This window comes from Kineococcus siccus, assembly GCF_009906795.1.
Classification (GTDB): Bacteria; Actinomycetota; Actinomycetes; order Actinomycetales; family Kineococcaceae; genus Kineococcus; species Kineococcus siccus.
On the sequence record NZ_JAAALN010000010.1, the window covers coordinates 1 to 43,866 of the forward strand.

Genomic DNA, 43,866 nt, shown 5'->3' on the forward strand with positions numbered 1-43,866 from the left:
CGTCCGGTCCCGTCGCCGACGAGGCCGCCGCGAGGCGGGAGGCCAGCGCCACCGCGGCGGCCTCGTCGGCGACGGGACCGGACGTGGTGCGGCGCACGAGGCCGTCGAGGCCGCCGACCGCCACCACGAGGGTGAGCACGCCGCCGGAGCTCGTGGCGTGGGCGCCGACGGGCGCGGAGCAGCCCGCCTCGAGGGCGCCGAGGACGCGGCGCTCGGCGGCGATCGCGAGCCGGTCCGCGGGGGACTCCAGCGCCGCCAGCGCGGTGCGCACCTCGGTGTCGCCCGCCCGGCACTCCAGCGCCAGCGCGCCCTGCCCCGGCGCCGGGACGAACCCCGCCGGGTCGAGCAGCTCGCTGGCCTCGCCGAGGCGGCCGAGGCGGTTCAGGCCCGCGGCGGCGAGGACGACGCCGTCGAGGCGGCCGTCGCCGACCATCCGCAGCCGCGTGTCGACGTTGCCGCGGACCGCGACGACGTCGAGGTCGGGGCGCACGTCCAGCAGGAGCGCGCGGCGGCGCGGCGACCCCGTCCCGACCCTCGCGCCGGCCGGCAGCTCGGCGAGCGTGCGCCCCGCGGCCACGAGGACGTCGCGCGGGTCCTCGCGCTGCGGCACCGCGGCCAGCACGAGGCCGGCGGCGGGCGCGGTCGGCAGGTCCTTGAGGGAGTGCACGGCGAGGTCGACGGTGCCGGCCAGCAGCGCGTCGCGCAGCGCGGACACGAACACGCCCGTCCCGCCGATCACCGCGAGCGGCTCCTTGGAGACGTCGCCGTGCGTCGTGATCTCGACGAGCTCGACCTCGTGGCCGGTGCGTCGCAGCGCGTCCGCCGCCCACCCGCTCTGCGTCGTGGCGAGCAGGCTGCGCCGCGTGCCGAGCCGCAGCGGCCTCACGGCAGCCTGCCCACGGCGTCGGCGACGGTGCCCGACAGCGGCGCCTCGCCCACGCGCGCCCCGCCGCCGACCTCGAGGTCGAACAGCGCGCGCAGCGCGGCCGCGTAGCCGACGCCGCCGGGGGCCTCGGCGAGCTCCTTCACGCGCACGGTCGGCGTGTGCAGCAGCTTCTCCACGATCCGGTGCACCGTGCGGTCGACCTCGGCCCGGACCTGCGGCGACAGGTCCGCCCGCTGGTCCAGGCGGCGCATCTCGGTCTCCACGACGTGCCGGGCCTGCGCGCGCAGCGCCACCACCGTCGGCGCGACGTCGGCCGCGCGCAGCGACGCGGCGTGCGCCGCGAGCTCCTCCGCGACGATCCCGCGCACCGCCCGCAGGTCGGCCGCGACGCCCGTGCCCGCGAGGTCCCGGCCCAGGCCCTCGAGGTCGACGAGGTGCGCGCCCGGCAGCGTCGCGACGTCCGGGTCGACGTCGCGGGGCAGCGCCAGGTCGGCGAGGAACAGCGGCTGCTGCGGGCGGGTCAGCAGCGCGCTCGCGACGACGGCCACGTCCAGGACGTGCCCGACGGCGCCCGTGCAGCTGAGGACCAGGTCCGCGGCGGCCACCTCGGCGCGCAGGGCGTCGAGCCCCACGGCCCGGCCGCCGACGGCCGCGGCGAGGCGCTGCGCGCGCTCGGGCGTGCGGTTGGCGACGACGACCTCGGCGGGCTGCAGGCGCGCGAGCGTCGTGGCGACCAGCGCGCTCATCGCGCCCGCGCCGACGACGAGGACGCGGCGGCCCTGCACCGGGCCGAGCACGGACTCCGCGCGCGCGACGGCCGCGTCGACGAGGGAGGCCCCCGCGGCGTCCAGGCCCGTCTCGGCGTGCGCGCGCTTGCCGACCCGCAGCGCCGCCTGCAGCAGCCGGTCCAGGGTGCCGCCGGCCCCGCCGCCGCGCTGGAGGTCGTGCAGGGAGCCGCGCAGCTGGCCGAGGATCTGGCTCTCGCCCACGGCCATCGAGTCCAGCCCGCAGGCGACCCGGAAGAGGTGCTCGACGCCCGCGTCGTCGTAGTGGACGTAGAGCTGGTCGCCCAGCTCCTCCAGCGGCACGCCGATGCGGCGGGCCAGCGCGTCGCCCACGTCGGCCACGCCGCCGTGGAAGCGGGTCACCTCGCAGTACAGCTCGACGCGGTTGCAGGTGGAGAGGACGAACGCCTCCTCCACGTGGGGCGACGCGGTGATCTCGGCGACCGCCGCAGCCGCCGACGCGGCGTCGAACGCCGCGCGCTCGAGGACCTCCAGGCCCGCGGTGCGGTGGGACAGGCCCACGACCATGAGCGTCACTCAGACCACCTCCCCGACCCGGACGTGCGCCTTGCGCTGCGCGTGGAAGGCGAGGATCTGCAGCTCCGACGCCAGGTCCACCTTGCGCACGTCGACGTGGTCGGGCACGCGGATCACCGTCGGCGCGAAGTTCAGGACGCTCGTGACCCCGGCCGCGACGAGGCGGTCGCACACGCCCTGCGCGACGCCCGCGGGCACCGTGAGCACGGCGATCGTCGCGCCGCCCTCGCGCACGGTCGCCTCGAGGTCGTCCAGGGGCCGCACGCGCAGCCCGCTGACGACCTCGCCGACCACGGTGGGGTCGACGTCGAAGAGGCCGACCACGCTGAAGCCACGCGAGGCGAAGCCGCCGTAGCCCGCGAGCGCGTGCCCGAGGTTGCCGATGCCGACGATCACGACGCGCCAGCTGGACGTCAGCCCCAGGCGGTCGGCGATGTGCTGGTGCAGCTCACCGACCTCGTAGCCGACGCCGCGGGTGCCGTAGCTGCCGAGGTAGGAGAGGTCCTTGCGCAGCTTCGCGGAGCCGACGCCGGCCGCCTCCGCGAGCGCCTCGGAGGACACGGTCCGCAGGCCCGCCTCGGCCAGGGCGGACAGCGCGCGGAGGTACTGCGGCAGGCGCGAGACGGTCGCCTCGGGGACCTCGACGGGCATCGGCACAGCGGACTCGCAGGGACCGAGGTCGGCGAGGTCGTCCCCCGCCCCCGGACGGTTGCGCCCGGGGCGCAGGCGCGCGCTTCTCACCACGTCGTCGTCCACTGCGGTCAGACCTGACACCCTCTTCGGAGCGGTACCTGCTTCGTGCGACGTCCAGCGTAAGCGTTTGTGAAGGCACGCACAAAGTCGTCGGGGCCCGGCGTGACGAGGGTCTCGCACGGTGTCTGAGCTGCCCGTTCACCCGCGACGGCGGCGCCACCAGCGGCGGCCCGCGAGGGCCTCGGCCAGGCGCTGCTCGTCGAGGCGCCCGAAGTCGGTCTCGGCCCCGTCCACGAGCACGACGGGCACGCGGTCGGAGTAGCGCCGCAACAGCTCCGGGTCAGCGTCGACGTCGACCTCGGCGAAGCGCTCCCCCGCCCGCTCGACCACGCGCCGCACGACCTCGCGGGCGTCGTCGCACAGGTGGCACCCCGCCCGGGAGACCAGCTGCACCCGGGTGACCCCGTCGTCGTGCTCCACGCGTCTCCCCCGGTCCGCCGCCTATGGTGGCGAGCATGCCTCAGCCGGCCGAGGCCGCCTTCTTCGACCTGGACAACACCATGGTCCGCGGTGCCTCGCTGTACTACCTCGCCCGCGGGCTGCACGCCCGCCACTTCTTCTCCCGCCGGGAGCTGCAACTGTTCGCGCGGCGCTCGCTGCACTTCGCGCTGCGCGGGGAGAACCTGGGCCACCTCGTCGAGGTGCGCGAGCTCGCGCTGGCGCTCGTCGCGGGGCACCGGACGGCGGACCTGCGGGCCATCGGTGAGGAGGTCTACGACGAGTACGTCGGGGCGAAGGTCCGCCCGGGCACGCAGGCCCTCGCCTCGCGGCACCTGGCCGCGGGCGTCCCCGTGTGGCTCGTGACCGCCGCGCCCGTGGAGCTGGCCGACGTCATCGCCCGCCGGCTCGGCCTGACGGGGGCGCTCGGGACCGTCGCCGAGAACGTCGACGGCACCTACACCGGCCGCCTCATCGGCGAGCCGTTGCACGGCGAGGCGAAGGCGCGCGCCGTGCGCGACCTCGCGGCCCGCCGCGGCCTGGACCTGGCGCGCTGCGCGGCCTACTCCGACTCCGCTAACGACCTGCCCCTGCTGTCGATGGTGGGGCAGCCCGTGGCGGTCAACCCGGACGCGACGCTGCGCCGGCACGCCGCCGCGCACGGCTGGCCCGTGCACGAGTTCCGCCACTGGCGCACCGCGGCGCGCTGGACCGCGCGCCTGGGGACCGCCGGCCTCGCCGGTGCGGCGGCCGTGTCCCTCGTGGGCCTCGTGCAACGACGCAGCGGGCGCCCCTGAGTGCAGGGACGCCCGCTGGGCCGAGCTGGGGTCAGCTCACTTCTTGTTGCGACGCTGGTGGCGCGTGCGGCGAAGCAGCTTCCGGTGCTTCTTCTTCGCCATGCGCTTGCGACGCTTCTTGATGACAGAGCCCACGGGGGTCCTCGCTCACTTCGACGGCTGATCGCGGAGGAGTCTACGCGGTGTCGATGAACGACTGGCGCAGGTAGTCGTGGACCGCCCCCTCGGGGACGCGGAAGGACCGCCCGACGCGCACCGCGGGGAGGTCCCCGTTGTGCACGAGCCGGTACACCGTCATCTTCGACACGCGCATCATCGACGCCACCTCGGCCACGGTCAGGAACCGGACGTTGGACAGCGGGTGGTCCTCAGGCATCCCCACAGCACCCTTCACGTCGCGCGCGCAGGGCGCGTCCGGAGACCACTGTAGGGGTCCGAGTGACGTCTGTGGAAGATCTCAGCTACCACTCAATTACCGAGAGTGACAGCACGAGGAGTGACCGCGCGTCGCGCTCAGTCGAAGTCGGGGTCGAGCCCGTGCAGCGGGAAGGCCGCCCGCCGCGTGGCCAGCACCGCGCGGTCGAGCGCCGACTCCGGGTCGTAGCCGGACTCCCAGCCGGTGAAGGCCGCGTCGCGACCGTCCGTCATGCGCGGCGGGGCCGCGTGACCGGTCAGCTGCCGGGCGTGCTCCAGCCAGGCCGCGGGCACGGGCGTCGCGGGGTCCAGCGGCCGGTGCGAGGCGATCGCGACCAGGTGGGCCCACGTGCGCGGGACGACGTCGACGACCTCGTAGCCGCCTCCGCCCAGGGCCAGCCAGCGGCCGCCGGCCGCGGAGTGCGCCAGCTCGTGCATCGACTCCGACGCCCGGCGCTGCGCGTCCACCGAGACCGTGAGGTGCCCCAGCGGGTCCAGGTCGTGGGTGTCGCAGCCGTGCTGCGTCACCAGGACGTCCGGCGCGAAGGAGGTGACCAGCTGCGGCACGACGGCGTGCAGCGCCCGCAGCCAGCCGGCGTCGCCCAGCCCGGCCGGGAGCGCGAGGTTCACCGCGCCGCCCAGCGCGCCGGGCCCGCCCAGCTCGTCGGCGTACCCCGTGCCCGGGAAGAGGGTCGTGCCCGACTCGTGGACGCTCACCGTCAGCACCCGCGGGTCGTCCCAGAAGGCCGCCTCGGTGCCGTCGCCGTGGTGCACGTCGAGGTCGACGTAGGCGATGCGCTGCGCACCGGCGTCGAGCATGGCGCGCATCGCCACGGCGGCGTCGTTGTAGACGCAGAAGCCGCTCGCGCAGCCCGGCTTGGCGTGGTGCATGCCGCCGCAGAAGTTCACCCCGTGCGGCACCTCGCCCGCCAGCACGGCGCGCGCCAGGTCGACCGTGCCGCCCACGATCCGGGCCGCCGCGTCGTGCATGCCGGGGAAGGCGGGGTCGTCGTCGGTCCCGAGGCCGTAGTCCGCGCGGGCCTGCCGGGGATCGGCCGAGGCCGCCCGCACGGCCTCGACGTAGGCCTCCTCGTGGACCGTCGTGAGCAGCGCGTCGTCGGCGGGCTGCGCCGAGACGACCGAGAGGCCCGGCACGTCGAAGAGACCCAGCTCGGTGCACAGCCGCGCCGTCAGGTCGAGCCGGACGGGCGCCATGGGGTGCCAGCGCCCGAAGTCGTAGCGGTTGAAGACCGGGTCCCACACCACGCGGACCTGCTCCGCCGCCGCGGTCGACGCGCTCACGTCAGCTCCCCGACAGCTGCCGGGACCGGGCCCAGGCGGCCTCGACCGCGGAGACCAGCGCGGCCCGGACCCCGGAGGAGTCCAGCTGCCGTAGCGCCGCCGCCGTCGTGCCGGCCGGGGACGTCACCTGCTCGCGCAGCACCGTGGGGTGCTGGCCCGTCTCGCGCAGCATGGCGCCCGCACCGACGACGGTCTGCACGACGAGCTCGGTGGCCGTGGCGCGCGGCAGCCCGAGCAGGACCCCGGCCTCGACCATGGCCTCGACGACGTAGAAGACGTACGCGGGGCCCGAGCCCGACAGCGCCGTGACGGCGTCGAGGTGCTTCTCGGCCAGCACGGCGGTGCGCCCGCACGAGCGCAGCAGGGACTCGGCGAGCGCGAGGTCCTCGGCGCCGCACGCGCTGCCCGGCGCCAGCGCCGCCATGCCCTCGTCGACCAGCGACGGCGTGTTGGGCATGACCCGCACGACCGCGGTGCCCGGGCGCAGCCGGGCCTCCAGGAAGGCCGTCGTGGTGCCCGCCGCCAGCGACACCACGAGCGCGTCCGGCGCCAGGTGGCCGGCGAGCGCGTCCAGGAGGTCGCCCATGTCCTGCGGCTTCACCGCCAGCACCACGGTGGACGCGGCGGCCGTGGCGGCGACGTCGGCGACCACGCGCACGCCGAAGCGCGCGTGCAGCTCCTCGCCCCGGCCGGTGCGCCGGTCCACGACCACGACGCTGCCGGGGTCGCGGCCCGCGCGCAGCAGCCCGCCGAGCAGCGTCTGGCCCATGACCCCCGCCCCGACCAGCGCGAGGGTGTCGCTCACGCGGCGCCCCCGGGCGCCGCGGCCATCGCGAGGTGCGTGCGCGCGAAGGCCAGGGCCGCCGCGAGCTCGGCCTCGCGCTCGGCGCGACCGCGGGCCCGGCGGGTGTTGACCTCCATGACGACGGCCCCGTCGAAGCCCGTGCCGGCCAGGTGCTGGAGGACCTCGGCGCACGGCTGGGACCCCTCGCCGGGGACCAGGTGCTCGTCCTTGATCGAGCCCGAGCCGTCGCACAGGTGCAGGTGGGCGAGGCGGTCGCCGAACGCGCGGGCCAGGGCCAGCGCGTCCAGGCCCGACGTCGCGGCGTGGGAGATGTCCAGCGTCAGGTGCTCGTAGTCGTGGTCGGTCGGGTCCCAGCCGGGCGCATACGCGACGACCTCGCGACCGCGCGCGCGCCACGGGAACATGTTCTCCACCGCGAGCGTCACCCCGGTGCGCTGCTCGAGCGCCCGGATGCCGTCCACGAAGCCGGAGGCGTAGTCGCGCTGCCAGCGGAACGGCGGGTGCACGACGACCGTGCGCGCGCCCAGGCCGGCGGCCAGCTCGCAGGACTTCTCGACCTTGCCCCACGGGTCACCGCGGCCCCAGATGCGCTGCGTCAGCAGCAGCGTCGGTGCGTGGATCGACAGCACGGGCAGGCCGAAGTGCTCGACGAGGCGCTGGATGGCCACGCCGTCCTGGCTCACCGGGTCGGTCCACACCATGACCTCGAGGCCGTCGTAGCCGAGACGGGAGGCGATCTCGAAGGCGGCGGTCGTGGACTCGGGGTAGGAGCACGAGGTCGAGAGGCCTACCGGGATGGGACCCATGCCCCCCACGCTAGACCGCGTCGAGCACGCCGCTCGTCGCGGCGGGCGCGGCGATGGCGTCGAAGCGGCGCAGGATGATCCCCTCGCGCAGCGCCCAGGGGCAGATCAGCGCCTCGGCGACGCCGAGCAGCTCGAGGGTGGCCTCGGCGACGAGCGCCCCCGCGAGCAGCTGGGGAGCGCGCTCCTCGCTGACGCCCGGCAGCCGCCGGCGGCCGGCCAGGTCCATCTCCGCGAGGCGCGGCACCCAGGGCACCAGCTCGTCGAGGCGCAGCACGCGGCGCTCCTGCGGACCGGCCGCGCTGGGGGCGGCTCCCGTCAGGCGCGCGAGGCTGCGCAGCGTCTTGCTGGTGGCGACCACGAGGTCCGCCGGGCCGCCGCGGGTCACCTCGCGCACGCAGCCGGCGACCTGGCGGCGCACGTGGCGGCGGGTCTCGCGGACCTCGTCGGCCGACGGCGGGTCGCCCCGCAGCCGGTCCCGCGTGAGGCGTCCCGCGCCCAGCGGCAGCGAGACCGCGGTGTCCGGGACCTCGTCCAGGCCCGTCGCGATCTCGAGCGAGCCGCCGCCGATGTCCAGGACGAGCAGCCGGCCGGCGGACCAGCCGAACCAGCGGCGCACGGCCAGGAAGGTCAGGTCGGCCTCGGCCTGGCCCGGCAGGACCTGCAGGCGCACGCCCGTGCTCGCCGCGACGTGGTCGAGGACCGCGTCGCCGTTCGCCGCCTCGCGCACCGCCGACGTGGCGAAGGCGAGCACCTCCTCCGCCCCCGCGTCCTCCGCGGCGCGGACCGCGTCCGCGACCGCCTCGGTCAGCGCCTCGACGCCGCTCGCGTCGATCGCCCCGTCCGCGTCCAGGTGCTCGGCCAGGCGCAGCAGCCGCTTGGTGGAGCTGGCGGGCAGCGGCCGGGCGCCGGGGTGGGCGTCGACCACGAGGAGGTGGACCGTGTTGGAGCCCACGTCGAGAACGCCCAGCCGCATGCCGCGACCGTACTGGACGTCCTACCGTGGGCCGCGTGAGCGTCGAGACCCCCCTGGACGGTCCGCGGCTGTGGATCGAGTTCCCCGACCCGGAGGACTCCGGTGACGCCCCGGACACCGTGTACCGCTGCGACCTGACCTGGCTGACGTCGGACTGGTCCTGCATCTTCGGCAACGGCTGCCCCGGCATCTACGCCGACAGCGTCAACGTCGGCTGCTGCAGCCTCGGGGCGCACTTCACCGAGCCCGCGGACGAGAAGCGGGTCCGGGCCGCGGTCAAGCGGCTGACGCCCGCGACGTGGCAGCACCACGCGACCGGCCGCAAGGCCGCCGGCGGCTGGATCGAGGTCGAGGACGGCGCGCGCAAGACGCGGGTCGTCGACGGCGGCTGCATCTTCGCCAACCGGCAGGGCTTCGCGGGCGGCGCGGGCTGCGCCCTGCACGTGCTCGCGGTCGCCGAGGGCGTCGACCCGCTGACGCTGAAGCCCGACGTGTGCTGGCAGCTGCCCCTCAAGCGCGGCTACCGGACCGTGACGCGCGGCGACGGCACCACCTACCTCGAGGTCAGCATCTCCGAGTACGACCGGCGCGGCTGGGGCGAGGGCGGGCACGACCTGGACTGGTACTGCACGGGCAACCCCGCCGCGCACGTGGGCACGCGGCCGGTGTTCCGCAGCATGGCGGCCGAGCTGCGCGAGCTCATCGGCGACGCCCCCTACGAGGAGCTCGCCCGGCACTGCGAGGCCCTCGTCGCCCGCTCCGCCGGCGCCTCGGCGCACCGCCGGTTGCTGCCGCTGACCGTGCACCCCGCGGACCGCCCGCGCGTGTGAAGGGCGTCGTCCCGAGCCCCAACGTGTGGGGCTCCCCGGCCGTGTACGAGCTGGAGAACCGCGCCGTCGACCGCCCGCAGCGGCTCGAGGCGGCCGTGCGCGCCGTGCACGACTGGGCGGGCCTGGACGTCCTCGACGTGGGCTGCGGCACGGGGTTCCACCTGCCGCGCTTCGCCGTGGACGCGGCCTCGGTGACGGGCGTCGAGCCGCACCCGCCGCTCGTGCAGCTGGCGCGGCGGCGCACGGCGGGCCTGCCGGGCGTGCGGGTGCTGGCCGGCTCGGCCGAGGAGCTGCCGCTGCCCGACGCGAGCGTCGACGTCGTGCACGCGCGGTGGGCGTACTTCTTCGGCCCGGGCTGCGAACCCGGCCTCGCGGAGCTGGACCGCGTGCTGCGCCGCGGCGGGACGGCCTTCGTCATCGACAACGACGCCTCGCGCTCGACGTTCGGGGCGTGGTTCCGCCGGTCGCTGCCGGCGTGGGACCAGCGCGCCGTCGACCGGTTCTTCGCGCGCCGCGGCTGGGCGGCCGAGCGGCTCACCGTGCACTGGGAGTTCGAGGACCGGGCGAACTTCGAGGCCGTCGTCCGGATCGAGTTCGCCCCCCGGCTGGCCGCGCAGCTGCTGGCCGAGCACCCCGGCACGTCGGTCGACTACGCGGTGGTGCTGCGGTGGCGGAAGCGTGGATGATGGGGGCATGAGCCACGCGCACACGAGCAACGCCCCCGCGGAGGGCCAGCGCGCGCTGGCCCCCATGCGCAAGCTGCAGCCGAACAAGGGCGTCGTGGTCGCGCTCCTCATCTGGCTCGTCGGCCTGCTGCTCGCGGGGGTCGTGCCGCTCATCCTGCTGGGCGCCAACCCGTACGAGGCCGCCAGCACGGCCATGATCGTCACGGCGCTGAGCTTCACGCTCGCGGGCTGCCTGGTGATGGTCTTCTCGGCGTACCTGCTCTACCGCAAGACCAACAGCATCGGCGCGGCCATCCTCGCCTTCGTGCCCAGCTTCACCCTGGCCACGCTCGGCATGCTCATGACGACGATGAAGGCGCTCTACGGCACCTGAGCCGGCTGTCGCACGCGGCGTCTAGCGTCGGGGCCATGCCCGCGAAGAGCCCCTCCCGCCCCGTCCGGCCCGCCTACGCGTGCGCGGAGTGCGGCTGGCAGACGGCCAAGTGGGCCGGGCGCTGCGGGGAGTGCCAGGCGTGGGGCACCGTCGCCGAGCTCGGCTCCCCCGTCGTGCGGACGACCGCCCCCGCGCACGTGCGCGAGCCGGCCCGCCCCATCGCCGAGGTGGACGTCGAGGCCGCGCGGGCCGCGCCCACGGGCGTCGAGGAGTTCGACCGCGTCCTCGGCGGCGGCCTCGTCCCCGGGGCCGTCGTCCTCATGGCCGGGGAGCCGGGCGTCGGCAAGTCCACCCTGCTGCTGGACGCCGCGTCGCGCGTGGCCTCCAGCGGGCGCACCGTCCTCTACGTCACGGCCGAGGAGTCGGCCGCCCAGGTCCGCCTGCGCGCCGAGCGCATCGGGGCGCTGCGGCCGCGGCTGCTGCTGACGGCGGAGACGGACCTGGCCACGGTGCTCGGCCACGTGGAGCACTCCGCCCCCGACCTCCTCGTCGTCGACTCGGTGCAGACGGTCGCCTCGGGGGCGGTCGAGGGCGCCGCGGGCGGCGTGACCCAGGTCCGCGAGGTCGCGGGCGCGCTGATCGCCGCGGCCAAGCGCCGCGGCATGTCCACGCTGCTCGTCGGCCACGTCACGAAGGACGGCTCGATCGCCGGCCCCCGCACGCTCGAGCACCTGGTCGACGTGGTGTGCCAGTTCGAGGGCGAGCGGCACTCCCGCCTGCGGCTGCTGCGGGCCGTGAAGAACCGCTACGGCCCGACCGACGAGGTGGGCTGCTTCGACCTGTCCGAGGACGGCATCGCCGGGCTGCCCGACCCGAGCATGCTCTTCGTCTCCGCCACCCCCGAACCGGTGCCGGGGACCTGCATCACGGTCACGCTCGAGGGCCGGCGGCCGCTGCTGGCCGAGCTGCAGGCGCTGGTGGCCGGCGAGCCCGCGCCGGGCAGCGCGCGGCGCGTGACGAGCGGGCTGGAGGCGAGCCGGATCGCCATGGTCCTGGCCGTCCTGCAGCGCCGGCTGGGCCTGAAGATCGCCGACCGGGACACCTACGTCGCGACCGTCGGCGGGGTGAAGCTGACCGAGCCCTCGGTCGACCTCGCGGTCGCCCTGGCCGTCGCGAGCGCCAGCGTCGACGAGCCGCTGCCCGCGGGTCTCGTCGCGGTCGGGGAGGTCGGGCTGGCCGGGGAGGTGCGCAGCGTCTCGGGCGTGCCCCGCCGGCTGGCGGAGGCCGCGCGCCTGGGTTTCACCTCGGCCGTCGTGCCCGCGGGCTCGGTGCCGACGGGCAAGGCCCCGGCGGGGATCCGGGTGCACGAGGCCGCGAGCCTGGCCGACGCCGTGCGCCACGCCCGGCTGGTGCGCTGACCCGCCTGCGCTGCGGCACAGGGCTAGACTTCGCCCGACCACGCACCAGAGAACCGATCGGCCGCGAGCGGCCCTCGTCCGCGAGGAGGGCACGGTGGCGACCGCAGACCGCACGCCCGAGGACCTGCTCCGGGCCACCCTCGCGGTGCTCGCCCCGGGCACCGAGCTGCGGGACGGCCTCGAGCGGATCCTGCGCGGCCGCACCGGCGCCCTCATCGTGCTGGGCTTCGACCGCACGGTGGACGGGCTGTCGACGGGCGGGTTCAGCCTCGACGTGGAGTTCTCCGCCACCCGGCTGCGCGAGCTCGCCAAGATGGACGGCGCCATCGTGTGCGACCGCGACGTCTCCCGCATCCTCCGCGCCGCCGTGCAGCTGGTCCCCGACTCCTCCATCGAGACGTCGGAGTCGGGCACCCGGCACCGCACCGCCGAGCGCGTGGCCAAGCAGACCGGGTACCCGGTCATCTCCGTCTCGCAGTCCATGCGCATCGTCGCGGTCTACATCGGGGCCCGCCGCTACGTGCTGGAGGGTTCCGACGCCATCCTCGGCCGCGCGAACCAGGCCCTGGCCACCCTCGAGCGCTACCGCGCGCGGCTGGACGAGGTCACCGGGACGCTCTCCGCGCTGGAGATCGAGGACCTGGTCACGGTCCGCGACGTCTGCTCGGTCGTGCAGCGCATCGAGATGGTGCGCCGGATCGCCGACGAGATCTCCGGCTACGTCGTCGAGCTCGGCGTCGACGGCCGCCTGCTCTCCCTGCAGCTCGACGAGCTGATCGGGGGCGTCGGCCCCGACCGCGAGCTCGTGGTGCGCGACTACTTCGAGTCCACGCGCCACGAGGGCCCGCTCGACGTGGTCCTCGAGGACCTCGCCAACCTGCACTCCACCGACCTCGTCGACCTCACGCAGGTCGCCCGCGTGCTGGGGTTCACGGTCGGCGGGGACTCCCTCGACTCCGCCGTCAGCCCGCGTGGCTTCCGCCTGCTCAACCGCGTCCCGCGCCTGCCGGGCGCCATCGTCGAGCGGCTCGTCGACCAGTTCGGGGACCTGCAGAAGCTGCTGGCCGCGAGCATCGACGACCTGATGACGGTCGACGGCGTGGGCGAGCAGCGGGCCCGGGCCGTCCGCGAGGGGCTCAGCCGCCTCGCCGAGTCGAGCATCCTCGAGCGCTACGTCTGACCCGGCCACCGCGGCCGGAGGTCAGCGCGTGAGGGAGAAGCTGGCCCTCGGCAGCGGCACGTCGCCCCAGGCCCCGCTCACGGTGTAGGTCCCCGGCTCGACCGCCGGCAGGCCCGTCGGGCAGCCGGGCGCGGAGCGCTGCAGGCTCCACTTCTGCGTCATCACGGTGGTGTCGGAGTCGTCGCCCTGCTCCACGCCCGAGGCCAGCAGCGGCACGGTCGTCGCGGCGGCCGACGGCGAGCAGTCGGCGGAGGACCACACCTGCGCGCCCGCGGCGTCGGTGACCACGAGGGTCCGCGTGCCCGCACCGACCCGCGCGTCGCACGGGAACCCCGCGGTGTTGCGGACGATGACCTTCAGCTGCGGGTTGACGTTCGGCCCGTACACGGGCACGTCGGTCGTCGTCGTCACCTCCAGCTGGCCCGGGGTGCAGGCCACGGGGGTCCCCGCGACCGGAGCGCCGGACGTCGACGGGGTCGGCGGGGTCGGCGTGGCCGCCCCGGTCGGCGAGCCCGTGGGCGAGGCCGCGACGGTGGGCGACACACCCGCGGGGTCGATGACGGCCCGGCCCGCGGGCTGCGCCCCGGCGTCGGAGCCGAGGCTGCGGACGAGGACGGTGACCCCGGCGACGAGGGCGAGCAGGACGAGGACGACCACGAGGCGGCGTCGCCAGTAGGTCGCCCGGCGCTCGGGCCCGACGGGGTGCAGCATGCTGCTCACCCGGCGAACCGTAGGCGGCTGGGCACGCGCTGTGGGGAAGGCGCGCCGCGGGTGTCGGCCTGCGGCGCAAGGCATCACCGACCGTGCATCGTCGAGCACGCTGCGGTCCTCGTGGGACCATCGGGGGGTGCTCGACGCCGTCCTGGACTGGTACGCCGCGAACGCCCGCGACCTGCCGTGGCGCGACGCGGAGTGCTCCCCGTGGGGCGTGCTGGTCAGCGAGGTGATGCTGCAGCAGACGCCCGTGGCGCGCGTGCTGCCGCAGTGGGAGGCCTGGTTGCGGCGGTGGCCCACGGCCCCCGACCTCGCCGCCGACGCCCCCGGCGAGGCCGTCCGCGCGTGGGGGCGGCTCGGGTACCCGCGCCGCGCGCTGCGGCTGCACGCCGCGGCGGTCGCGATCACGGAGCGGCACGACGGCCGGGTGCCGTCCGAGCACGCCGACCTGCTCGCGCTGCCCGGCGTGGGCGCCTACACCGCGGCGGCGGTCGCGGCCTTCGCCTTCCGCGCGCGGCACGCGGTGGTCGACACCAACGTTCGCCGGGTGCACGCCCGCGCGGTCACGGGCGCGGCCAAACCGGCGCCGGCCCTGACCAGCGCCGAGACGCGGCTGGCGGCGGACCTGCTCCCCGCCGACCCCGAGACGTCCGCGCGCTGGGGCGTCGCGGTCATGGAGCTGGGGGCGCTGGTCTGCACCGCCCGGGCGCCGCGCTGCCCGCTCTGCCCGCTGCTGGCGGAGTGCGCGTGGGTGCTCGCGGGCCGCCCGGCCCACGACGGCCCCGCCCGGCGGGCGCAGGCGTGGGCGGGCACCGACCGGCAGGTGCGGGGACGGCTGCTCGCGGTGCTGCGCGAGGCGCCCGGCCCCGTCGGCGCCGACGAGCTCGCCGCGGCCTGGACCACCGATCCCGTCCAGCGCGGCCGGTGCCTGGACGGCCTCGTCGCCGACGGCCTCGTGCAGCCGCGGCCCGGCGGCCGCTTCGCCCTGCCGGGGACCTGACGCGCCGCCTCAGTCGTCGGTGCTGCGGCGCAGCCGCTTGACGTCGCCGCGGGCGCGCTTGCCCGCCAGCCGGCGGCGCTGCGAGCCCCGCGTGGGCCGCGTCGGGCGGCGCGCCGGCGGGTCCGGCGCGACGGCGGCCGCGAGCAGCTCGCTCATCCGCTGGGCGGCCGCCGCGCGGTTGCGCAGCTGGGCGCGGTGCTCGGACGCCACCACGGTGACGACGCCGTCGACGAGGCGGCCGGCCAGCCGCTGCAGCGCCCGCTCCCTCAGGTCCTCGGGCAGGGCGGCCGAGCGCGCGACGTCGAAGGACAGCTCGACGCGGGAGTCGGTCGTGTTGACGCCCTGCCCGCCGGGGCCGCCGGCGCGCGAGAAGCGCTCGCGCAGCTCCACCGCGGGGACGGTGAGGCGGCGGTCGACCACCAGGTCACCCTCCACGGTGCGGCCGCAGGTGGCGCAGCACGGCGGCCAGCACCGCGTCCTCGCCGCCCTCGACCGGGACGACGAAGCCCCGCTCGTCGGGCTGCAGGGGCTCGAGCGTCTCGAGCTGGCTGCGCAGCAGGGACGCGGGCATGTAGTGGCCCTCCCGGTGGGCCATCCGCTCGGCGAGCACGGCCGCGGGGACCTCGAGCATGCAGAAGACGACCGACGGGTGGCCGTCGGCGAGCAGGTCGCGGTAGCTGCGCTTGAGGGCCGAGCACGTGATGACCACGCTCTCGCCCAGCGCCTCGCGGTCGCCGATCCAGGTGGCGATGTCACGCAGCCACGGCCAGCGGTCCTCGTCGACGAGAGGGTGGCCCGAGCGCATCTTCTCGACGTTCGCGGGCGGGTGGAAGTCGTCGCCCTCGGAGTACTTCCAGCCCAGCGCCTCGGCGACCCCCGTGGCGACGGTCGTCTTGCCGCTGCCGGAGACACCCATGACGACGACGGTCGTGGTGGGGGGGTTGCTCATGCGTGCTCCTCCTGCGGGCCGGCCGCGGGGACGACCCGCAGCATCCGGGCGTTGCCCAGGGTGTTGGGCTTGACGCGGGCGAGGTCGAGGAACTCCGCGACCCCCTCGTCGTGCGAGCGCAGCATCTCGGCGTAGACGTCGGGGGCCACGGGGGTGCCCTCGATCTCGACGAAGCCGTGCGCGCCGAAGAACCGCGTCTCGAACGTGAGGCAGAACAGCCGGGTCACCCCGAGGTCGTCGGCGCGCCGCAGCAGGGCCTCGAGCAGCCGGTGCCCGACGCCCGTGCCGCGGACGGCCGGGTCGACGGCGAGGGTGCGCACCTCCGCGAGGTCCTCCCACAGCACGTGCACCGCACCGCAGCCCACCACGGCGCCCGCGACCTCGGCGACCACGAACTCCTGGACGGCCTCGTAGAGGGTGATGGTCTCCTTGGCGAGCAGGATGCGCTCCGCCGCGTAGGACTGCACGAGCCGGCGCATCGCGGGCACGTCGGCGGTCCGGGCGGGGCGCACCGTCACGTCGGTCCCGGCGGCACTCACACGCGTGATCCTCCCAGACGCGCAGAGGCCCGGTACCCCGCAGGGGGTACCGGGCCTCTCGTCTCCCGGCGGTCTCACCGGGAGGTCACGTCACTCGGGGTCGACGGCCCCGCTGGCGTCCACCGGCACGGTCACCGGCAGGTCCTCCTTGAGGGTGCCCTCGAAGGTGAACTTCTGGTCGACGCCCTCGCCCTCGGTGCCGACCATGACGATCTGGCCGGGGCGCAGCTCGCCGAAGAGGATCTTCTCGCTGAGCACGTCCTCGACGTCGCGCTGGATGGTCCGGCGCAGCGGCCGGGCCCCCATCACGGGGTCGTAGCCCTTCGTCGCGAGGAGGACCTTGGCCGAGGGGGTCAGCTCGATCCCCATGTCCTTGTCCTTCAGGCGGTCGTCGAGCTTCGCCAGCATGAGGTCGACGATCTGGATGATCTCGTCCTGCGACAGCTGGGGGAAGACGACGATGTCGTCGACGCGGTTGAGGAACTCGGGGCGGAAGTGCTGCTTGAGCTCCTCGTTGACCTTGGACTTCATCCGGTCGTAGTTCGTCTGCGTCCCGCCCGAGGCGGCGAAGCCCGTCGCGACACCCTTGGAGATGTCCCGGGTGCCCAGGTTCGTGGTCATGATGATCACGGTGTTCTTGAAGTCCACCGAGCGGCCCTGGGAGTCGGTCAGGCGACCGTCCTCCAGGATCTGCAGGAGCGAGTTGAAGATGTCCGGGTGGGCCTTCTCGACCTCGTCGAAGAGGACCACGGAGAACGGCTTGCGGCGCACCTTCTCGGTGAGCTGCCCGCCCTCCTCGTAGCCCACGTAGCCGGGGGGCGAGCCGAAGAGCCGCGACACGGTGTGCTTCTCCGAGAACTCGCTCATGTCGAGCTGGATGAGCGCGTCCTCCTCACCGAAGAGGAACTCGGCGAGGGCCTTGGCCAGCTCGGTCTTCCCGACGCCGGTGGGGCCGGCGAAGATGAACGACCCGCCGGGACGCTTGGGGTCCTTGAGCCCCGCCCGGGTGCGGCGGATGGCCTGGGACAGCGCCCGGACCGCGTCGTTCTGGCCGACGATGCGCTGGTGGAGCTCGTCCTCCATCTTCAGCAGACGGGTGGACTCCTCCTCCGTCAGCTTGAAGACCGGGATGCCCGTGGCGGTGGCGAGGACCTCGGCGATCAGGTTCTCGTCGACCTCGGCGATGACGTCCATGTCGCCGGACTTCCACTGCTTCTCGCGCTCGCCCTTCTGCGCCAGGAGCTTCTTCTCCTTGTCGCGCAGCGACGCGGCCTTCTCGAAGTCCTGCGCGTCGATCGCGCTCTCCTTCTCGCGGCGCACGTCGGCGATGCGCTCGTCGAACTCGCGCAGGTCCGGCGGTGCGGTCATGCGGCGGATGCGCAGGCGCGCGCCCGCCTCGTCGATGAGGTCGATCGCCTTGTCGGGCAGGTAGCGGTCGTTGACGTAGCGGTCGGCCAGCGTGGCGGCCGCGACGAGCGCCGCGTCGGTGATCGAGACGCGGTGGTGCGCCTCGTACCGGTCGCGCAGGCCCTTGAGGATCTCGATCGCGTGGGCGAGGTTGGGCTCGGGGACCTGGATGGGCTGGAAGCGCCGCTCCAGGGCCGGGTCCTTCTCGATGTGCTTGCGGAACTCGTCGAGGGTCGTCGCCCCGATGGTCTGCAGCTCCCCGCGCGCCAGCATCGGCTTGAGGATGGAGGCCGCGTCGATGGCGCCCTCGGCGGCACCCGCCCCGACGAGGGTGTGGATCTCGTCGATGAACAGGATGATGTCGCCGCGCGTGCGGATCTCCTTGAGGACCTTGCGCAGCCGCTCCTCGAAGTCACCGCGGTAGCGGCTGCCGGCGACGAGCGCGCCGAGGTCGAGGGTGTAGATCTGCTTGTCCTTGAGCGTCTCGGGCACCTCGCCGCGCACGACGCTCTGGGCCAGGCCCTCGACGACCGCCGTCTTCCCGACGCCGGGCTCGCCGATGAGGATCGGGTTGTTCTTCGTCCGGCGCGACAGCACCTGCATGACGCGCTCGATCTGCGGGTCCCGGCCGATGACCGGGTCGAGCTTGCCCTCGCGGGCCGCCTGCGTCAGGTTGCGGCCGAACTGGTCGAGCACCAGGGAGCCGGACGGGGTGCCCTCCTGGGGCCCACCGGACGTCGCGGGCTCCTTGCCCTGGTAGCCGGACAGCAGCTGGATGACCTGCTGGCGGACCCGGTTGAGGTCGGCTCCGAGCTTCACGAGGACCTGGGCGGCGACGCCCTCGCCCTCGCGGATGAGGCCGAGCAGGATGTGCTCGGTCCCGATGTAGTTGTGCCCCAGCTGCAGCGCTTCGCGCAGCGAGAGCTCCAGGACCTTCTTGGCCCGGGGGGTGAAGGGGATGTGACCCGACGGGGCCTGCTGGCCCTGCCCGATGATCTCCTGGACCTGCTCACGGACGGCGTCCAGCGAGATGCCGAGGGACTCGAGGGCCTTCGCAGCGACGCCTTCGCCCTCGTGGATCAGGCCGAGCAGGATGTGCTCGGTCCCGATGTAGTTGTGGTTGAGCATCCGGGCCTCTTCTTGGGCCAGGACGACGACCCGTCGGGCGCGGTCGGTGAACCTCTCGAACATGCGGCGCTCCTCGCGGGTGGTCGGGTCCAGGGGGCTGTCCCCCAGCGGACCACTCCGATGCTAGACCCGGGCACTGACAGTCTCACTCCCATCGGCTGTCACCGCGAGGTCGTGAGCCGTTCGTGACCCGGTCGTGGGTACCAACCTGCGCCTGCCCGGGGCGATTCCGCCACCGCCGTTCGCTGGTGGCGTAGTGACCGGCCTCGCGCGGAGCCCCTCGGCGCGGCGGGTCAGACCCCGCCGCCGGCCCCCACGGGCCGCCGGCGGGCGTCCGCGGGCGCGTCCCGCGCAGCGAGCCAGGCGTCCAGCTGCGCCACGGGCATGGGGCGCGCCACGTGGTAGCCCTGCGCCGTCGTGCACCCGAGGTCCGCGAGCGCCGCGAGCGTCGCGCCGTCCTCGATCCCCTCGGCCACGCAGTCCAGGCCGAGGCGCCGCGCGAGCTCGATCCCCGTGCGCACGATCGCGGCGTTGCGGGGCTCGTCGAGCATGGTCGTGACGAAGGAGCGGTCCACCTTCAGCTCGTTGACGGGCAGGTCGCGCAGCGAGGCCAGCGAGGTGTACCCGGTGCCGAAGTCGTCGATCGACAGCGCCACGCCCAGGGCGCGCAGCCGCTCGATGATGACCTGGGCGCGCCGCGGGTCGGCGATGATCGCGCTCTCGGTCACCTCCAGCTTCAGCAGCCGCGACGACAGGGCCGTCCGCGCCAGCTCGGCCGCGACGCGGTCCGGCAGGGTCTCGTCGAGCAGGCAGCGGGCGGAGACGTTGACGGACACGACCAGCGGCCGCCCCGCGCGCTGCCAGCGGCGCGCCTGGTCGCAGGCCACGGCCAGGACGTGGTGGGTCAGCCGGTGCACCAGGCCGCTGCTCTCGGCGAGCGGGATGAACTCGCCCGGCCCGAGCCGGCCCTCGTCGGGGTGGTCCCAGCGCACGAGCGCCTCGACGCCCCGCACGCGCCCGCTCGCGAGGTCCAGCAGCGGTTGGTACTCCAGCACCAGCTCCCCCGCGTCGATGCCCGTGCGCAGCTGCGCGAGCAGCCGCAGCTTGCGGGGGTCGTGGTCGTCCAGGGCGGAGCGGTACACGGCGAGCGACTCGTGCGCCGCCTTCGCGAGGTACATGGCGACGTCGGCGTGCTGGACGAGCCCGGCCTGGGAGTCGCCGTGCTGGGGCGCGACGGCGACGCCGGCGCTCGCCCCCAGGGTCAGGGTCACGCCGTCGACGGGGAAGGGCTCGTCGAAGGCCTGCAGGACGCGCCGCACGACGCTGACGACGTCGGTGACCGCCGCGTCGCCCTCCTCGGGCGTGACCAGGACGAGCCCGAACTCGTCGCCCCCCAGGCGCGCCACGAGGTCGCCCTCGCGCAGGACCTGCTGGATGCGGGGGCCCACGAGGCTCAGCAGCTCGTCGCCGCAGTGGTGCCCGAGGGTGTCGTTGACCTCCTTGAACCGGTCGAGGTCGAGCAGCGCGACGGCGACGCTGCCGCCGGTCGCGCGCGCCGCGTCGAGCGAGGCGGTCAGGCGGGCGGTGAAGTGCGCCCGGTTCGGCAGGCCGGTCAGCGCGTCGTGGGCGGCCTGGTGGGCCTGCTCGGCGGCCTGCGCGGCCAGCGCCGAGGCGAGCTGGCGGGCGTCGGCGAGCGCGCTGGTCTGGGCGCCGAGCATCATGACGAAGTCCGTGACGGGGTCGGCCGCGGCGAAGTGGTCCAGCCGCAGGCCGAGGGGGCCCAGGGCGGCGAGCGTCGTCACCCACGGCGAGCCCAGCAGCAGCACGCCGTCGGGCAGCGTGAGGAGCTGGCCGCGCAGGACGAGGGGGCCCGCGACGGCCTCCACGAGCACCAGGCCCGCGGGGGCGGCGTGGTCCGCGTCGAAGGACCAGCCCGTGCCGCGGGGGCTGCGCACGCGCAGGTGCTGCGCGACGTCCACGCCCGGCACGAGGTCCGGGCACGCGATGCGCAGGGACGCGCCGACCCGGACCGCCGTGCCGGTGCCGTCGAGCACGAGGTGGAAGGGGAACGCCTCGTCGAGGATCCGGTCGGTCAGCGCGTCGGGGAGACCGCCCGGGCGGCTCACGTGGGCCGCGGGGCGTGGTGGACGAGGAACTCGTCGTGGTCGGCGCCGTCGTCGGTCCCGCGGGTCTGCCTGGCCGTCGCCTCCTGGCCGAGGAGCTCGCCGAGCCCCTCGACGAGGCCGACGACCATCGCGGACAGGCCCGGCCGGTCGGAGTAGTAGTGCAGCACGAGGCTGGTGGCGTCGATCGGCTCGCAGCGGAAGGACGGCGGGCGCAGCTCCGGCATCATCAGGCTGATGCGCGCGTGGAGGGCGTCGAGCCCGGCCAGCACCTCGGCGACGGAGCCCCCCGCGGCCTGCAGCAGCGGCCCCCAGCCCTCGGCCGCCGTGAAGGTCACCCAGTGCCGCCCGAAGGCGACGAGGACCTGCTCCGTCGTGAGGCCGAGCTCCTCGCTGGCGGCCTGGACGAGGCGGTAGGTCACCTCGTCGGGGTAGCCGGTCATGCCGACGAAGGCCACCTCGGTGACGCCCGCGCGGGCGCGGATGGCCTGCCAGGTGTCCTCGCCGCCGACGGCGCGCGCGAGGTCGGCCACGGCGGTGTTGACCAGTCCGTACACGGTGGGCTCCTGACGCGGGGGCGCAGCGGGCCGTGGCATCGACCTCCAGGTGTCCATCGGCAGCCCCAGGCTCCTCCTGAAGACCTCCCAGGTCTACGGCCGCGGCGGCACCGGGCGCGGGGGCGGTCCCACGTAGCGGGCGGACGGGCGCACGAGGCGTCCCTCGTCGGTCTGCTCGAGGACGTGGGCGCACCATCCGACGACGCGGCTGACGGCGAAAGTGGGCGTGAACAGCACGCGGTCCAGCCCACAGAGCTCCATGACCACCCCGGCCTGGAACTCGACGTTGGCGTGCAGGGAGCGGCCCGGCTTGAGCTCGGCGAGCACCTCCACGACCCGGCGCTCCACGGCGGCGGCCCGGTCGGCGAGCTCGCCGCCGAGCTCCCGCGCCGTCGCCGACAGCAGCACCGCGCGCGGGTCGGCGGTGCGGTAGACGGCGTGGCCGAAGCCCATGACCCGCTCCCCCGCCGCCAGCCGGTCCCGGACCCACGCGCCGGCGCGCTCGGGCGTGCCGATCTCGTCGAGGGCGGCCAGCGCGCGGTCGGGGGCGCCGCCGTGCAGGGGACCCGAGAAGGCGCCGAGGGCCGCGACGACGGCGGCCGCCACGTCGGCCCCGGTCGACGTCACGACGCGGGCCGTGAAGGTCGAGGCGTTGAAGCCGTGGTCCAGCGTCGCGACGAGGTAGCGCTGCAGCGCCCGCACGTGCCGCGGGTCCGGCTCCTCACCCGTCAGCATCCACAGCCAGCCCGCCGCGGTGCCGAGGTCGGTGCGCGGCGGCACGGGGTCGAGGCCCCGGCGCAGGCGGTGCAGGGCCGCGAGCACGGTCGGCGTGACGGCGCACAGGCGCAGGGCGTCGCGGGCCCGCCGGGCGGGGTCGAGGTCGAGGACGGGCCGCAGCCCCTCCTCGGCGGCCAGCAGCGACAGCGCGGTCCGCAGGCCCGTGAGCGGCGCGGCGCCTTCGCCGGCCGCCGCGATGCCCGGGAGGGCCGCCCGCACCGCGGCCCCCGGCTCCCGCGCGGCCGCGACCTCGGCCCCGAAGGCGGCGCGCTCGGTGGCGGACGGCAGGTGGCCGCGGTGCAGGAGGAACCACACCTCCTCCACGTCGCGGGTCAGCGCGAGCTCGACGCCGGAGTAACCGCGGTAGTGGAACGACCCCTCCTCACCCAGGACGTCACCCAGCGTCGTCTCGGTGACCACCACGCCCCGCAGGCCGGGCGGGGCGAGGGACGCGGTGGGCGGTGTCGTCATGGCGCCAGGGTCGGCTACTTGACAGCAGGCGTCAACGTTGATCGAATCAACCATGGCCGACCTGACGTCCGCCGAGGCCGCGCACCGGCTCGGGGTCAAGCCCCAGACGCTGTACGCCTACGTCAGCCGCGGCCTGCTCACGAGCCGCCGGGCGCCGGGCCGGCGCGGCAGCCTCTTCGACGCCGCCGAGGTCGACCGCCTCGTCGCCCGCGGCCGCGGCGACCGGGCGCCGTCGGGCGTCGTCGAGACCGTGCGCACGGCCATCACCTCCCTGGACGGCGACGACCTGCACTACCGCGGGCACCGCGTGGTCGACCTGGCGCGGACGACGACGTTCGAGGCCGTCGCCCGGCTGCTGTGGACGGGTGAGCTCGACGACCGGCCCTTCGACGCACCCGCCGACCTCGTCGACCTGGTGCGCCGGGCCGTCGCCGTGCTGCCGCCCACCGCCCGGCGCAGCGACCACCTCCGGGTGGGCGTCGCCGTGCTCGGCGGTGCGGACCCGCTGCGCTCCGACCTCTCCCCCGGTGCCTTCCTGCGCCACGGCGAGCGGGTGCTGGGGACCGTCACGGCCGCCCTCTCCCCCACCGCGCACCCGTCGGTGGCCGGGCGCCTGTCGCACGTGCTGCTCGGCCGGGCCGAGCCGCAGCTGCTCGACCCCGTCCTCGTGCTGCTCGCCGACCACGGCCTGGCGCTGTCCACGCTCGCCGCCCGGGTGGCCGCGAGCGCCCGCGCGACCCCGTACTCGGTGCTCGCGGCCGGGCTCGCGGCGGCCGACGGCGACGCGCACGGGTCGGCCAGCACGGTGGCGCACCGCTTCCTCGCCGAGGCGCTGGTGGACCCGCTCGCGGCCGTCGCGGAGCGGCTGCGGGCAGGCCTCGGCGTGCCGGGCTTCGGGCACGTCCTCTACCGCGAGCGCGACCCGCGCGCCGAGGCGCTGCTCGACGCCCTGCCCGACGGCCCGGTGCGCGCGGCCGTCGAGGTCGTCCGCGACCACGTCGAGGACCTCCCCAACGTCGACCTGGCGCTGGCGGCCTTCCAGCACGCGCACGGCCTGCCGCCGGACGCGGGCGAGCTGCTGTTCGAGGTGGCGCGCACGGCCGGGTTCCTCGCCCACGGGCTCGAGGAGCTGGCGGCGCCCGGCCTGCGGTTCCGCGCGTCCGGGCTGTACACCGGGGGCCCGCACAGGCGCGGTCCTGGGACGGGGCACAGGCCTGCCACAGGCCCGGCGCCGAACCTCGCAGGGACGGCCGGACCAGCCGGCCGACGCGAGGAGGGAACGACCCCGTGAAGAAGAGGATCGCCACCGCACTGGCCATCGGCGCGCTCGGCGTCGGCGGGCTCGCCGTGTCGGGATCGGCCTCGGCCGCCGACGAGACGGGCACGGCGCCGACGTCGCGCGTCCAGGCGATCAAGGACGCGCTCGCCGGGCTGGTGGGCGACGGGTCGATCTCCCAGGACCAGGCCGACGAGGTCGCGACGACGCTCGGCTCGGCCGACCTCGGCGGCCGGGGCGGCCCCGGCGGGGGTCACGGCCCCGGGGGCGGCGCCGACCTGGCGACCGCGGCCACGACGCTCGGGCTCAGCGAGGACGACCTGCGGACCGCGCTGCAGGACGGCCGGACACTGGCCGAGGTCGCCGGTGACCAGGGCGTCGCCGTGGACGACCTGGTCACGGCCCTGGTGGACGCGGAGAAGACCCGGATCGCCCAGCGCGTCACCGACGGCGACCTCACGCAGGCGCAGGCCGACGCGCGCCTCGCGGAGCTCACCGAGCGGGTGACGGCCCGCGTGGACGGGACGGCGCCCGCGCGCGGCGGCCGCGGCGGCGGCCCGGGGCCGGACGGTGACGCCGGCACCCCGGCGCCGTCGGCGTCCCCGAGCGCGAGCGCCACGTCCGGCACGTGAGGCGGGGCGGCCTCAGCGCACCTCGACGCGCACGACCTGGTAGTCGGCGGTCGTGGGCGAGGGGTTCGCGAAGCGCCCGTTGACGAGGTAGAGCGCACCCGCGGAGAGGATCCCGGTGGTGGGCCGGTCGAGGTCGGGGTCCCCGACCTCGCCGACCACCGCACCGCTGCGGCCGTCGGCGGCCAGCCGCACGACGGCCGCGGAGTCGGTGGAGAACCCGTACACGACGTACAGCGTGCGCCCGCGCAGCACGAGGCCGTCGCCCGCGGTGAGGTCGCGCCCGCTGATCTCCAGACGGTCGCTCGCCCCCGTGGCGGGGTCGACCCGGAACAGGTCGCCCGTGCTCGACTGCGTCACGACGAGCGCGCCGTCGCCCAGCGCGCGGATCCCGTTGGCGTTGAAGCCGGGGCCGTACTGCAGGTCGCCCGTGATCGGCAGCGTGCGGGCGCCGTCGGCGGCGGGCAGCGCACCGCGGCGCCCGAGCGGCACGACGACGAGGCGCTGGACGGAGGAGTCGGTGACGTAGGCCGCGTCGCGCGTGATCTCGACGTCGTTGAGGAAGCCGCTGCCCGGCACGACCCAGCGCCCGAGCTCCGCGCCCGTGCCGCCGTCGTAGACCGTCACGGCCCCGGTCGCGCCGCCGGCCACCCAGAGCCGGTCGGTGCGCGCGTCGTAGACCATGCCGACGGCGATCCGGCCCGGCACCCCGGGGACCAGGACCGAGCTGCGGCCCGTGCGCAGGTCCCCGCGCACGATGCTGCCGTCGGCGCGGGACCCCGCGTAGAACGTGGTCCCCTTCCCGGCCGCGATGCCCTCGGGCAGGGAGCCGGTGGGCAGCGCGACGGTGCCGGGGACGTTCCCGCGGCACTCGGCCGCGGCGGGGGCGGCGGCGGGACGGTCGGCGGCGGTGGCCACACCGGGGGCGGCGAGGAGGAGGGCGGAGGTGGCGGTGGCGAGCGCGACGGTGCGCAGGGATCGCTTCATGTCGGGACCGTAGGTCGGGTTCGCCGGGAAAGCCAGGTGAACCTTCACCTACATTGGCCGGAGGACGCCCGGCCGGGCGTCGTCGAACCCTGGAGGACCCGCGTGGCCGCAGCGAAGAAGACCGTCCCGTTCGTCGTCGACGCCCGGGGTTCCGGTGTGGCGCAGACGCTCACGGTCAGCGGTGAGAACCAGCACGTGTTCCACGCCGACACCTACCCGTCCTTCGGCGGCGACGACGCGCACCCGAGTCCCCTGAGCTACGTGCTCGGGGCACTCACCTCGTGCAACCAGGTCACCGGCAGCATCGTCGCCAAGGACCTGGGCCTGACGCTCGGCACCTGGACGTTCCACGTCCAGGGCGACCTCGACCCCTCGGTCATCGGGGCCGGCGCCGAGGGCAACGCGAACTTCGACCGCATCGCCCTGCGGCTGGAGCTGCAGACCGACGCCGACGCCGAGCAGTTCGCCCGGCTGAAGGCGGAGACCGAGCGCCGCTGCCCCGTCACCCAGATGGTCAAGCGCAGCGGGCTCGAGTTCACGAGCGACTGGAGCGCGGCGCCGCTCGCCTGACGGCCGCCAGCTGAGCGTCGAGGTCGAAGACGCGTTCCAGCGGGACCATCGAGGCGTCGGGCGAGCCCTGCGGCAGGTCGACGAAGAACTCCGCCATCTCCGCCTGCCAGCGGGCGTTGACGGCGGTGGCGGCCATGGCGGCCTGTGCGGCGGGCAGGTCGTCGGTCTCGAGGACCCCCACCAGCAGGCCGTCCGGCCGCAGGTCCAGGGTGTAGGAACTCCACCCCGCGGCCTGGAGCGCCTCCAGCATCTCCGGCCAGACCGCCGCGTGGCGACGGCGGTACTCCGCCAGGCGGTCCGGCCGGACCTGCAGGGTCACGACGACGCGTCGGGGCACGTCTCCTCCTCGGGGTGGTCTCGCCGCGACCGTACCGCGCGGCGGACACCGTTCCCCGTTCCCCGTTCTCAGACGTCGCGCGTGCGGGCGCTCAGGGCACCGGCCCCGAGCAGCACGGCGACCCAGACCGCGAACACGGCGAGCCCGGCGCCGACGGAGAGGTAGTCGGCGTGCTGCTGCACGGCGATGAGGTTCGTCGTCGTGTTGGCGAAGTAGTACTCGCGCAGCGTCGGGCCGCCCCAGGACTCGGGGATGGCCATCAGCAGCAGCGGCAGCACGAACAGCGCCGCGAGCAGGGTGCAGATGGCGCCCGCGGAGTTCCGCATCAGGGCGCCGAGACCCAGACCCGCGAGGGCGATGCCCACGAGCATCGCGACGTTGCCGAGCACGGCCCGCAGGACACCGTCGTCACCGAGCGACGCACCCGCGCCGTCGCGGTCCAGCACGGCCTGGCCGAGGAGGAACGCGATGAACACCGCGGCCCCCAGGACGAGGGCGACCGTGACCGCCAGCACGACGGCCTTGGCCAGCAGGACGCCCAGCCGGCCCGGGGCGCTGACGAAGGACGTCCGGACCATCCCGGTGGAGAACTCCCCCGCGATGACGATGACGCCGACCGCGGCCACGATGAGGCTGGCCAGCTGCGCGCCCTGCAGGCTCACGGCGGTCGCGTCCAGACCCTGCTGCGCGGCCTCGGGCCCCGAGAGCTGCGACCCCACCGCCAGCGGCAGCAGGACGCCGAACCCGACGATGGCCACGAACGCGGCGGCCATGGTGACCACGACGGAGCGGACGCTCCAGAACTTGATCCACTCCGAGCGCAGCAGCCCGGCGAACGTGACGCGGCGCTCGACCGCGCGGTACCGGGTGGGGGCGGGGGAACTGGTCCAGGTGCTCATCGAGCGACCTCCTTCTCGGTGCGGGACGGCTGCTGCGGGGTGGACGCGGTCGGCGCCGCGACGACGGGGGGCTGGGGGTCGGCGCCGTGCGCCTGGTACTCCAGCGATCCCGCGGTGAGTTCCATGAAGGCCTCCTCGAGCGAGGCCCGGACGGTGGTGAGCTCGTGCAGGGCGACCCCGCCGGCGAGCGCCGCGTCGCCGATCCGCTCGGCGCTGAGGCCGACGACCTCGAACGCCCCGTCGCCGGTCGGCGTCAGGGAACCCCCGGCGTCGCGGACGACGTCGTGCAGCTGCTGCACCTGCGGGGAGCGCACGGTGACGCCGCGCGGGTGCACGCGGTCGATGAACGTCGCGACGCTCTCGTCGGCGATGAGGCGGCCGCGGCCGATGACGACGAGGTGCTCGGCGGTCAGCGCCATCTCGCTCATGAGGTGCGAGGAGACGAACACCGCGCGGCCCTCGCGGGCCAGGTCCTGCATGAGGTGGCGGATCCAGAGGATGCCGTCCGGGTCGAGGCCGTTGACGGGTTCGTCGAACATCACGGTGGACGGGTCGCCCAGCAGCGCGGAGGCGATGCCGAGGCGCTGGCCCATGCCGAGGGAGAACCCGCCGGCGCGCTTGCGGGCGACCTCGCGCAGGCCCACGAGGTCGATGACCTCCTCGACGCGCGAGCTCGGGATCCCCGCGGTGGCGGCCATGGCCTGCAGGTGCCGGAACGCGGACCGGCCCGTGTGCACCGCCTTGGCGTCCAGCAGGGCGCCCATCGTCGACAGCGGGGCCACCGACTGCTGGAACGGCTTGCCGTCGACCAGCACCTCCCCCGCGGTCGGCCGGTCCAGCCCGACGACCATGCGCATCGTCGTGGACTTGCCCGACCCGTTGGGTCCCAGGAACCCCGTCACGATGCCCGGTCGCACCGTGAAGCTGAGGTCCTCCACGGCCACCTTGCGGCCGTACACCTTCCGCAGACCGATCGCCTCGATCATGGTTGTCCTCCCTCTCGACCAGCGGCCGCCGCACGGTGACCCGGCGCGGCTGTTCCGCTGTCGAGACTGGCGGCAGCGCCGTCCCGGGCGCGTCCGCCGACCGGCCGATGCTCCCTCCGGCGTTCGGGGTGCCCGGCGGGTGCGGACGTCAGCCGTCGAGCCCCGACACCCTGGCCTCGGAGTAGAACCCCACGATGTGCGAGCGCACGGCCTCCGTCGCGGCGGCGGCCTCGCCCGCGCGCACGGCGTCGAGGATCGCGGTGTGCTCGGCGCGCAGCCGCCGCGCCGTGCCCTCCCAGTCGGGCAGCGCGGCGACGGCCGTCATGACGTAGGAGTGGATCGCCTCGCGCAGCGCCACCATGACCGCCGTCACGAGGACGTTGCCGGCGGCCTCGGCCAGGGCGACGTGGAACTCGGCGTCGAGGCGGTGGAAGGCGTCGGCGGGGAGCGACTCCTCGGCCATGTCCCCCAGAAGCTGCGCGGCGCGCTCGAGCGCGGCCGCACCCCCGCGGCCGGGGGCGGCGGCGGACGCCGCGGCCCACGTCTCCAGCAGGACGCGCGCGTCGACGACGTCGCCGATGGGCAGCGCGCGGGTGCCGAGGTGCAGGCGGACGGCGGCGGCGAGGGGGACGGCCGGGTCGGCGACCACGACGGTGCCCGCCTCGGGCCCCGAGCCCACCCCGGCGCGCACGACGCCCATGGCCTCCAGCACGCGGACGGCCTCGCGCACCGAGGCCCGGCTCACCCCGAGCTGCTCGGCGAGCGCCCGCTCGGGCGGCAGGCGACCGCCGAGGCGGAGCCGGCCCGCGGCGAGGTCGGCCTCGATGCGCTGCAGGACCGCCTCGTGCGTGCGCACCCGGGGCGGGTCAGTGGGCGTCGTCGTAGGCCTGGACGACCTCGGCGGAGATGCGGCCGCGGTCGGAGACCGTGAACCCGTTCTCCTTGGCCCAGGCGCGGACCGCGCCCGTGTCGCGGGCGGGCTCGCCCGAGGAGGCGGCGGCGCGGGGCGCCTTGGCGGCGGCGCGGCGGCCGCCCGTGCGGGCGCCGACGCGGCGCGCGTGCCCCACCCAGGTGGCGAAGGCCTCGCGCAGGGCCGTGGCGTGCTCGGAGGACAGGTCGATCTCGTAGTTCACGCCGTCGAGGGAGAACGACAGGGTCTCGTCGGCGTCACTGCCGTCGATGTCGTCCATGAGGATGACCTGGACCTTCTGCGCCATCTCGAGCACCACTCCCTGGGAATCCGCCGGTCATCCACGGAATGCGGACGACGTCATTCAGGGTGGTGCGTCGGGACGGCTTTGTCAAAAAGCCTTCAGGAAGTCGGCGAGCCCGGATCGCGGGATTGCCGGAGCTCGCGGCGGACCTGTGCCTCGGCGGCGCGCTCCCGTCGGTCCGCGTGCAGGATCGAGCGGACGAGGAGGAGGAAGAGCACGAGCAGCCCGGCCGAGGGCAGCACAGCGGCGAGGACGTCCACGGCCCCACAGTACGTCAGCCCGGGAGAGGTGCGTCAGCGCGGCTTGACCAGCGGGAACAGGATCGTCTCGCGGATCCCGAGGCCGGTGAGGGCCATCAGGAGGCGGTCGATGCCCATGCCCATGCCGCCCGAGGGAGGCATCGCGTGCTCCTGCGCGCGCAGGAAGTCCTCGTCGATGCGCATGGCCTCGTCGTCACCCAGGGAAGCGAGCCGCGCCTGTTCTTCGAAGCGCTCCCGCTGCACCACGGGATCCACCAGTTCGGAGTAGCCGGTGGCCAGTTCGAAACCGCGCACGTACAGGTCCCACTTCTCCACCACGCCTTCCGCGCTGCGGTGCGCGCGGGTCAGCGGAGAGGTTTCCACGGGGAAGTCGCGCACGAAGGTCGGCGCGTGCAGGGAATCCGCGATGCGGTGTTCCCAGAGTTCTTCCACGAGCTTCCCGTGCGTCCAGCGGGCCTCGTCCACGGCCACGCCGAGGCGGGCCGCGACGGCCTGCAGCTGCGCCACCGGCGTCTGGGGCGTGATCTCCTCGCCGAGGGACTCCGACAGCGACGGGTACATCCCGATCGAGGTCCACTCGCCGCCGACGTCGTACTCGCTGCCGTCGGCCAGCGTGACGACCTGCGTGCCGAAGGCCTGCTGCGCCGCGGTCTGCACGAGGTCCTTGGTCAGCGCGCCGATCGAGTCGTAGTCGCCCCAGGCCTCGTACGCCTCGAGCATCGCGAACTCCGGGGAGTGGGTGGAGTCGGCGCCCTCGTTGCGGAAGTTGCGGTTGATCTCGAAGACCCGCTCGATCCCGCCCACGACGCAGCGCTTGAGGAACAGCTCGGGCGCGATCCGCAGGAAGAGGTCGGTGTCGAAGGCGTTGGAGTGCGTCACGAACGGCCGCGCGGAGGCGCCGCCGTGCTGCACCTGCAGCATCGGCGTCTCGACCTCGAGGAAGTCGCGGTCCTCCAGCGTGCGGCGCAGCGAGCGGACGACGGCCGAGCGCGCGCGCACGGTCACGCGGGCCTCGTCGCGCACGATGAGGTCGACGTAGCGCTGCCGCACGCGCGTCTCCTCGGAGAGCTCGCGGTGCAGGACGGGCAGGGGCCGCAGCGCCTTCGACGCCATCCGCCACGCGTCCGCCAGGACGGACAGCTCACCGCGGCGGGAGGAGATCACCGCGCCGTGCACGAACACCAGGTCGCCGAGGTCGACGTCCGACTTCCAGGCCGCGAGCGCGTCCTCGCCGACGCCGGCCAGGGACACCATGACCTGCAGGCGGGTGCCGTCGCCCTCCTGCAGGGTCGCGAACGCGAGCTTGCCCGTGCCCCGCTGGTAGACCACCCGGCCCGTCACGCCCACCAGGTCGGTCGTCTCCTCACCCGGGGCGAGGTGCGCCCAGCCCGTGCGCACCGCGGCCAGGGACGTGGTGCGGGGCACGGACACCGGGAACGGCTCGACGCCCGCGGCGAGCATCCGGTCCCGCTTGTCGCGGCGCACCCGCACCTGCTCGGGCAGGTCGTCGGAGTCCTCGGGGCCGTCCACCGCGTCGTCGTCCACGGCGCCAGGTTATCGGGACGGGCTCAGCCGCCCGCACGGCCGATCACGAGGGGCACGTTGTCGATCAGCCGGGTGGAACCCACGCGCGCCGCGACGGCCAGCAGCGCCTCGCCCCGGAAGTGCTCGGGGACGTCGGTCAGGGTCAGCGGGTCCACCAGCGCGAGGTAGTCCACGCGCGCGGCGGGCTCGGCGCGCAGGACGTCGCGCGCGGCCCGGCGCACGGCGCTCGGCCCCTCGGGGGCGGCGGCCTCCCCCGCCGACAGGCTGCGGTGCAGCGCGAGCGCGACCTCGCGGTCGAAGGGGGACAGGTAGCGGTTGCGGCTCGACATCGCCAGGCCGTCGTCCTCGCGCACGGTGGGCACGGCCACGACCTCCACCCCGAGGTCGAGGTCGCGGACCATGCGGCGCACGAGGAGCAGCTGCTGGGCGTCCTTCTGCCCGAACAGGCACACGTCGGCGCGCGTCAGGTGCATGAGCTTGGCCACGACGGTCAGCACGCCGTCGAAGTGGCCGGGCCGGCTGGCCCCCTCGAGCACGTCGCCCAGCGCGCCCGCGCTGACCCGGACCCCGGGGTCCCCGTCGGGGTAGACGACGTCCGGGCCGGGGGCGAACACCACGGCCGCCCCCTCGGCGGCGGCCAAAGCCAGGTCGGCGTCCAGGGTGCGCGGGTAGCGCGCGAGGTCCTCCCCCGCGCCGAACTGCAGCGGGTTGAGGAACACGGTCACGAGGACGGACTCGCCGCGCGAGCGCGCCTCGCGGACCAGGCGCGCGTGCCCCGCGTGCAGGGCCCCCATCGTCATGACGACGGCGACGGGCGACGGCAGGGCGTCGCGGGCGGCCGCCAGCTCGGCGCGGGTGCGTGCGACGACGAGGTCGCTCACGGGTGGTTCCTCTCCTCAGGCGGGTGGCAGCGCCTCGGTGACGGCGCGCGCCGCGGCCGCGGTCAGCCGGCCCGACGCCGCGGCGCGGTCGGCGGCCGCACGGGCCAGCTGAGCGTAGGTGGTCGCGGTCTGCTCCCCGGCACGGGCCCGCAGGACGGCCAGGTGGGCCGCGACCGTGCCGGCGTCGCCGCGCGCCACCGGCCCGGTGAGGGCGGCGTCGCCCGCGGCGAGCGCGTTGTCCAGGGCCGCGGTCAGGAGCGGGCGCAGCACCGCGGCCGCGTCGTCGCCTGCGGCGCCGTCCAGGACCGGTTGCAGCGCAGCGAGAGCCTGCGCGACGAGGGTGACGAGGTGGTTCGCCCCGTGGGCGAGCGCCGCGTGGTAGAGCGCGCGGTCCGCCTCCGCGACGACGACGGGCGTCGAGCCCCACTCGCGGACGAGCGCCTCGGCGACGGGCAGGAGGACCGGCGAGACCGTCACTGCGACGGCCGCCCCGGACAGCCGCGCCAGGTCGAGCGAGGTGCCCGTGAAGGTCATCGCGGGGTGCAGCGCCGCCGTCAGCGCCCCCGCCGCGGCCGCGGGGGCCAGCACGGCGGTGCCGTGCAGCCCGCTCGTGTGCACGACGAGGCTGCCCGGCCGGACGTGCGGCGCCGACGCGGCCACGAGGGGCCCGAGGACGTCGTCGGGCACGGCGAGCAGGACGAGGTCCGCCGCGAACGCGTCCTGGGCCGGGACCCACGGCACGCCGGGCAGCAGGGCCTCGACGCGCTCGGTCGCCGCCCGGGTGCGGGCGGCGACCCCGACGACGCGGTGCCCGGCCGCGCGCAGGGCGGCGCCGAGCACCGGCCCGACGCGGCCGGCGCCGACGACCGCGACGTCGAGCCGGCCGGCCGCGCCCGCACCCGACGGGCTCACGCCAGCAGGGCCGCCTGCTCGGCGCGCAGGGCGTCGATGAGCCGGCCCTCGGGCAGCACGACGTCGGCGTAGGTGAGGACCTGGTCCTTGGCGACGGCGTGCTTCAGGACGCAGCCCTCGGCGACCCCCATGGGCAGGAGGTCCTCCGCCTTCGTCGCCGCGTACGTCTCGGCGACGCCGTAGGTGTCGTACCCGCCGAGCCGGTCGATCTCCTTGCCGGCCGCGAGGTCCGTCTTGGCCGTGGTGACGACCTCGACCTTGACCTCGTCGCCGGGGACGATGGCCGCGTCGCCGAACAGCACCGCGCGCGCCACCGTGAGCGGCACCTCGAAGTGGCACAGGTGGTACGGCGTGTAGAACGAGTACAGCGGGCCGGTGCCGAGCTTGTACAGGTTCAGGTAGTGCTGCTGCTTCGGGTCGTCGTGCGTGCCGAGCACGTAGACACCCGGGCCCGGCTTGGACCCGACGACGTAGTCGACGACCCCGCCGAGCTCCTTGAGCGCGTCCACGTCGTACGTCGTCGTGAGCTCGTCGACGTGGCCGCGGTGGTCGGCGCCCCGCATGCCGCGCTTCTCCACGGAGAACCCGGCCGCGTTGGCGACGAGCGCCTGCTCGAACGACACCTTGGTGCCGTCGGCGAAGCTCGTGACCATGTACGGGTCCTGGCCCCACTGCTTCGCGAACCCCTCCTGCGTCGTGGGGTTGCGGTACTCGTCCTGCAGGCCCTTGATGTTGCCGGCCACGAGCGGCGTGACGCCGATGCTGCGGACGAACCGGATGAGGTTCATCTGCACGCCCGGCTGGTCGCCGTCGCAGCCGGTGTAGATCACACCGGCCTTCTCGGCGCGGGTGCGCAGCGCGAGGCCCGCGGTGCCGTCGACCTCGGCGTTCAGCAGCACGACGTGCTTGCCCGCCTCGATCGCGCGGACCACGACGTGCGCGCCGTACTCGGTGTTGCCCGTGGCCTCGATGACGGCCTCGACGCGCTCGGCGTCGACGACGGCCTCGTAGGAGGCGGAGACGACCGGCGTGCCGGCCGCGATCGCGCGGTCGACCGCGGCGGCGTCGTCGGCCTCGACGATCCCGCTGAGACCGGCCTGCTCGTAGGCGTCGCGCGCCTTGGCGACGGTGCGGTTCGCGATCGCCACCAGCTCCATGCCGGGCACGGAGTTCACGACCTGGTTGACCACGCCGCGGCCCATGAACCCGGCGCCCACGAGCGCGACGCGGATCGGGCGGCCCTCGGCCTGGCGGCGCTTCAGCGCGTTGTCGACGATGATCACGTCAGCACCGCACCGTCGGCCAGCAGCGTCCAGGACGCGTCCTTCTCGCTGATGACCGCGACCTCCCGGGCCCACGGCAGCGCCAGGTCCGGGTCGTCGTGGCGCAGGCCCCGCTCGGTGCCCGGGGTGTAGGCCTGGCTCACCTGGTAGGTCACCTCGGCGCCGTCGGTCAGCGTGAGGTAGCCGTGGGCGAAGTACGGGGGCACGTACAGGGCGCGGCGGTTCTCGGCGGTCAGCTCGACCGCGACGTGCTGGAACCGGGTCGGCGACCCGGGCCGCAGGTCCACGATGATGTCCTGGATGGCACCGGCGGTGCAGCGCACCAGCTTCGCCTCGGGTGCCGGGTCGACCTGCGTGTGCATGCCGCGCAGCGTGCCCGCGTGGTGGTTGAAGGACACGTTGCACTGCTCGACGGCCGGGACGAGACCCGCGTCGACGAAGGACTGGCGGTCGAAGGACCGCGCGAAGAACCCGCGGTCGTCGCTGCGCAGTTCCAGGTCGATGATCGCGACGCCCTCGAGGGCGGTGGTGCTGATCTTCACCGGGCGCTCCAGAACAGGTCCTTGTCCAGCTGCTGCGTCTTGATGAGGTGCTCCAGCTGCTTGAGGCGGGTGTGCCCGCGGCCCGTGAACGTCGCCTCGTCGAGGTCGATGGCCTTGAAGACCTCGATGAGCTGGGCGGCGCCCTTGTCGGCGTCCCAGTCGCACGAGAAGCCGGGCAGCGTGGCGTGGATCTTGTCGAAGTTCACGAGGTAGCTGCGGTTGTCGCCGTTGCTCTGGCCGAACGTGACCTCGCAGCCGGGCAGCGCGCGCCCGACGGCCTCGGCGATCTCGCGCACGCGGTAGTTCTGCTTCGAGTCGCCCACGTTGAAGACCTGGTTGTGGACGGTCTCGCGCGGCGCGTCGAGCACGGCCCGGATGGCCTTGGCGATGTCGAGGCCGTGCACGAGCGGCCGCCAGGGCGAGCCGTCGGAGGTCATCGCGATCCTGCCGGTCGTGTAGGCCAGGCCCGCCAGGTTGTTCAGCACGATGTCGAAGCGCTGGCGCGGCGAGGCGCCGTAGGCGGTCGCGTTGCGCATGAACGTCGGGGAGAAGGAGTCGTCGGCCAGCGGGGCGACGTCGCGCTCCACGAGCGCCTTGCACTCGGCGTAGGCGGTCTGCGGGTTCACGGGCGAGTTCTCGTCGACCGTGTCGTCGGCCACGCCGTACACGGAGCAGCTGCTCATGTAGACGAAGCGCGAGACGCCGGCGCGCTTGGCGACCTCGGCCAGGCGCACGGAGCCCTTGTGGTTCACCGTGAACGTCACGTCGGGGATGAGCTCGCCCAGCGGGTCGTTGGACAGCTCCGCCATGTGCACCACGGCGTCCGCCCCCGCGAGGTCGGCCTCGGTGACCTCGCGGATGTCCTTCGCCAGGGTCTGCACGGACGCGCTGACGCCGTTGTAGAGCCAGCCGTTCTTGTAGTACCCCGTGTCGATGCCCGTGACCTCGTGGCCGGCGTCGAGCAGCGTCGGGGCCAGGAGGCAGCCGAGGTAGCCCTCGGTGCCGGTCACGACGATCTTCATGTGTTCTCCCTTGTCGGGTGCTGGTCCGGCGGCGCCGGTCGTCGGGTGCTCGCTGTGCTGCCCTCGCCGGTGGGGGTCAGTCCTCCCACGTCTTCCAGGGCGCCTTGCCGGAGTCCCAGAGCTTGTTGAGCTCGGTCCAGTCGCGGAAGGTGTCCATGCCCAGCCAGTAGCCCTCGTGGGCCGAGAGCGTCAGCTCGCCGTCGCGGGCCACGCTCTGCAGCGGGGCCGACTCGAGCATGACGTCCGGGTCGTCGCCCAGGTACTTGTCGACGAACTCGCGCTGGAAGACGAAGAACCCGCCGTTGACCCAGCCGTCGGCCAGGGTCGGCTTCTCGTTGAACTCCACGACCGCGTCGCCCGAGACGTGCATCTCGCCGTACCGGCTCGAGGGGTGCACGGCCGTGACGGTGGCCATCCGGCCGCCCGCCTCGTGGTCGGCGAGGGTCTTGGTGATGTCGACGTCGCCGATGCCGTCGCCGTAGGTCAGGACGAACCGGTCGGCGTCCAGGTGCTGCGCGACGCGCTTGATGCGGCCGGCGGTCGCCGTGGTCAGCCCGGTCTCGACGAAGGTGATGTCCCAGTCCTCCTGCACCCCGGAGGTGTGGAAGGTCGGCACCTCGTGCGAGGAGAGGTTGAGCGTGAAGTCCCCGGCGTTGATCCGGTAGTCGAGGAAGTAGCGCTTGATCAGGTCGCTCTTGTAGCCCAGGCACAGGACGAACTTCCGGAAGCCGTGCTGGCTGTAGAGCTTCATGATGTGCCAGAGGATGGGCCGGCCGCCGATGTCCACCAGCGGCTTGGGCAGCTTCTCGCTGGCTTCGCGCAGCCGGGTCCCCATGCCTCCGCAGAGGATGACCACGGGGATCTCGGACACGGGCGTCGGCGCGCTGTCGGTGGCGCTCATCTGTCGGTTTCCCTCACTCGGACGTGACATCGCGGAGTGGGGGTGGTGCCGCAGGGACGGGCGGCGATGGCGCACGACCCCCCACGAATCAGCGCCACCGGTCCCTGTTTCGGTGCTGTGCGAGGCTACTACAGGCCATCGAACACGGAGCGTGAACTTCACCCCGCAGGCGCAACCGAGGCTCCCGGCCGGACCCCCCTCGCCACGCACCGGAACGACCGCCTCACGCAGTGCAGTCAACGGACGATCCGCCACCCGGCCGACCCGTGGCCGCGGCCTCTCGCAGGCCTCCGTAGGGTTGGGGCGTGGGACGGTTCGAGAACGTGGCGGCGCTCGCCCAGCCCTTCCCGGGGGCCGTCGGCGTGGACCTCGGCTGCGGCACGGGGCGCACGACGCGCGCCCTGCTGGCCTCGGACCCCCGCCTGGTCCACGCCGTCGACGTCGGTGCGACCCTCGACGACGACCTCCTGCTCGACCCGCGCGTGCGTTCGCACATCGCGGGCCTCGAGGCGCTGCCCCTGCCCGACGCAGAGGCCGACCTGGCCGTCTCGCTCAACGTCGTCGAGCACCTGCGCGACGTCGACGCGCACCTGGCCGAGGTCCACCGCGTGCTGCGCCCGGGCGGGGTGGCGGTGCTGGCCCACTCCGACTGGGACACGGCCCTGTTCACGAGCGACGACGACGCCCTCACGCGCACCCTGCTGGACCGCTTCGTCGCGCACGTGCCCGTGCGCGACGCCGAGGTCGACGGGTTCGCGGGCCGCAAGCTGCTGCGGATCGCCGCGCGCAGCCCCTTCGCGGTGGAGTCCGTGCACTCGTGGGCCGACCCGCACCGCCGCTTCGACGAGGGCTCCGTGGCGTGGAAGGTGGCGACCGGCATCCTCGCGGCCGCCGGCGACGACCCCGTGCTCGCGGCCCGCGCGGCGGGCTGGGTCGAGGGGCTGCGCCGGTCCGCGCGGGCCGGGGAGTTCCTCTTCACCGTGACCGACGTCGCGGTGGTGCTGCGCCGCGCCGGGTGACCTACCGTGGCCGCGGGGCGCCGCGTGCGAGGGCGCCCCGCGAGCACGCACCGAGGAGGCCGCAGTGGCAGGGTTGTTCAGCAAGGTGACCAGGTTCCTCTCCACGCCCGAGGGCAAGCGCCTGACGAGCGAGGCGACCCGGCGCGCCCAGGCCATGGCGAAGGACCCGGCGACGCGCCAGAAGATCGCCGACGCGCGACGGCGGCTCGGCAAGCCGCGCTGACCCCGGACGACCGGGCGGGCGACGACCCGGGCCGACTCTGACGCAGGGTTAGGGTTGCCCAGTGACCCTCCCGACCGCCGCCCTCCGACGGCCGGCGGCGCTGGCGTCGCCCGCCGTCCTGCGCACCGAGGTCCTGGCCGGGCTCGTCGTCGCGCTGGCGCTCGTGCCGGAGGCGATCTCCTTCTCGATCATCGCGGGCGTCGACCCGCGCGTGGGCCTCGTCTCCTCCGTCGTCATGGGCGTCACGACGTCCGTCGTCGGCGGCCGGCCCGCCATGATCTCCGCCGCCACGGGCGCCGTCGCCCTCGTGGTGGCCCCGCTGTCGCTGTCCCACGGGGTGGGGCACCTCGTCGCGGCGGTCCTGCTGGCGGGGCTCCTGCAGATCGCGCTGGGCCTGCTCGGCGCGCCGCGGCTGATGCGCTTCGTCCCGCGCAGCGTCATGGTCGGCTTCGTCAACGCCCTCGCCATCTCGATCTTCCTGGCCCAGCTGCCCAACCTGCGCGGGGTGCCGTGGACGGTCTACGCCCTGCTCGCACTGGGGCTCGTGCTGCTGGTCGTCCTGCCCCGCCTGGTGCGGGCCGTGCCCGCGCCGCTCATCACCGTCACGGCGCTGACCGTCCTCACGGTCGCCGCAGGGATCGCCGTCCCGACCGTGGGGGACGAGGGCGCGCTGCCCCGGACCCTGCCCACCCTCGGGCTGCCCGAGGTCCCGCTGACCCTGGAGACGCTGCGGGTCATCGCCCCGTACTCCGTGGGCGTGGCGCTCGTCGGCCTCATGGAGTCGCTGCTGACCGCCAAGCTCGTCGACGAGATCACCGACACGCGGTCGTCGGCGACGCGCGAGGCCGTCGGGCAGGGCACCGCGCAGATCGCCACCGGCCTCTTCGGCGGCATGGGCGGCTGCGCCGTCATCGGCCAGACCATGATCAACGTGAAGGTGTCCGGCGCCCGCACGCGGCTGTCGACCTTCCTCGCGGGGGCGTTCCTGCTCGTGCTCACGGTGGGCTTCGGCGACGTCGTCGCGCGCATCCCGATGGCGGCCCTCGTCGCCGTCATGTTCATCGTCTGCTACGGCGCCTTCGACTGGCACAGCGTCCGGCCCGCGACGCTGAAGGCCATGCCGCGCAGCGAGACGTCGGTCATGCTGCTGACGGTGGTCGTGGTCCTGCTGACCGGGAACCTGGCCTACGGGGTGATCGCGGGGACCCTGCTCGCGTGCGTCCTGTTCGCGCGGCGCGTGGCCCACCTCGTCACCGTCACGCGCGAGCCGGCCGCGGACGGCCGGTGCACCACCTACCGGGTCGAGGGGCAGCTGTTCTTCGCGTCCTCGGGCGACCTCGTCACGCAGTTCGACTACCCGCAGGACCCCGCGCACGTCGTCATCGACGTCTCGCGCGCCCACGTCTGGGACGCCTCGTCCGTCGCGGCGCTCGACGCGGTCACGACGAAGTACGCGGCCCGGCGCACACGCGTGGAGATCGTCGGGATGAACGCCGCCACGGCCGACCTGCACGGCCGCCTCGCGGGCCGCGTCACCGGCGACTGAGCGCGCTCGAGCTCTCCCGCACCAGCAGCTCCACGCCGGCCCGGTGGGCGCGCGGGGGGCCGGCGTCGGCCCGCCCGATCCGGTCGATGAGGTAGGCGACGGCCGTGGCGGCGATGTCCTCCAGCGCCGGCTTCACCGTCGACAGCGCCGGGACGCTGTAGCGCGTCTCGTCGATGTCGTCGAAGCCGACGACCGCGACGTCGGCGGGGACCTTGCGGCCGGAGTCCTCGAGCACGCGCATGGCGCCGAGCGCCATGGCGTCGTTGAAGGCCAGTAGGCCGTCGAAGTCCCCGGCCCGGACGAGCCGGCGCGTCCCCTCGGCCCCCGCGGACCGGCTCCAGACCCCCACGTCGACGACGAGGGCGGGGTCGTAGCCGATGCCGGCGTCGGCCAGCGCCTGCCGGTACCCCGCGAGCCGCAGCGCCGCGGTGCCGGTCCGCCGCCCGTGCAGGGCGCCGAGCGCGGCGATGCGCGTGCGCCCGTCGTCGAGCAGGTGCCGGACGGCGGCCTGCGCCCCCTCGGCGTTGCGCATCGTCACGTGGTCGGTCGCCCAGCCCGGGACGGGTTCGCCGAGGACGACCACGGGGTTCGGGATGCCCTCCGGCAGCTCGGGCCCGCCGTCGACGAGGCCCAGCACGCTGAACAGGATGCCGTCGACCATCTGGGTCCGGTTGCCGCGCAGCAGCTCCAGCTCCACGTCGCGGTCACCCCGCGACTGCTCGAGGAGCACGAGCAGGTCGTGGGCCGCCGCCGCCGTCATCACGGCGTCGGCGAGCTCCGCGAAGTAGGGGTTGCGGATGTCGGGGACGATGAGGCTGATGACCCCGAGCCGCCCGCTGCGCAGGCCGCGCGCCGCGAGGTTCGGGCGGTAGCCCAGCTCCTCGATCGCCGCGTCGACCCGCGCCCGCGTCGCGTCGCTGAAGCTGCCCTGCCCGCGCACGACGTTCGAGACGGTCTTGATGGAGACGCCCGCGGCCTGGGCGACGTCGTGCAGCGTCACGGGCACGTGCGTTCCTTCCGCCGGGCTCGGGCTCGCCTCGTGCCCCGCAGCGTAACGGCGGCCTCCGCCCGGGACGGCGCCGTCGTCAGCTCACCACCGCCGCACCACCGGGGGCGAGCGCGAGGGCCTCGGCGGCGAGGCGCCGGAACTCCTCCTCGACCGGGTTGCGCACGCGCGCCAGGCCGGACGACGTCTCGACCAGGTCGTAGAGCCCCATCGTCAGCAGGTGGTCGCGGCGCGGGCGGGTGCTGTGCCGGTAGGTCCACTCGTACATGTCGAACAGCGGCCACCACGTGTAGCCCAGGACGCGGCGACCCTCCGCCCGCAGCGCGTGCAGCTCGGCGACCGAGTCCCGCAGCCAGCGGATGCGCTCCTCCGCCGAGGCGGTCACGCAGGTCTCGGTGAGCATGACCGGGACGTCGTAGCGGTCCTCGTAGGCCGTGAGCACCTCGCGCAGGCCGAGCACGCCGTCGTCGCGCGTCGGGCGCGGGTCGGCGAACCCGCCCCGGTGGTGCACGCCGCGCTCGAACACCTCCGTGCTGTGCAGCGGGTAGTAGTTGACGCCCATGACCGTCGGGGGCGCCGGCTCCGCCCGGAGCTGCTCCAGCAGCGCGGGCCCGACGCCCGCGCCCAGCAGGTCGGCGTGCAGCGGGTGCTCGGGGCCGACCCGCCCCGTGAGGAGGTCCTCGACGAGGTAGCGCTGCTCCAGCAGGGCCCGGACGTGCCCGGCGTGCTCGGGGGCGTCGACGTCGCCCGCGTAGCGGAAGCCCGCGTCGACGTGCACGAACACCGCGGCGTCGCCGAGCACGCCCGCGATGCGCCGCTGCGCCTGGGCGGACGCGTCGGCGAGGGCGGCCGCGATCTGCAGGAGACCACCGCGGCCCCGCAGGTACGGGGGCCAGTAGCCGTACTCGCCGCTGAACTGGGCGTGGATCATCGGCTCGTTGACGGGGGTGTAGCTGGTCGCCACGTGGCCGTAGCGGTCGGCCACGCGCTCCGCGTACGCCGCGAACCGGCGCGGGAAGTCCGGGTTGGCGAACTGCTCGTCCAGCCACAGCGGGGTGCCGTAGTGCAGCAGGTCGACCACGGGTTCGAGGCCGAGGTCGGCGAAGCGGGCCATCGCCTGGTCGACCCAGGCCCAGTCCCACTCCTCCGGCCCGGGGTTCACCCGGTGCCACGGGATCCCCCAGCGCAGCAGGTCCGCGCCGGCCTGCTGGGCCAGGCCGAGGTCGCTCGCGACGTGCGCGTAGTGCTCCGTGAGCTCGTACTCGTCGACGGCCCGCTCGCCGGCCGCCTCCTGGGGCACGAACGTGTCCTCGATGCCGAGGGCGAAGTGCAGTCGCCCGTCCTCGTGCCAGCGCATGGGATCGCGCTCCTTCCGGGGTGGGGGGGTCACTTGAGCCCCGAGGTGGCGACGCTCGCGACGAACCGGCGCTGCACGAGCAGGAACAGGACCGCCAGGGGCGCCAGCGCGACGAGCGAGCCGGCCATCATCACGCCGTAGGGGACGATGCCGCTGGGGCCGGTGAGCAGGGTCAGCCCCGACGTGATGGTGCCGGTGTCGCCGCGGGTGGAGAACACCAGCGGCCAGAGCAGGTCGTTCCAGTTGTTGACGAACGTGAACACCCCGAGGGTGAGCAGCGCCGGCACCGCGTTGGGCAGGACGACGCTGCGGTAGATGCGCCACTCCGACGCCCCGTCGATGCGGGCCGCGTTGTCGAGGTCGCGGGGCAGGGCGAGGAAGAACTGGCGGAGGAAGAAGATGCCGAACGCGTCCGCCGCCCGCGGGACGATGAGGGCGGCGAAGGTGTTCACCCAGCCCAGGTCGCTGACCAGCTGGTAGATCGGCACCAGGGTCGCCTGGAACGGGATCATCAGACTCGCGATGATGCAGACGAGCAGCAGCCGGGACCCCGTGAAGTCGATGCGGGCCAGGGCGTAGGCGGCGAGGGAGTCGAACACGAGGGCGCAGACGGTGACGCCGCCCGCGAAGGCGAAGCTGTTGGCGACGAGCCGGGCGAACGGCAGCTCGTCGAAGATGACGCGGAAGTTCTCCAGCGTCCAGCTGGAGGGCAGGAGCGTCGGCGGGAAGGCGTTCACCTCGCTCACGGGCTTGAACGCCGTGAAGACGATGATGAGGAACGGCAGCAGCAGCACCAGGGTGCCGACCGCGACGACGGTGAACAGCAGCCCGCGGGCGGCCAGGGCCCGGGTCATGCGCCGAGGTCCTTCTCGCGCCGGGCCGCGACGAGGAACTGCACCAGGCTCAGCAGCAGCGTCGCGACGAGCAGGACGTAGGACAGCGCCGAGGCGATGCCCAGGTCCAGCTCCTGGAACCCGGTCTCGTAGATCTGGGTCACCACGGTGTCGGTGGCGCCGTAGGGGCCGCCCTGGGTGAGGACGTAGATCTGGTCGAAGGCCTGCAGCGCCGCGATGAGGGCGAAGACCACCACGAACGTCGTCGTGCTGCTCAGCAGCGGCAGCGTGACGTGGCGGAAGCGGCCGAGCGGCCCGGCCCCGTCCATCCGGGCCGCCTCGTACAGGCTCTCGGGGACGTCCTGCAGCCCCGCGACGAACACGACCATGTAGAAGCCGAAGCTCTTCCACACCGCCACGAGCACGACGGCCGGCATCGCCAGCGTCGGGTCCTCCAGGACGTCGCCGAGCTGGATCCCGAGGCCGCTCAGCCAGTGGTTCAGCAGCCCCACCTGCGGGTCGATCAGGTACTGCCAGGCCAGGGCCGCCACGGCGAGGGAGACGATGAACGGCAGGAACAGCGCCGTCCGGAACAACCCCCGCAGCGGCAGCCGCGGGTCGTTGACGAGCAGGGCCAGCGCCAGGGCGAGGCCGATGGACAGCGGCGTGAACAGCACCGCGTACAGCGCGGTGTTCGCCATGGCCCGCAGCAGCGTCGGGTCGGTGAAGACCGTGACGTAGTTCTGCAGCCCCACGAAGGTCTCGGCCCCGAACCCGCTGGACTCGTACAGCGACGTGCGCAGCGCCGACACCATGGGCCAGCCGACGAAGGTCAGCAGGACGACGAGCGCGGGTGCGGTGAAGCACGCCGCGGCCGCCAGCCGGCGCTGCGAGCGGGTCAGCGGCCCGCGGCCGCCGAGCTGCCGCGGTGGGCGGTAGGTGCGGGGGCGCTCCTCGACGGAAGCCGCCATGGTTCGTCCTCTCGGTGGC

Annotated in this window: 49 protein-coding genes; 13 read left to right on the forward strand and 36 right to left on the reverse strand. The window is 74.7% G+C overall.

The features are described 5' to 3' along the window. The 4 genes from hemC to GTR02_RS02745 all read right to left on the reverse strand — a co-directional run. Positions 1–886 (reverse strand): hydroxymethylbilane synthase (hemC, locus tag GTR02_RS02730; RefSeq protein WP_166605946.1); only part of this gene is annotated, 886 nt, incomplete at its 3' end. Next, a complete protein-coding gene (locus GTR02_RS02735; RefSeq protein WP_166605947.1) occupies positions 883–2,208 on the reverse strand; it encodes a glutamyl-tRNA reductase in 1,326 nt (441 codons plus the stop codon). The genes GTR02_RS02735 and hemC, both read right to left, overlap by 4 nt. Then, positions 2,209–2,859, reverse strand: a complete 651-nt coding sequence (locus GTR02_RS02740; protein ID WP_166605948.1) for a redox-sensing transcriptional repressor Rex — start codon at positions 2,857–2,859, stop codon at positions 2,209–2,211. 240 nt (positions 2,860–3,099) lie between these two features. Beyond that, entirely contained in the window at positions 3,100–3,381 is a 282-nt protein-coding gene (locus tag GTR02_RS02745) for a glutaredoxin family protein (protein ID WP_166605949.1), read from the reverse strand. Between the two features lie 35 nt (positions 3,382–3,416). Here GTR02_RS02745 and GTR02_RS02750 point away from each other — a divergent pair, with 35 nt between their 5' ends. Then, positions 3,417–4,196: an HAD family hydrolase gene (locus GTR02_RS02750; protein ID WP_205708517.1), complete on the forward strand. Its 780-nt coding sequence runs from the start codon at positions 3,417–3,419 to the stop codon at positions 4,194–4,196. Positions 4,197–4,232: 36 nt separating this feature from the next. On the opposite strand, the gene GTR02_RS02755 is transcribed toward GTR02_RS02750, so the two are convergent. From GTR02_RS02755 to GTR02_RS02780, 6 genes are all read right to left on the reverse strand, one after another. Beyond that, on the reverse strand, positions 4,233–4,331 hold the full coding sequence (locus tag GTR02_RS02755; protein WP_012085056.1) for a 30S ribosomal protein bS22: 99 nt from the start codon (positions 4,329–4,331) through the stop codon (positions 4,233–4,235). 40 nt (positions 4,332–4,371) lie between these two features. Beyond that, entirely contained in the window at positions 4,372–4,572 is a 201-nt protein-coding gene (locus tag GTR02_RS02760; RefSeq protein WP_166605951.1) for a helix-turn-helix domain-containing protein, read from the reverse strand. 137 nt (positions 4,573–4,709) lie between these two features. Beyond that, entirely contained in the window at positions 4,710–5,825 is a 1,116-nt protein-coding gene (locus GTR02_RS02765) for an acetoin utilization protein AcuC (protein ID WP_166605990.1), read from the reverse strand. Between the two features lie 88 nt (positions 5,826–5,913). Next, complete coding sequence (gene proC / locus GTR02_RS02770; RefSeq protein ID WP_166605952.1) at positions 5,914–6,717, reverse strand: pyrroline-5-carboxylate reductase; 804 nt, start codon at positions 6,715–6,717, stop codon at positions 5,914–5,916. Continuing rightward, positions 6,714–7,523 (reverse strand): sugar phosphate isomerase/epimerase family protein, encoded by an 810-nt coding sequence (locus GTR02_RS02775; RefSeq protein WP_166605953.1) that lies wholly within the window; start codon positions 7,521–7,523, stop codon positions 6,714–6,716. The genes proC and GTR02_RS02775 overlap by 4 nt, the downstream gene beginning before the upstream one ends. 10 nt (positions 7,524–7,533) lie before the next feature. Further along, positions 7,534–8,496, reverse strand: coding sequence for a Ppx/GppA phosphatase family protein (locus tag GTR02_RS02780; RefSeq protein ID WP_166605954.1), 963 nt, complete (start codon positions 8,494–8,496; stop codon positions 7,534–7,536). A 35-nt stretch (positions 8,497–8,531) separates the two neighbouring features. Here GTR02_RS02780 and GTR02_RS02785 point away from each other — a divergent pair, with 35 nt between their 5' ends. The 5 genes from GTR02_RS02785 (at position 8,532) to disA (ending at position 12,983) form a co-directional block, all read left to right on the forward strand. Further along, positions 8,532–9,326, forward strand: coding sequence for a DUF3109 family protein (locus GTR02_RS02785; RefSeq protein WP_166605955.1), 795 nt, complete (start codon positions 8,532–8,534; stop codon positions 9,324–9,326). After that, a complete protein-coding gene (locus tag GTR02_RS02790) occupies positions 9,323–10,012 on the forward strand; it encodes a methyltransferase domain-containing protein (RefSeq protein ID WP_166605956.1) in 690 nt (229 codons plus the stop codon). Before GTR02_RS02785 ends, GTR02_RS02790 begins: the two co-directional genes overlap by 4 nt. 7 nt (positions 10,013–10,019) lie before the next feature. Next, positions 10,020–10,385, forward strand: coding sequence for a hypothetical protein (locus tag GTR02_RS02795; RefSeq protein ID WP_166605957.1), 366 nt, complete (start codon positions 10,020–10,022; stop codon positions 10,383–10,385). 35 nt (positions 10,386–10,420) lie between these two features. Beyond that, entirely contained in the window at positions 10,421–11,803 is a 1,383-nt protein-coding gene (gene radA / locus GTR02_RS02800) for a DNA repair protein RadA (protein WP_166605958.1), read from the forward strand. Between the two features lie 94 nt (positions 11,804–11,897). Further along, a complete protein-coding gene (disA, locus tag GTR02_RS02805; RefSeq protein WP_166605959.1) occupies positions 11,898–12,983 on the forward strand; it encodes a DNA integrity scanning diadenylate cyclase DisA in 1,086 nt (361 codons plus the stop codon). A gap of 21 nt (positions 12,984–13,004) precedes the next feature. Here the strand turns inward: disA and GTR02_RS02810 are convergent, their stop codons facing one another. After that, on the reverse strand, positions 13,005–13,703 hold the full coding sequence (locus GTR02_RS02810) for a hypothetical protein (protein WP_166605960.1): 699 nt from the start codon (positions 13,701–13,703) through the stop codon (positions 13,005–13,007). Between the two features lie 100 nt (positions 13,704–13,803). Here GTR02_RS02810 and GTR02_RS02815 point away from each other — a divergent pair, with 100 nt between their 5' ends. Beyond that, complete coding sequence (locus GTR02_RS02815) at positions 13,804–14,697, forward strand: HhH-GPD family protein (protein ID WP_420814682.1); 894 nt, start codon at positions 13,804–13,806, stop codon at positions 14,695–14,697. 9 nt (positions 14,698–14,706) lie between these two features. Here the strand turns inward: GTR02_RS02815 and arfB are convergent, their stop codons facing one another. The 7 genes from arfB to GTR02_RS02850 all read right to left on the reverse strand — a co-directional run bounded on the left by arfB (position 14,707) and on the right by GTR02_RS02850 (position 22,648). Next, on the reverse strand, positions 14,707–15,120 hold the full coding sequence (arfB, locus tag GTR02_RS02820) for an alternative ribosome rescue aminoacyl-tRNA hydrolase ArfB (RefSeq protein WP_205708527.1): 414 nt from the start codon (positions 15,118–15,120) through the stop codon (positions 14,707–14,709). A gap of 1 nt (position 15,121) precedes the next feature. Then, entirely contained in the window at positions 15,122–15,646 is a 525-nt protein-coding gene (locus tag GTR02_RS02825; RefSeq protein ID WP_166605963.1) for a gluconokinase, read from the reverse strand. Beyond that, entirely contained in the window at positions 15,643–16,185 is a 543-nt protein-coding gene (locus GTR02_RS02830) for an amino-acid N-acetyltransferase (protein WP_338073543.1), read from the reverse strand. Before GTR02_RS02830 ends, GTR02_RS02825 begins: the two co-directional genes overlap by 4 nt. 90 nt (positions 16,186–16,275) lie before the next feature. Beyond that, the gene (locus GTR02_RS02835; protein WP_166605965.1) at positions 16,276–18,783 is read right to left on the reverse strand and encodes an ATP-dependent Clp protease ATP-binding subunit; all 2,508 of its coding nucleotides are present in this window, start codon (positions 18,781–18,783) and stop codon (positions 16,276–16,278) included. Positions 18,784–19,013: 230 nt separating this feature from the next. Then, complete coding sequence (locus GTR02_RS02840; protein ID WP_166605966.1) at positions 19,014–20,846, reverse strand: EAL domain-containing protein; 1,833 nt, start codon at positions 20,844–20,846, stop codon at positions 19,014–19,016. Beyond that, a complete protein-coding gene (locus GTR02_RS02845; RefSeq protein ID WP_166605967.1) occupies positions 20,843–21,400 on the reverse strand; it encodes a heme NO-binding domain-containing protein in 558 nt (185 codons plus the stop codon). Before GTR02_RS02845 ends, GTR02_RS02840 begins: the two co-directional genes overlap by 4 nt. A gap of 93 nt (positions 21,401–21,493) precedes the next feature. Then, positions 21,494–22,648 carry a citrate synthase gene (locus GTR02_RS02850; RefSeq protein ID WP_166605968.1) on the reverse strand — a complete coding sequence of 385 codons (1,155 nt, stop codon included), beginning with the start codon at positions 22,646–22,648 and terminating at the stop codon, positions 21,494–21,496. A 52-nt stretch (positions 22,649–22,700) separates the two neighbouring features. Between GTR02_RS02850 and GTR02_RS02855 the strand changes: the two genes are divergently transcribed. Both GTR02_RS02855 and GTR02_RS02860 read left to right on the forward strand, forming a co-directional pair. Further along, positions 22,701–23,939, forward strand: coding sequence for a citrate synthase (locus GTR02_RS02855; protein ID WP_166605991.1), 1,239 nt, complete (start codon positions 22,701–22,703; stop codon positions 23,937–23,939). Next, a complete protein-coding gene (locus GTR02_RS02860) occupies positions 23,936–24,556 on the forward strand; it encodes a hypothetical protein (protein WP_166605969.1) in 621 nt (206 codons plus the stop codon). Before GTR02_RS02855 ends, GTR02_RS02860 begins: the two co-directional genes overlap by 4 nt. Positions 24,557–24,568: 12 nt before the next feature. Here GTR02_RS02860 and GTR02_RS22665 read toward each other — a convergent pair whose 3' ends face one another. Beyond that, positions 24,569–25,540 carry an NHL repeat-containing protein gene (locus tag GTR02_RS22665; protein WP_166605970.1) on the reverse strand — a complete coding sequence of 324 codons (972 nt, stop codon included), beginning with the start codon at positions 25,538–25,540 and terminating at the stop codon, positions 24,569–24,571. Between the two features lie 102 nt (positions 25,541–25,642). On the opposite strand from GTR02_RS22665, the gene GTR02_RS22670 reads away from it, so the two are divergent. After that, the gene (locus GTR02_RS22670; protein ID WP_166605971.1) at positions 25,643–26,110 is read left to right on the forward strand and encodes an OsmC family protein; all 468 of its coding nucleotides are present in this window, start codon (positions 25,643–25,645) and stop codon (positions 26,108–26,110) included. Here the strand turns inward: GTR02_RS22670 and GTR02_RS02875 are convergent. From GTR02_RS02875 to rfbF, 13 genes are all read right to left on the reverse strand, one after another. Then, the gene (locus tag GTR02_RS02875; RefSeq protein ID WP_166605972.1) at positions 26,076–26,447 is read right to left on the reverse strand and encodes an L-rhamnose mutarotase; all 372 of its coding nucleotides are present in this window, start codon (positions 26,445–26,447) and stop codon (positions 26,076–26,078) included. The genes GTR02_RS22670 and GTR02_RS02875 overlap by 35 nt on opposite strands. A gap of 68 nt (positions 26,448–26,515) precedes the next feature. Then, on the reverse strand, positions 26,516–27,346 hold the full coding sequence (locus GTR02_RS02880; protein ID WP_166605973.1) for an ABC transporter permease: 831 nt from the start codon (positions 27,344–27,346) through the stop codon (positions 26,516–26,518). Then, the gene (locus GTR02_RS02885) at positions 27,343–28,332 is read right to left on the reverse strand and encodes an ATP-binding cassette domain-containing protein (RefSeq protein WP_166605974.1); all 990 of its coding nucleotides are present in this window, start codon (positions 28,330–28,332) and stop codon (positions 27,343–27,345) included. Before GTR02_RS02885 ends, GTR02_RS02880 begins: the two co-directional genes overlap by 4 nt. Positions 28,333–28,480: 148 nt before the next feature. Further along, entirely contained in the window at positions 28,481–29,188 is a 708-nt protein-coding gene (locus tag GTR02_RS02890; RefSeq protein WP_166605975.1) for an FCD domain-containing protein, read from the reverse strand. A 10-nt stretch (positions 29,189–29,198) separates the two neighbouring features. Continuing rightward, complete coding sequence (locus tag GTR02_RS02895) at positions 29,199–29,549, reverse strand: histone-like nucleoid-structuring protein Lsr2 (RefSeq protein ID WP_166605976.1); 351 nt, start codon at positions 29,547–29,549, stop codon at positions 29,199–29,201. 95 nt (positions 29,550–29,644) lie between these two features. After that, positions 29,645–29,806 (reverse strand): hypothetical protein, encoded by a 162-nt coding sequence (locus tag GTR02_RS02900; protein WP_166605977.1) that lies wholly within the window; start codon positions 29,804–29,806, stop codon positions 29,645–29,647. Between the two features lie 33 nt (positions 29,807–29,839). Further along, positions 29,840–31,351 (reverse strand): lysine--tRNA ligase, encoded by a 1,512-nt coding sequence (gene lysS, locus GTR02_RS02905; protein ID WP_338073544.1) that lies wholly within the window; start codon positions 31,349–31,351, stop codon positions 29,840–29,842. 23 nt (positions 31,352–31,374) lie between these two features. Beyond that, complete coding sequence (gene panC, locus GTR02_RS02910) at positions 31,375–32,232, reverse strand: pantoate--beta-alanine ligase (RefSeq protein ID WP_166605978.1); 858 nt, start codon at positions 32,230–32,232, stop codon at positions 31,375–31,377. A 15-nt stretch (positions 32,233–32,247) separates the two neighbouring features. Continuing rightward, positions 32,248–33,144, reverse strand: coding sequence for a DUF2520 domain-containing protein (locus tag GTR02_RS02915; RefSeq protein ID WP_166605979.1), 897 nt, complete (start codon positions 33,142–33,144; stop codon positions 32,248–32,250). Next, positions 33,141–34,427 carry a Gfo/Idh/MocA family oxidoreductase gene (locus tag GTR02_RS02920; RefSeq protein ID WP_166605980.1) on the reverse strand — a complete coding sequence of 429 codons (1,287 nt, stop codon included), beginning with the start codon at positions 34,425–34,427 and terminating at the stop codon, positions 33,141–33,143. Before GTR02_RS02920 ends, GTR02_RS02915 begins: the two co-directional genes overlap by 4 nt. After that, entirely contained in the window at positions 34,424–34,969 is a 546-nt protein-coding gene (locus GTR02_RS02925) for a dTDP-4-dehydrorhamnose 3,5-epimerase family protein (protein WP_166605981.1), read from the reverse strand. Before GTR02_RS02925 ends, GTR02_RS02920 begins: the two co-directional genes overlap by 4 nt. Further along, the gene (locus GTR02_RS02930; RefSeq protein ID WP_166605982.1) at positions 34,966–35,991 is read right to left on the reverse strand and encodes an NAD-dependent epimerase/dehydratase family protein; all 1,026 of its coding nucleotides are present in this window, start codon (positions 35,989–35,991) and stop codon (positions 34,966–34,968) included. The genes GTR02_RS02925 and GTR02_RS02930 overlap by 4 nt, the downstream gene beginning before the upstream one ends. 76 nt (positions 35,992–36,067) lie before the next feature. After that, positions 36,068–36,892, reverse strand: coding sequence for a glucose-1-phosphate cytidylyltransferase (gene rfbF / locus GTR02_RS02935; protein ID WP_205708518.1), 825 nt, complete (start codon positions 36,890–36,892; stop codon positions 36,068–36,070). A gap of 305 nt (positions 36,893–37,197) precedes the next feature. Here rfbF and GTR02_RS02940 point away from each other — a divergent pair, with 305 nt between their 5' ends. The 3 genes from GTR02_RS02940 to GTR02_RS02950 all read left to right on the forward strand — a co-directional run bounded on the left by GTR02_RS02940 (position 37,198) and on the right by GTR02_RS02950 (position 39,680). After that, a complete protein-coding gene (locus tag GTR02_RS02940) occupies positions 37,198–37,911 on the forward strand; it encodes a methyltransferase domain-containing protein (protein ID WP_166605984.1) in 714 nt (237 codons plus the stop codon). Positions 37,912–37,975: 64 nt separating this feature from the next. Then, a complete protein-coding gene (locus GTR02_RS02945) occupies positions 37,976–38,134 on the forward strand; it encodes a hypothetical protein (RefSeq protein ID WP_166605985.1) in 159 nt (52 codons plus the stop codon). 61 nt (positions 38,135–38,195) lie between these two features. Continuing rightward, a complete protein-coding gene (locus GTR02_RS02950; RefSeq protein ID WP_166605986.1) occupies positions 38,196–39,680 on the forward strand; it encodes a SulP family inorganic anion transporter in 1,485 nt (494 codons plus the stop codon). Here GTR02_RS02950 and GTR02_RS02955 read toward each other — a convergent pair. The 4 genes from GTR02_RS02955 to GTR02_RS02970 all read right to left on the reverse strand — a co-directional run. Further along, positions 39,667–40,686, reverse strand: a complete 1,020-nt coding sequence (locus GTR02_RS02955; RefSeq protein ID WP_205708519.1) for a substrate-binding domain-containing protein — start codon at positions 40,684–40,686, stop codon at positions 39,667–39,669. The two genes, GTR02_RS02950 and GTR02_RS02955, sit on opposite strands and share 14 nt — an antisense overlap. 79 nt (positions 40,687–40,765) lie before the next feature. Beyond that, the gene (locus GTR02_RS02960) at positions 40,766–42,043 is read right to left on the reverse strand and encodes a family 1 glycosylhydrolase (protein WP_166605987.1); all 1,278 of its coding nucleotides are present in this window, start codon (positions 42,041–42,043) and stop codon (positions 40,766–40,768) included. Positions 42,044–42,072: 29 nt separating this feature from the next. Then, positions 42,073–42,897: a carbohydrate ABC transporter permease gene (locus GTR02_RS02965; RefSeq protein WP_166605988.1), complete on the reverse strand. Its 825-nt coding sequence runs from the start codon at positions 42,895–42,897 to the stop codon at positions 42,073–42,075. Then, a partial coding sequence (locus tag GTR02_RS02970) for a carbohydrate ABC transporter permease (RefSeq protein ID WP_205708520.1) occupies positions 42,894–43,866 on the reverse strand: 973 nt, incomplete at its 5' end. The genes GTR02_RS02965 and GTR02_RS02970, both read right to left, overlap by 4 nt.

Excerpts from the sequence above, each read along its gene's own strand:
- GTR02_RS02740 (WP_166605948.1), bottom strand. The coding sequence starts at position 2,859 with ATGCCCGTCGAGGTCCCCGAGGCGACCGTCTCGCGCCTGCCGCAGTAC.
- GTR02_RS02750 (WP_205708517.1), top strand. The coding sequence starts at position 3,417 with ATGCCTCAGCCGGCCGAGGCCGCCTTCTTCGACCTGGACAACACCATG.
- GTR02_RS02760 (WP_166605951.1), bottom strand. The coding sequence starts at position 4,572 with ATGCCTGAGGACCACCCGCTGTCCAACGTCCGGTTCCTGACCGTGGCC.
- GTR02_RS02765 (WP_166605990.1), bottom strand. The coding sequence starts at position 5,825 with ATGGCGCCCGTCCGGCTCGACCTGACGGCGCGGCTGTGCACCGAGCTG.
- GTR02_RS02775 (WP_166605953.1), bottom strand. The coding sequence starts at position 7,523 with ATGGGTCCCATCCCGGTAGGCCTCTCGACCTCGTGCTCCTACCCCGAG.
- GTR02_RS02780 (WP_166605954.1), bottom strand. The coding sequence starts at position 8,496 with ATGCGGCTGGGCGTTCTCGACGTGGGCTCCAACACGGTCCACCTCCTC.
- GTR02_RS02795 (WP_166605957.1), top strand. The coding sequence starts at position 10,020 with ATGAGCCACGCGCACACGAGCAACGCCCCCGCGGAGGGCCAGCGCGCG.
- radA (WP_166605958.1), top strand. The coding sequence starts at position 10,421 with ATGCCCGCGAAGAGCCCCTCCCGCCCCGTCCGGCCCGCCTACGCGTGC.
- GTR02_RS02825 (WP_166605963.1), bottom strand. The coding sequence starts at position 15,646 with ATGAGCAACCCCCCCACCACGACCGTCGTCGTCATGGGTGTCTCCGGC.
- GTR02_RS02835 (WP_166605965.1), bottom strand. The coding sequence starts at position 18,783 with ATGTTCGAGAGGTTCACCGACCGCGCCCGACGGGTCGTCGTCCTGGCC.
- GTR02_RS02850 (WP_166605968.1), bottom strand. The coding sequence starts at position 22,648 with ATGACGACACCGCCCACCGCGTCCCTCGCCCCGCCCGGCCTGCGGGGC.
- GTR02_RS02855 (WP_166605991.1), top strand. The coding sequence starts at position 22,701 with ATGGCCGACCTGACGTCCGCCGAGGCCGCGCACCGGCTCGGGGTCAAG.
- GTR02_RS22665 (WP_166605970.1), bottom strand. The coding sequence starts at position 25,540 with ATGAAGCGATCCCTGCGCACCGTCGCGCTCGCCACCGCCACCTCCGCC.
- GTR02_RS02880 (WP_166605973.1), bottom strand. The coding sequence starts at position 27,346 with ATGAGCACCTGGACCAGTTCCCCCGCCCCCACCCGGTACCGCGCGGTC.
- GTR02_RS02885 (WP_166605974.1), bottom strand. The coding sequence starts at position 28,332 with ATGATCGAGGCGATCGGTCTGCGGAAGGTGTACGGCCGCAAGGTGGCC.
- GTR02_RS02895 (WP_166605976.1), bottom strand. The coding sequence starts at position 29,549 with ATGGCGCAGAAGGTCCAGGTCATCCTCATGGACGACATCGACGGCAGT.
- GTR02_RS02930 (WP_166605982.1), bottom strand. The coding sequence starts at position 35,991 with ATGAAGATCGTCGTGACCGGCACCGAGGGCTACCTCGGCTGCCTCCTG.
- rfbF (WP_205708518.1), bottom strand. The coding sequence starts at position 36,892 with ATGAGCGCCACCGACAGCGCGCCGACGCCCGTGTCCGAGATCCCCGTG.
- GTR02_RS02960 (WP_166605987.1), bottom strand. The coding sequence starts at position 42,043 with ATGCGCTGGCACGAGGACGGGCGACTGCACTTCGCCCTCGGCATCGAG.
- GTR02_RS02965 (WP_166605988.1), bottom strand. The coding sequence starts at position 42,897 with ATGACCCGGGCCCTGGCCGCCCGCGGGCTGCTGTTCACCGTCGTCGCG.